Below are 56,156 nucleotides of genomic sequence, written 5' to 3'. Positions count from 1 at the left end.
GACGGTTTTATTGCTTGAAGACGATTCCGCTTTGCAGTTCGTGATGCGCGAGGCGCTGAGTGGCGAGGGTCACACTGTGCATGTGGCATCAGACAACGAGTCGGCAATGAAGGTGCTGCGGCGGCGCACGCCGGATGTGCTGTTGCTGGATCTGATGATCGGCGGCGGCCTGTCGACCGATGTGGCCAACTACGCCGTGTACTCTGCCCCGCATTCTGCTGTGATCTTCATGACCGGCAGCGGACTGTTTCCCAACGGTGAGCTGTTCGGCATGTCCCGAAACGCCCGCTGGGTGTTGCGCAAGCCGGTCGACATCGACGAGTTGATCACGATGATCTCGCATGTGACCAGCGAAGAGGTCGTTGCCACACTGACCAGCTAGGGCCGGACGGGCGCTGCCCGCCTACACGCCCATCATCTTGCGCAGACCTGCGCGATCAGACGTGCCTCCGGCAAAATCATCGAATGTCTTGTCCGTGCGCTGGATCAGATGGCGCGCGATGAACGGCGCGCCCTCGGCAGCGCCCTGTTCGGGATGTTTGAGGCAGCATTCCCATTCCAGCACGGCCCAGCCATCAAATCCGTATTGTGTGAGGCGCGAAAAGATGCCGCAGAAATCGACCTGTCCGTCGCCAAGCGAGCGGAACCGGCCCGCCCGCTCCGTCCAGTCGGCATAACCCGAATAAACGCCCTGCCGCGCGGTGGGATTGAACTCGGCATCCTTGACGTGAAAGGCGCTGATGCGGTCGTGATAGACGTCAATGAACCCCAGATAATCCATCTGCTGCAGCAGAAAATGCGAGGGATCATAGGTGATCTTGCAGCGTGGATGGCCATCAAGTGCAGTCAGGAATCGATCAAAGGTGGCGCCGTCAAACACGTCTTCGCCCGGGTGGATTTCGAATCCCAAATCGACCCCCTCGCCGTCAAAGACATCCAACAGCGGTTTCCAGCGCGCGGCCAGTTCGCCAAAGGCCTCTTCGATCAGCCCATCGGGGCGCTGCGGCCAGGGGTAGAGATAGGGAAAGGCGAGTGAGCCGGTAAAACCCACGGCCCCTGTCAGCCCGAGGTTGCGCGACGCCTTGGCGACCTTGGTCACCTGATCAACCGCCCAGGCCTGCCGCGCGGCTGGATTGCCGTGCACCTCTGCGGGCGCAAAGGCGTCAAAGGCCGTGTCATAGGCCGGGTGCACCGCCACAAGTTGGCTTTGCAGATGGCAGGACAGTTCGGTGATGGCGATCCCGTGCTGCGCACAAATGCCTGCAATTTCATCGCAGTAGGTTTGGCTCGACGCGGCCTTGTCCAGATCAAAGACCCGCGCATCCCATGTCGGAATCTGCACGCCCTTGTACCCAAGCCCCGCCGCCCATTCGACGATCGCAGGCAGCGAATTGAACGGCGCATCATCGCCCAGATACTGGGCCAGAAACAGCGCCGGGCCCTTGATGGAATCACTCATGTCACTCTCCAAATATCGGCGCTCAGGCCAGTAAGGCGCGAGCCTGTTCAGGGTCCAGAACGTCGGGGCGCGCACATGTGGTGCTCAGCGTGATGACTTTGCCCTGCTCGCCTGCGTCCAGAATCGCGGTCATGACCTCGACCACGTGGGTGGCAAAATCCGCGTTGCAGCGATGTGTCGTCCCGGCGGCGATGGACAGCGCCATGTCGGCAAGCCCCGCGCCGCGATAATTGGCGTGCACCTCTTCGAAATTGGGCACAGAGAACGGGTGATCCCAGGAATGATCCACGGGTGCGCCGCCCCGCTCGGTCACCGTCAGCGTGCCCCCGAACCAGTTCGGGTCGGGCACGTTCATCGTGGCCTTGGTGCCGTACAGTTCCATGCTCGGGTGGTTGCTGGCGCAGACATCCCAACTGGCCAGCAGCGTGATGATGGCCCCACTTTCAAAGGACAGGACCGAATGGATCGTTGTCGGTGTCTCGACGGGAATGACCTCTCCGTTGCGGGGGCCATTGCCGATGGTGCGGGTCGGGTGGGCGGCACCAGTAAAGCTGGTGACCTGTTTCACAGGCCCAAGCATCTGCACCAGATTGCACACGTAATAGGGCCCGATGTCGAGGATGGGCCCTGCCCCTTTCTTGAAGAAGAAATCCGGGTTCGGGTGCCAGTCTTCCATGCCCGAGGACATCACGACCGCCACGCCCGAGGTCACCGTGCCGATGGCACCGCTGTCCACGATGTTGCGCGCCAGCTGATGGCTGCCGCCCATGAAGGTGTCGGGGGCCGAGCCGATGCGCAGCCCGTTCGCCTCGGCGATCTGGCCCAGTTCCTGCGCCTCGGCAGGGCTGAGCACAAAGGGCTTTTCGGAATAGACGTGCTTGCCCGCCTGCAGGATCGCGCGCGACACGTCCACATGGGCGGCAGGGATTGTGAGGTTGATCACCAGATCAATGTCATCTGCGGCAAGCAACCCCTCGACGCTGTCTGCCCGAACGCCGAATTCGGCCGCCCGGGCGGTGGCGCTGTCCATGTTGATGTCGGCCACGGCGCGGATATCATAGCCGTTGAAGGTCGGCGCGAGCTTGAGGTAAGCCGATGAGATGTTGCCGCATCCAATGATGCCGACGCCCAGATCCTTAGTCATGCGTGTTCTCCCATAACGTGTTGAAAGCGCTGGCCGAGCGGCGGGCATAGCCCATCGGATCGCTGGGTTTGTCATGTTCCAGCGCATAGATCAGATTGTCGGACTGGCCACGGCACGCCTGCAACAGGGCCGCCCAGTCCATCGTTCCCGCGCTGAGGTCGCACCAGCCATCTTCGTCCATGTTGGTGCCTTCGGCGGCGATATCCTTGACGTGAACGGCGGCCATCCGGTTGCCATAGCGCTGCACATAGTCCATCGGGTCACGCCCGCCGCGCACGATCCATGCCAGATCCGCCTCCCACGTGATGTCGGGCGCGTTGTCCAGCAACGTCTCCATCGGGACACTGCCATCTGCGAGGGCAACAAATTCAAAGTCGTGGTTGTGCCAGCCAAAGTCGATGCCGTGATCCGCGTAACGCTTTGAGGCGGCGTTCAGACGCTGCGCCAGATCGATATAGCCTGCCGCCGTATCCGGGCGCTCGCTGGCATCAAGATATGGCGCAAACAGCCGGGTCATCCCCAGCGTCTTGGCGAGTTTGACGGTGCCGTCGAAATCCGCCTCGACGTCTGCCAGACCCATATGGCCCGACCCCATGGTAACGCCGTTGGCGTCCATGGCCGCGCGGTAGCCTTCCGGGTCGCCGTAAACGCCGCCATATCCTTCGACTTTGGTGATCCCCATCGCGGGCAGTTCGCCAAGCAGGGCAATTTGATCTGCGCAATCGCGCATGGAGTAGAGTTGCAGTGCTACGTTCATCTTGTTTTCCCGAACTAGAGACGAATTTCAGTCGCCACATCAAACAGATGCAGCCGCGCGGCATCAAAGCCGATGGTCAGCGTGTCGCCCGATTTCAGACCCGATTGCCCTTCGGTACGTACCCGTACGGATTGGCCCGCAAAGTTGATCCAGACCAACGTGTCCGAGCCCATGGGCTCGACGATGTCGATTTCAGCGGTGCCCGAATACGAGGCCCCGGTCGCTGCTTCACCGGTCAGGATATGTTCGGGGCGAATGCCCAGCCATGCGCTACCGTCCGGGCGTGTCGGTTGGGCAAACTCATAGCCCGTCACATCGACCTCGAACCCCTCATGGGTAAAGCGACTACCCGTCAACTGTCCCGAAAACAGGTTCATCGCGGGAGAACCGATAAAGTCGGCCACGTATTTGTTGCACGGCTTGGCGTAGATCACCTCGGGCGAATCCAGTTGCTGGATCATCCCGTCTTTCATGATCGAAATGCGGTCGGCCAGCGTCATCGCCTCGACCTGATCGTGGGTCACGTAGATCATTGTGTTCTTGAGTTGCTTGTGCAGACGTTTGAGTTCGACCCGCAGGTCGGTGCGCAGTTTGGCATCCAGATTGGACAGGGGTTCATCGAACAGGAACACGTCCACATCCCGCACCAATGCGCGCCCGATGGCCACCCGCTGACGTTGCCCGCCTGACAGCGCTCCGGGCTTGCGATCCAGCAAGGGTTCGATCTGCAAAATCTCTGCCGCGCGTGCCACACGTTCGGCGATTTCGGCCTTGGGCACCCGCGCGTTCTTGAGACCAAAGGACAGGTTCCCGCGCACGCTCATCTGCGGGTATAGCGCGTAGGACTGGAACACCATGCCGATGCCACGATCCGAAGGTTCAGCCCATGTGACGTTCTCGCCCTTGATGAAAATCTGGCCGTCCGAGACGTCAAGCAGCCCGGCGATGCAGTTCAGAAGGGTCGACTTCCCGCATCCCGAAGAGCCAAGAAGCACCAGGAATTCGCCCTCGAAAATGTCGAGGTTGAGTTGTTTGAGAACCTTGACCGCTCCGAAATTCAGATCGAGGTCCTTGATTTCAACTGAGTGTGCCATGAGAAAGATCAGCCCTTGACTGCGCCGGCGGCGATGCCGCGGACAAAGAGTTTGCCTGAGGCAAAGTAGATGACGAGTGGCACCATCCCTGTAAGCAGGGTGGCCGCCATGTTGACGTTGTATTCCTTGATCCCCTGCACCGAGTTGACGATGTTGTTGAGCTGCACGGTCATCGGGTAGGTTGCCGGTTTGGTGTAGATCACGCCGAACAGGAAATCGTTCCAGATTCCAGTGACTTGCAGGATGATCGCGACCACGAAGATGGGCAGCGCCATGGGCAGCATGATCTGAAAATAGATCTGCCAGAACCCGGCGCCATCGACCCGCGCGGCCTTGAACAGTTCCTCGGGGATCGAGGCGAAATAGTTGCGGAACAGCAGGGTCAGGATCGGCATGCCAAAGATGGTATGCACCAGAACCAGCCCGCCGATGGACCCCATCAGGCCGACCTCGCGCAGCAGGATCACGATGGGATAGAGCATGGTTTGGTAAGGAATGAAGGCGCCGATGATGAGGATTGTAAAGAACACCTCTGAGCCTTTGAACTTCCAGTTCGACAGCGCGTATCCATTGATCGAGGCAATCCCGATGGACAGCAGGATCGACGGGATCAGGATGCGCACCGAATTGCCAAACCCGCGCGACAGGCCATCACAGTTGATGCCGGTGCAAGCCTCGGCCCAGGCCTTGATCCAGGGCTCAAACGTGATCTCCATCGGGGGGCCAAACACGTTGCCCATGCGGATTTCTGGCATGCCCTTGAGCGAGGTCACAACCATCACGTAAAGCGGCAGCAGGTAGTAGACCGACACCATGATCAGCGTGCCGTAAAGAATGATATTGCCCCGCGAAAAGCTCTTTTTCGGCTTTGGTCCGCGTGGACCGGATGCGGGGTTTATTGCTGTATCAACCACGTTTGCGCCCTCCGAATTCGAGATAGGCCCACGGGATCAGGATGATCACAACCGAGCACAGCATCATGGTCGAGGCCGCGAACCCCTGCCCGAGGTTCTGGGCGCGGAACATGAATTCAATCACGTATTTTGCGGGCACTTCCGAGGCGAGCCCGGGCCCACCCCCGGTTTGAGCAACCACCAGATCGTAGAGCTTGATGATGCCCGAGGCGATCAGCACCAGCGACGTGATAAAGACCGGACGCATCATCGGGATGATGACCACGACATAGGTTTTGACAGTGCCGATTCCGTCCACGCGCGCGGCTTTCCAGATGTCTTCGTCGATGCCGCGCAGGCCGGCCAGCATGATGCACATGATCAGCCCCGTGCCTTGCCACAGCCCCGCGATCAGCAGGCCGAACATCACCGTGTCGGGGTCGTTGATGGGGTTGAAGGAAAACGTCTCCCAACCCCAGCCACGCACGACACTTTGCAGACCGAAATCGGGGTTGAGGATCCACTGCCACGCAAGCCCTGTAACCACAAAGGACAGCGCGAAGGGGTATAGGAAAATGGTGCGGAACGCGGCCTCGAACCGGATTTTGCGATCAAGACAGGCTGCAAGTGTAAAGCCGATCACCAGTGTCAGGATCATCGAACAGATCCCGTAAATGCCAAGGTTCTTGATCGAAATGATCCAACGATCCGACTCCCAAAGCCGTTCGTATTGATCAAATCCGACCCACTTCGTCTTGGGCAGCATGCGCGAACCCGTGAAGGAATATGTCACGGTCCAGGCTGTGCCGCCTACAAAAACCACAAGTGCTGTCAGGATCATCGGGATCGAGGCCAGCTTGGCCATGAGGTTCTTGAACAGGCGGTGCGGGCGCTTGGCCGGCTGTGTCTGGGGGTCCGAGGCCACGGTCATCGTGTCGGCTCCAAATGGGGGTGTGAGTGGTGGAAGTAGTGTGCGGCCCGGCAGCGTACCGCCGGGCCAGCGGTGGGAGAACCGCTTAGTCTGCGTCTTCGATCAGCTGAGCATAGCGTTCCTGTGCATCAGCCGCAGACATGTCACCCGACCAGAACTGTGCCATCAAGTCCTCGATCTGGGTCTGTGTATCCGCTGACAGGGACTGGTCGCCCGAGGGCAGCACGCCGCCTTCGGCCAGGATCGACAGACCCTTTTGCATGCAACCATTTGCCGTGGACATATCGATATCGCCGCGCACCGGCAGCGACCCTTTGGCGAGGTTAAAGGACACCTGCACGTCAGGAGAGATCAGCAGCGCCGCCAGTTCTTTCTGTGCGGCCGTGATTGTGGGATCGTCATTGACGGGGAAGTAGAAGGCGTCCCCGCCTGTATCCAGAACCTGGTTCAGCCCCAGACCCGGCAGGCAGGAATAATCCTGGCCCTCGACCTGTTTGGCCACGGCGAATTCGCCTTGCGCCCAGTCACCCATCAGCTGGCCACCGGCCTCGCCCGTGATGACCATGTTGGTCGCCTGGTTCCAATCCTGCACGTTCGAACCACGTGCGAGTTCGCGCGCATCTGCGACCGCTTGAAATACGGCGGTATATTCCGGACCGCGCGCCACATCGGCGTTCTTGTTCACGGTGACCTCGCGCCAGGCATCGGTGCCTGCAACCGCGATGGTGATCGCCCCGAAGGCGAGGTTTTGCTGCCAGCCCTGCTGACCCATGGCCAGTGGCAGAATACCCGCCTCTTCCAGTTTGGGCGCGGTGGCAACAAATTCGTTCCAGTCGGACGGCACGTCGATACCGGCCTTTTGATAGGCGTCATGGGACAGCCAGATCCACTGGCCAGAGTGAATGTTCACCGGCACGCAATAGACCCGGCCATCAAGCGTGCAGGACTCGAGCAATGCGGGCGGGTTCACGATATCGGCCCAGCCCCCGGCTTCGGCGACATCCGTCAGGTCCAGCATGAGGCCAGCCTCGATCAGTTCTTCGGCCTGACGTCCGTGGTTCAGCTGTGTCGCCGCCATCGGGTCTCCGCCCAGAATGCGGGAAATGATGATCGGGCGCGCTGTCCCTCCCGAGCCTGCAATGGCCCCATCAACCCAGACGTTGCCGGTTGCGTTCCACGCATCAGCGAATTTGGACACCGCAACGGCTTCTCCGCCGGACGTCCACCAATGGGTGACTTCCAGCTCGACCCCGTCAGCAACGGCCGTCGTGACGGACGTCGCGGCGAACGCGGTGCCAAGCAAAACAGACTTCAGGACATTAGACATTTTTTCCTCCCAGAAAATGCGGATTTCCGCCTTTGATTTTCGTGATCGCGCAACCCTGCAATCGATTACAAAAGACTTTATCGTTGACGAGCATGTCAAGAATTAATGTAATCGATTGCAGAAGCTCAGTTCAGAAACGAGGCGAAATGGCACCGAAAAGTTCGACACTTCAAGATGTTGCCCGTGTAGCGGGAGTATCGACCGCGACGGTGTCACGAACGCTGTCCAACCCCAATGTGGTGTCCGAATCGACTCGCACCCGGGTGTCCGAGGCTGTCAAAACCACCGGATACCGGATCAATCGGGCGGCCCGAAATCTGCGCACGCAGCGTGCGCATTCGGTACTCGTTTTGCTGCCCGATCTGGCCAATCCGTTCTTTTCCGAAATCCTCGAAGGCATCTCCCGAGAGTTGTCCCATCGCGGATATTCGATGCTGATTGCGAGCACCAAACAGGTGCATGACAGCGGCGAGCGGCTGCTCGATTACCTTGATGATGCGCGCGCGGACGGCATGATCATCCTTGATGGCGGGCTTGATCCCGACGTGGTTTCGATGCTCGAAAACGCCCGCCAGACCAAGCGCATCCTGTTTGCCTGCGAATGGGTCGAGGGCGCTGATTTTCCGACGGTACGCTGCGAAAACCGCCAAGGGGCACGCGAGGCGGTGAACCATTTGTACAGCCTTGGCCATCGCAAGATTGCCCATGTGACCGGCCCTGAGGGCAATGTGTTGATGCACACCCGCAAGGATGCGTTTGTGGCGCAGATTTCCGAGCTTGGTCTGGAACTGAAACCCGAATGGATCATCGCGGGCGACTTTTCGATTTCCGCAGGCTGTGCCGCAGCGCAGGCGTGGATCGCGATGGAAGATCGCTCAACAGCGGTGTTTTGCGCGTCGGATCAACTGGCCATGGCCTTCATCGCCGAATTGTCCCGCCATGGGTTTCGGGTGCCAGAGGACGTTTCTGTCATGGGATTTGACGACATCGACTTTGCCGAACAGTTCATCCCTGCCCTCACCTCGATCCGGCAAGACCGCCTGCTGATCGGTGAAACGGCGGCGAATATGCTGATGGGGCGGATCGAATCCCCCAACACCGGCGGAGACGAGCCCATCGCCATCATTCCAGTGTCACTGGTCGTCCGCGAAAGCACGGCAGCACCGGGCTGACCGCGCGCGCATCCCGTGCAGTGCCAGCGCGTGGCGTGCTTTGCCTCGATGCGCAGAATGTTCTACCCGTCGGAAATCTCCTTGACCAACCGGAGCCTTCAGATGCGCGACCCAGATCATCACATGCAAGACGTCCTCGACTTCTGGTTTCCGGACAATGGCCATCAGGACAGTCCAGAGACACATCGCGCTTTCTGGAACGAGCGCATGCAGGGTGGCATGGACACTGCCATCATCGAACACTTTGCCGACCTGACCCTTGCAGGCGCCACAGGACAGCTCGACCATTGGTCCGAAACTGCGCGTGGGCGTTTGGCTCTGCTAATCGTGTTGGACCAGTTTCCCCGGTCACTCTGGCGCGACACGCCCGCGGCCTACGCGCAGGACATCAAGGCCACGCACCTCGCGCTCGAAGGGATCCGCAACGGGCATTTCGATTCCCTGACCCCTTGGGAACAAACCTTTTTCGTCATCGCCATCGGCCACTGCGAAGGTCCCGATCACCTTGACCGGATGAACATGCTGGACAATGTCGTTGAGAAAATAATCGCCGGTATGCCCGCCCATCTGGCCCCCCTCGGCGACGGCCTGCGGGTGCAACATGGCAGGGTGAAGGACGTCGTGGCAAGGTTCGCACGTCACCCGCATCGCAACGACATCCTTGGACGGCCCTCAACCCCGGATGAGGCTCTTTACGTGAGAAAGGGCGAATTCCCGCACAACACGCCTGCGACGCCAGACGCGACCCAATAGGGATCATGTAAATGACCAGTCCAGCAGGACTGGCCGGACAAACTGAGAGTTTCGGGAAATGGTGCCCCCACACGGCATGGCATTCTGATCTCAGATGATCCCATATAGTACCTTAGAAGATTGAAATTAATGTATTTTCTTGGCATAGCGCTCTCAGGAGTTCTTGCGCCATCCCAGCAAATCCCGTAACCTATGGGGGATAATTTGGGGGATATATTCTTGGGGAACCTAACAGCCTTCTTCATCAAATCTGCGCCGCCAGGTAAGCACGAGGATGGCCACGGCCTCCGATTGATCAAGCGCGAGGATGGCGGCGGCCAATGGGTCTTTCGCTACACGCTTTACGGGCGGCGTCGGGAAATGGGTCTCGGTGGACTGAAGGCACTCCCCCTGAAGGACGCCCGGGAACTCGCCTCGGACTATCGAATTTTGGTCGCCAAAGGCAAAGACCCCATCGAACATCGGCGCAGACAACGCCAGGACGCAATGCGCAATCGGCATCTCCTCAAGGATGTCGCATTGGACGCCTTCGAGAGCCGCAAGGCCGATCTCAAGGGCGACGGGACTGCCGGACGTTGGTACAGCCCGTTGGAGCATCATGTGCTGCCCAAACTCGGACGCATGCCTGTCACCGAGATCACCCAAAGCGATGTCCGAGACGCCTTGACCCCGATCTGGCATTCCAAGGCTGCGACCGCCACGAAGGCCGCCAATCGCCTCAAGATCGTGTTGGACCATGCAGTCGCCTTGGGTCTCGATGTCGACCTGCAGGCGGTTGCCAAGGCGAAGCAACTCCTCGGTCGGCAGCGGCACGAGGTCACGTCGATCCCGAGTATGCCGTGGGAGGATGTCCCGGCGTTCTACGCCTCCATTGATGAGCCAACGATCACGCATCTCGCGCTGCGACTGCTCATCCTTACAGGGCTTCGCTCACGGCCCGTGCGGTTTGCGCGGCTGGAAGAAATCGACGGCGATATATGGATCGTACCCGCCGAGAACATGAAGGCGCGCCTCGGCGCTGCCGAGGACTTCCGCGTCCCCCTCAGCGATGAGGCACAGCGTGTTATCGAGCTTGCCCGTCCCTTCGAGCGCGATGGCAATCTTTTTCCTTCTGTACGCAAAGGGGTCATCAGTGACGCAACGATGGCGCGGCTGATGGAGCGCAGAGGGCTGGAAGCACGTCCACACGGCTTCCGGTCCAGCCTGCGGACTTGGCTTGCCGAAGAGACGGACGCCCCGCATGAGGTGGCCGAGATGGTCTTGGCGCACGTCTCCGACAGCAAGGTGGTCCGGACCTATCGCAAGACCGACTTTCTGGATCAGCGGCGGCCGCTGATGCAGAGGTGGGCTCAGCTGTGCATAGGGTAACGTTATGGGGACGGCGCAGGCAGCCGACATCTTGAACGTCACCTAGCTGAGGGCAATTCCTCTTCCTGATCCGCATCGAACGCGCTCTTCCCCTTCTCGGCCCAAACTTCTCGCGCATGCGCGCCTTGTTCGCTCTCAAGCTTTTCGGCCATCCAGAGCAGCGCACCGTAGATAAGCGCGCGGTCATCGCCGGTGATCTCCACGATCCCGGCCTTGACGACGAGGCCTCCAAGTTCGATCAGATGCCGTGTGCGTTTGCGGCGTGCGACTTGCCACTTGCGCATGTCACGCCGCGCCTTTGTCGCCTGATCCCGGTTGCCCGCCGCCAGATTGCGCCGGAGCGTTTTTCGCGTTGCGGTTAGTCGCTTTTGCAGGTCTCCGCGACCGGCGCTGAAAGAACGCTGCCCCGCGTTTTGACCAGGCCTCCTTCTTGCCGGTATCCGTGGTCTCGGCCAGCACGATCAGCGCACCGGCGAGTTCTTCGGCGCTGAACCCGTCTGCTCCGGTGGCAATAACGAGTTCGCCAAGCTGCTGCACCTTGCGGGTCTTCAGCTCTTTTGCTTTCTGCTCCAGTCCTTTCAACTCCGCGTCGTAATCCCGTGGTTTGCGCATTCCTGCCTCCATAACGTGTTGATGCAGAGAGAATAACGGGCCAGCTTGCAGAAGGCAGCAGAGTCGCCGGGACGGCTGGGGACGCACCGGTCCATCCCGAGATTTTATTGAGGGAGGGCGCGCTTATACGTCGTTCCGACGTGGGCGTTCCCGTGTAGATGATCGGGTCGTTATGGCGATCTATCATCTCCACGTGAAGGTCATCGGGCGCGCGACTGGCTCCAGCGCGGTGGCCTCTGCTGCCTACCGCGCGGCGTCGCGGTTGCGCGACGACCGGATCGACCGGAGCCATGACTTCACGGCCAAGCGCGGTGTCGTGCACTCCGAGGTGCCGCTGCCGGAGAATGCGCCGGAGGCATGGTCGGACCGCGAACAACTCTGGAACGCCGTCGAGATGGTCGAGGTCAGGAAGGATGCGCAGCTGGCCCGGGAGGTGGAGTTCGCCATTCCGCGCGAGATGAGTGAGGCGGAGGGCATCGCGCTCGCCCGCGACTTCGTGCGCTCGGAGTTCGTGGATCAGGGTATGGTTGCCGATCTCAACGTGCATTGGGACAGGGCCAAGGATGGCACGCCCAAACCCCATGCCCATGTCATGCTGACGATGCGGTCTGTGGACGAGACCGGCTTCGGCGCGAAGATGCGGGACTGGAACCACACGGGGATGCTGGAACGTTGGCGGGAACGCTGGGCGACGCTTGCCAACGAGCGCCTGGCCGAACTCGACATCGACGCACGCATCGATCACAGGAGTCTGGAAGACCAAGGCATCGCGCTGGAGCCGCAAAGCCAGATCGGCGCGCCCGCGCAGCGTATCGCGGGCGAAGGGAGCCCTGCCGACCGGGCCGAACTGCATCGTGAGATCGCACGCGACAACGGAGCGAGGATCATCGCGGAACCTTCGCTTGCACTGGACGCGATTACCCATCAGCAATCGACCTTCACGCAGCGCGACATGGCACGCTTCGCACATCGGCACAGCGATGGGATCGATCAGTTCAACGCGGTGAACAACGCAATCCGAAGCGCGCCCGATCAGGTTGGGCTTGGCCAAGATGGGTGCGGCGAGGACCGTTTCACCACCCGCGCGATGATCGAGGCCGAACAGCGTCTGCACCGTTCGGCAGAACTTATGGCGGACAGGGAGCGTCACGATGTGCGGGATGCGGATCGCAAAGCAGCCTTGGCCCGTGCCGAGCAGCGCGGCCTGATCCTCTCGGGGGAGCAAGCCGACGCGTTGAAGCAGATTACCCATGGGCGTGATCTCGGTATCGTCGTCGGCCATGCCGGGACGGGAAAGAGTGCGATGCTCGGCGTGGCGCGTGAGGCCTGGGAGAAGGCGGGGTATCGGGTGCGCGGCGCGGCGCTCTCCGGCATCGCGGCGGACGGTCTCGAAAGCGGATCGGGCATCGCGTCGCGGACCATCGCCAGCCTGGAACACGGTTGGGCGCAGAACCGCGACCGGCTCACCTCGAGCGATGTCCTTGTCATCGACGAGGCGGGCATAGTCGGCACGCGGCAACTCGATCGGGTCCTGTCCCATGCCGCCGGTGCTGGAGCCAAAGTTGTCCTAGTCGGCGATCCGCAGCAGCTGCAATCCATAGAGGCCGGGGCGGCCTTCCGGGCGCTCCACGAGCGGCACGGTGGCGCGGAAATCGGCGAGGTGCGTCGCCAGCGCGAAGATTGGCAGCGTGACGCGACCCGCGATCTGGCGACCGGTCGGACCGGGGCGGCAATCGACGCCTATGAGGCGCAAGGCATGGTGCATGCCGCCGAGACACGTGAGCAGGCGCGCGCCGACCTGATCGACCGCTGGGACCGCGACCGTCAGGCGGAGCCCGGCCGGAGCCGGATCATCCTCACCCACACCAACGTCGAGGTGTACGCCTTGAATGATTTGGCGCGGGAGCGGAAACGCGCGGCGGGCGATCTGGGCGAGGACGTCTCCTTGACGGTCGAGCGCGGTGACCGTTGCTTTGCCAGCGGCGATCGGGTGATGTTCCTACAGAACGACCGCGGCCTTGGCGTAAAGAACGGCACGCTCGGGACCATCCATGAGGCCAGCACACAGTCCCTGTCCGTTCATACCGATGATGGGCGCTCCATCGCCTTCGACCTCAAGGACTACGACCGCCTCGACCACGGCTATGCCGCGACCATCCACAAGGCCCAGGGCATGACGGTGGACCGAACCCATGTTCTCGCGACGCCGGGCCTCGACGCCCATGGCAGCTATGTCGCCCTGTCCCGCCACCGGGACGGACTGAACCTGCATTACAGTCGCGACGACTTCGTCTCGCAGGATCGGTTGATCCGCACCCTGTCCCGCGACCGGTCCAAGGACATGGCGCTCGACTACGCCGAGACCGATCCGGCGCAGGACTTTGCCGAGCGGCGCGGAATTGCATTCCGGGAGCGTGTCATCGAGGTCCTGCGCAAGATCGTGCCGGAGAGACTCCGCGATAGGATTGATGGGTCGCGCTCTGCCAGAGACGGCGCGCTTGGCTCGGATGTCGCGCAGAGGCCGGGAAGGGAAGAGGCAAGGAAGGATATCCGTCCCAGCGCGGATGCGCTGCAAAAGGCCCTGGCGTATGACCCGGAAGCGGCAATGCGAAAAGCCCGCACCGAAGCCCTCAAACGCCATGCCCGCGCGGTGGATGCGATCTTCACGGCTCAGGAGAGGGGGAACTCGGGCACGCCTGACCAGTTGCGCGACCTCGCCGAGTCTCGCGCGTCCTTCGAAGAGGTCCGGCCTGACGGCTGGCGCGATGCCGAAGCAGCCTATGCCAAGGACCCGTCCCTTGCCCGCGAGGCCGGATCGGGCCAAGCCAACCGCGCTATCCGGGCGCTTCAACTTGAGACGCAGTTGCGCACCTCTCCAGAGCGCCGGGCTGTGCAATTCGTGGATCGCTGGCAGCACCTTGATCGGACCAGCCTGTCGCACTACCGGTCGGGCACGATGTCCGACTACCGCGCGACACGAGCGGAGATGGGCGAGATGGCCAAGAGCCTGCAGCGCGATCCGCAGCTGGAATCCGTCCTTGCCAACCGCAAGGCCGAACTGGGTATTCGGATGGACTCGGGCCGCCGACTCGGTGCGGAGTTGGCTTATTGTCACGGCATCGACATCACCCGGGGGCGCGGACTCGGGCTCTGACACCCGTCCGATCTGCCGCCCATTCCACGCCCTGCTGCGACGATGGGCTGGACGGTCTTGCGCCAACAGTTCGTGGCGTTCTGTCTGGATCAAGAACATCCAGCAGGAGGCAATAAACCCATGTCCGACCCAGATCGTATCATCCGCCTGAACACCGTCCTCGACCGAACCGGCCTGTCCCGGTCCACCATCTATCGCAAGATCGCAGAAGGCACGTTCCCGGCCCAACTCAGGATCTGCATCCACGGTGCAGGATGGCGGGAATCCGACATCAACCGGTGGGTTGAAAACCCAGTAGGCTGGCAATTGGAGCGAGAGGAACGCTGACAGCCGCGAGGGCTTTACAGTGTTGCTGGGTCGCCTCGCGCATCTGCCAGCGATGTCTGGCGAAGGACAGGCTGCAAGACGAAGCGGTTGCTCTTCCTGGTGCCAGCAACTGGCTTGAACGGGCAAATGCCGACATTGCCGTCGACATCCGACGCTACGGTGCGGCCCGTATTTGCTGACTTCCGCTGCAATCGCAAATCCAGTTGGTTGCTGGACTCACACAATGCGGACAAAGCCGCCCTAAGTCCCACACTTGAAAACGGCTGCTTTCATGAGCTCAGTGGTTTTTTGCTACAATCTCTCCTTTCCGATTGATGTAGCAATACCGTTGGTAGCGGTAGTCGTCATGGCTGCCCGAGACGCTCGCGAGTCCGCCCGAGAAATCAGACGCGCCATAGAATTCACGCGGTATGACAACTGCCCCTGTTTTGTCGATAAATCCGGTTTTGTCGTGTTGTCGTATTGAAGCGAGTCCTTCGTAGAAAAAACCCATACGGATGTCAGGTGCAAATACCATCGGCTTCCCATTCTCGCCTAGCATGTATTTTCCGTAAGCATCGACATAGACAGCATCGCCATCGTGGCGTTCCCAACGCAACAGCGCTAGCCCATCCGAGATAGTTGGACATGTCGGACCCTTCATCCAATGATTTGGGGGCAGTTGTCCGACAATCTCTCCAGCAATGGTTTGGCTTGGACACATCTGAGTGACACGGTCGAAATATTGCACAAGGCCATTCTCCACGCGGGAAAAATCCGACCAATCTTTGACAGACTTATTGATTGGTACGACTTCATTTCCTTGGAAGTCGATAACGCCAAAGCGTCCATCCCGCATGACAGACAAATATGGTTCGCTTTTCGAGGTGCTCGTCCAGTTTAGTACAGCAGGAACAACAACATCCCCGTCACGGTTCATAATTCCTTTGGGTGCATTGAGCCCGGGTGCATCCTGAAAAATATAGTGACCATGCAGCGCGTTAATGATGTACCCTTCGAACCGGATATCGCCATTTAGGTCCATCGCGTAGTACTTGCTTCTGCCTCGGTAAATACGGTCACGCCCGTCTTGGACATAGGCCCAGGGCGATTTGTGATCGAGACGATGCTCTACCGGAAAGATACCGGCATCATCGGGCGGTACATACCATAAATTAAAAATGTCAGATGCCATCTCGAAAACTATCTGTCCGGTCTTATCAATTACAAAATGCTGATTGGCTTGCTTGACCCACGCGTATCCACTGGAGCTGAATTTCGACTGATGAGAAAAATCAAAATCCTGAGGTATGACCACGTTACCGGCATTGTCGATGAAGCCCATTTTCTGCGGCCATTCGCGCCCATATGGTGCCGGAAAAGGTTGTGGCAGGTGAGACATGATCAAAAAGATTCATAGTTTGAGCTCGAAGCGATTGAGCGATATCAAGCGACCTTGTTACAGTCGAAAAATACAGGTCTTCTAGCGTGCAACTTGCCTTCCATGTTCGAACACTTCAAAAGCCGACATTGGCTGCAACGCAGAAGAACTGCAAGATGGGCTCCAAACGGACTTTCGCCGCAGTTTGAGCCAACAGCCGGTAGGCGGGACAAATCGACAGATCGCCCATATCGTTCAATGGCTGACTTCGAAGTATCTTGTATGCATCGAACGACATCAAAAATGGGCAGAATCCCGTCGCTAACTCATCTAAGGGCGCTGACGGAAACCGCACCAAAGTGAGGATAAGCGATGGATCGGATGCCCCTTTTCCGGTTCAGGATTGCGCTGCAGATTTATGCGAAACTCCAACACTGGGGACGCGAAACAGAAGCAGCAGGTCACGTGGCCCGGCTCTGCATGCGAAACAAGTGAAGAGGCGCAAAAAGACGCCGTGGCCAGGAGACGTCCGTACATGAGTCTGACCAGGTTAATCGAAGAGAAGACCAGGCCCAGACATAAATATTCCGAGGCCGTGATGTCTTTTTGCGTCGCGGTAGATATCTGGCCAATGCCATCGGTGGGTATCTAATAAAATAATCTAAAACTGCAGACTGCGGGCTTGGATTGGCGGATCATTGAAATTTTGCCGATCACCATCCCATCGGCATCAAGGTGCCAATCTTTGCCATTTCAAAGTGATGCACAATGTTCTGTCGATAATACATATCAAAATTGCCCGTCTGCATAAGGGCCTGATATGTGTCGGCTGAAACGCCATCGACACGGTAAAGGCATCCGTTTCTAAATTCCACCTGAAGCGCGCACTGCTGTGGGTCGTATCCAATAGATGAAACCATGGACGAGCGGACAAGCGCGCGCTCGATTTCTGGCTCAGTCGATGGTTCGTGCCATAGTTCAGAATAAACCTTAACGGATCGCTTCAGAGCCTGAATAAGAAATGATTGCGGCATCGGCTGTACCTCTTGGACACGGTTCAAGTCTAAATTCAAACCATGCAAATCCGTCTGCAAATTTGCCGGATATGCGCTTTGCCGTCACCGGTATGCTTAATAAATGACGTAGAACCTGTCTGGTGCCGAGAATTCCGGCATTCATCAAAATGGAAAACGCCACCTTTAGATGTCTAAGGGCGACGTGCTTCGAATCCGCTAAACTGTAAACGTGAGGTTTGGGACCGGTCTTGGCTGACATGTCTTGGAAAAAGGTGGATTGATGCAAATAAAACCTAGGGGCATAGCTAAAGCTTTGCGCAGTGACCTACGCCAGAGTTTGATCGCGGTTTCAGCAAGTGTTTTGATGCTTTCATCACAATCCGCCACGGCTGATATGACGGATCAAGAATTTGAAGAACGGGTGCGAACCTATCTTCTTGCGCATCCCGAGATCATTCTCGAAGCGATGGAAACGCTGACAGAGCGCCAGAGGCGCACGGCACAAACAGCGCAAATCGCAGAATATGCAGAAATGTTTGAAGAAACCCCGGTTCTGGGTATCGGACCCGAACAAGCCAAGCACACCGTCATTGAATTTTTCGATTATCGATGCGCACCGTGCAAAGCACTGCATCCCAAATTAAAGGCCGCGTTGCAAGATCATCCAAACATCCGCGTGGAAATGCGGCATTTGCCCATCCTGTCACCCGGATCAGAACGCGGGGCACGGTTTGCGCTGGCCGTCAAGAACATTGGCACCCCCGAGCAATATAACGCGGTGCATGAAGCCTTGTGGGCACTCAAAGGCCCCCTGCAAGCGCCCGCGTTTGAAAAGATCGCGCGCGCGCAGGGGTTGGATTGGGCCATGGTGCAGGCTGAAATGAAGGGCAACGCTGTATCTGACCGGATCACCACCAACCGGGACATTGCGATTGATTTGCAGATCCTAGGCACACCAGCATTTGTGACACCCACATCCGTCAGCTTTGGGTCAACGGATGCGGTGGGACTGGTGGCCGATTGGCTCAGTCAATGAATGCCTTCTCGACCACAAAATGTTTGGGGTCCGAATTGGCCCCTTCGATCAATCCGTGGTCTTGGCAGATCGACATGATGTCCTTGTTCAGGGCCAGATTGCCGCACACCATGACGCGGTCGGCGTCGTTCTTCCATGCAGGCAAACCAAGGGCCGAGAAAATGCACCCGTCGCGCAAGTGATCGCTGATCCGGCCTTCGATATCTGATGGCTCTCGGGTGGTTGTGGGATAGTATTTCAGCTTGTCCGCCACCAGTTCGCCAATCAACGGATCATCCGGCAAGGCCTCAACCAGCTTGCGCCCATAAGACAGCTCAGCATTTGTGCGACAAGTGTGCGCCAGGATCACTTCCTCGTATTGCTCATACGTTTCAGGATCGCGCAGAAGTGAGGCAAAGGGGGCGACACCGGTGCCGGTGCACACCATCCACAGCCGTTTTCCCGGCAAAAGCGCGTCCAGCACCAATGTGCCAACGGGCTTGGGGCGCAGGATAATCTCATCCCCCGGCTCAATCTTTTGCAGGCGCGAAGTCAGAGGGCCGTCGGGCACCTTGATCGAGTAGAATTCCAGCTCTTCATCCCAACTTGGCGATGCGATGGAATAGGCGCGCAGCAGCGGCTTTCCGTCATCTTTGAGCAAGCCGATCATCACAAATTCGCCGGAACGAAAGCGCAGCGACTGGGGGCGTGTTACCCTAAAAGAAAATAGCGTGTCAGTCCAATGATGCACAGAAGTGACGGTCTGTGCATCTGGCATGATCTTGGCAGGTGTCGCGGTTTGAACATTCATGTCAGTGTCCTTTAAGCCGCCTCAGCGGCGGGTTTCTCGGAAAAATGGCTTTCAAGCTTGCCCGTCTGCCCGTCGAGTTCTTCGGCGGTAGGCAGCGGGTCTTTGGCTTCGGTGATTACGGGCCAGATTTTTGCGTATTTTTCGTTGAAGGTGACCCATTCTTCCATGCCGTCTTCGGTGTCGGCACGAATCGCATCTGCCGGGCATTCGGGCTCACAGACGCCGCAGTCGATACATTCGACTGGATCAATGACGAGCATGTTCTCCCCTTCATAGAAGCAGTCTACGGGGCAAACGGACACGCAATCGGTGTATTTGCAGGCGATACAATTGTCAGTGACTACGAATGTCATGGCGCGCTCTCTTTGATGATTTTGCCCAGCTTGCCGCGGCGCAGAAATCCCGTCCGTAAACAAATTGCTATTGAGCGATTCTGCGATGCGGCAATCTGGGATCAACAAAAGGGGAAGAAGATGATTGACCGCTTGGACGCCACGCCAGACTGCAGCCACTTGATCGTTGAATGGAAAGGTGGTGCGACAACAAAACTGCCCGCCGCCATCCTGCGTCGTGAGGCGCGGGATGCCTATTCTACAAGGGCAAGAATCGACAATGGCGAGATTGCAGTGGCTGATGGGCTGACCATTACCAACCTCGTGCAGGTGGGTGCCGCAGGCGTAAACGTCCATTTTTCAGACGGTCATGACCGCGCCGTCTACCCTTTTGTCTATCTTCGCGAGCTTTCTGACCAATACGGAAACTAATTGACATATGCCGCGCTGCAGCAGCGCACAGGCTGAGAACAACCTTAAAGGACTGGAGCTTTTCATGGATGAAATACTGGATGGAACGACGCAGATTGATTGCGACATCCTGATCATTGGCGGCGGCACCGCTGGCCCGATGGCCGCGATCAAAGCTAAGCGCAAAAACCCAAACGCAAATGTCGTATTGCTCGACAAAGCCAATGTGAAACGCTCCGGAGCTATTTCCATGGGCATGGACGGGCTGAACAACTCGGTCATTCCCGGATATGCCACGCCAGAGCAATACACCAAAGAGATCACCATCGCGAACGACGGCATCGTCGATCAAAAGGCGGTCTATCGCTATGCTGAGGAATGCTACAGCATCATCGAAGAGCTGGACCAGTTTGGCATCCGGTTCCAAAAGGACCAGAACGGCGAGTATGACGTCAAGAAGGTGCACCATATCGGCACCTACGTTCTGCCTATGCCCAATGGCGATACCGTCAAAAAGGCGCTCTATCGTCAACTGCGCAAAGCGCGGATCAACATTGTAAACCGTTACATGGCGACGCGCTTGCTCACGGGCAACGGCCGCATTGCGGGTGCTGTGTGTGTAAACACCCGCACGGCAGAGTTTTTGGTAGTGCGTGCCAAGGCTGTGATCATGTCGTTGGGTGCTGCAGGGCGTTTGGGGCTTCCGTCCTCTGGCTATCTTTATGGCACCTACGAGAATGCGTCGAATTCAGGCGAAGGCTATTCCATGGCCTATCACGCAGGCGCGGGCCTTGCGAACCTTGAGTGCTTTCAAATCAACCCATTGATCAAGGATTATAACGGTCCGGCTTGCGCTTATGTCGCGGGTCCGATGGGGGGCTATACGTCGAACGCGCAGGGTGAGCGGTTTATTGAATGCGACTATTGGTCCGGCCAGATGATGCAGGAATTCTACGATGAATTGCAGGGTGGGAAGGGGCCGGTTTATCTGAAACTGAACCACCTGGCCGAAGAAACTGTGGCCGAGATCGAGCGTGTTCTGCACATCGTGGAGCGCCCCACGCGGGGGCATTTTCACAAAGGGCGCGGGACGGATTACCGCACAGATATGATTGAGATGCACATCTCCGAGATCGGGTTCTGTTCCGGTCACTCCGCCAGCGGTGTGTTTGTGGATGAGCGCGCGCGCACCACCATTGATGGCCTTTATGCTGCCGGTGATATGGCGAATGTGCCGCACAACTATATGCTGGGTGCGTTTACAAACGGGGCCTTTGCGGGGCTGGATGCGGTGGATTTTGTCAAAGACGTCGACTTCGCCGACTTCGACATGGGCGAAGTTGATGCCGAGCGCACGCGCGTTCTGGCACCGACCAAACGTGACGATGGCGTTCCACCAAATCAGATCGAATACAAGACCCGCCGCTTGGTGAACGATTATCTTCAGCCGCCAAAGGTCACGGCCAAAATGGAGCTGGCGCAGCGTCGTTTTGAAGAGGTGCGTCACGACATGGAAAATGAAATGTATGTGCGTGACAGCCACGAATTGATGCGTTCGCTTGAGGCCTCCGCGATCATGGATTGCGCTGATATGGCGGCGGCGGCGTCGCTTTACCGCACGGAAAGCCGCTGGGGTCTTTATCACAACCGTGTCGAATACGAGCGGGATGATGAGAAATGGTTCTGCCACACGATCCTGACCAAAGGCGACGATGGCAAGCCAGCGCACAGCAAGAAAGCGGTCGATGAGTATATCGTCGAAATCGATGATGAAGAAAAAGATGCCTACAACAATCAACGTGTGACCAAAACGGTTGCGGCGGAATAAGGAACAAGATCATGCCCCTCGCTCAAACCTCTACCATTGTCCCTGTTGTTGTCGATGATGCGCTTTGCATCGCGGACAAAGGTTGCACCGTTTGTGTTGATGTCTGCCCTTTGGATGTCTTGCGCATTGTCGAAGGCCCGGATGGCAGCCCCGTTACGGCGCACATGAAGTATGATGAATGCTGGTACTGCATGCCCTGTGAAGCGGATTGCCCAACAGGTGCCGTTACCGTGAATCTACCCTTTTTGTTGAAGTGAGACGGATATGAACGCGCTCTTTGAAGACTTCGATGAAATTGGTGAACTGGCCGAAGCGCTGGATGATCCGTCTCCGGGCGCGCGCATCATGGCCGTGATCGAACTAGCCGACAGCGCCGATCCTGCCGCGATCCCGCATCTGGCACGCGCCATCGCGGATGAAGCGCCGGGAGTTCGGAAGCAAGCGGCACTGGCACTGACGGATTTTGACGGGCCAGAAACGGCGGCGGCATTGGTATCCGCGCTGACGGACAGCGATCCTTCGGTTGTCGAAGCGGCGGCGATCAGCCTGACAGAGCTTAAGGACCCCGCGTCTGGGGATGCGATCCTGCCTCATCTTGGGGATAACGACACGGTCAAGTTACGGGCCTGCCTTGCCGGGATCAAAGAACTGCGGCGGCCTGAGGCCATGGGCCCTGCGATCACAGCTTTGCAGCACGCCGATGCGGGGGTCCGTATTGAAGCCGTTGGCGTGATTGGTTGGCTTCAGGATGAGGGATCACTGCCCGCTTTGCGAGATGCCGCAAAGGACAGTGACACGCAGGTACGCCGCACCGCGCTTGCCGCACTGGGTTTTTCCAATTCAGAACACGCCGAGGCGACGTTGATCAAAGGTCTGGAAGACCCTGAATGGATCGTCCGTGAATCCGCCGCTGAAACGCTGGCCAAGACGGGGCATGAAACCTGTGTTTCGATGCTGCGTGCTGCACTTGATGATGAATACTGGCAGGTGCGTGTCAAGGCCGTGCGCTCCCTTGGGAAGTTGAAGGCAACGCAGGCTGCGATAGAAATTGCGCCTATGATGGATGTTCCTGTGCCGAATTTGCGCAAGGAATGTGCCGCGGTTTTGGGCGAAATGGCCGTGCCAGAGACACTGCCGTTTCTCGAAAAATACAAAGACGATCCCGACCCGGATGTCCGCAAGAACGTGCGATGGGCATTGGGAAAAATGGGCGTGAAATAGCCCTTTTTCGGTCGATAAAATTGGACCCTTTTTTGCACCCTTTGGCAATCGCCATGGGGTGTTATTTGCGCTCAGAAAAACACTTTAAGTTATTGAATTTAAATTAAAAATTTTCCGACTGATTCTTAATCAACTACTAATTTTTTGATTTTTTCACGTCTAATTTTCACCCGAAAAGCCGGGTTTTTCGCTTATCTTTTGTGCTTTGTGAATATTAGGCAAATTCACCTTCGAAAATGCTGCGCGTTTCAACTGATGGCCTCGATACTGAAGGAGACAAAACAAAAAATACCTAACAATGGAGAACAAGATGGAACTGAGAACAAGTTTGAAATCTGCACTGCTGGCCGCAACCCTGATGCCACTTGGATACGCAGCACAAGCCGAGGAGATTTCGATCGCAGTCGGTCACCAGTCGATGTGCACTGATACCTATACAGCTGGGATCGTGATCAAGGAGCTAGGCCTTTTGGAAAAGCACCTGCCGACAGATGGCAAATATGCAGACGCGGAATATGACATCACCTGGGCTGACTACAGCTCAGGTGGTCCGATCACAAACCAGATGCTCGCGAACAAGCTGAACTTTGGCGTGATGGGAGATTACCCGCTGATCGTGAATGGGGCAAAATTCCAAGAGACCGACAGCCTGCGCACCGTCTATGTCGCGGGCACGGGCTATAACCTTAAAGGATCGGGCAACGCGATTGTCGTTCCAGTTGAAAGCGATATCTATTCAATCGATCAGCTGAAAGGCAAAGAAGTCTCAACCCCCGTTGGTTCTGCCGCATGGGGTATGTTGCTTAAGGCGATGCAGGACAATGGCATTCCGACATCCGAGTACGTTTTGAAAAATCAGAGTCCAGCGGTTGGCGCTGCTAACATTGCGGCGGGTAAGATCGACGCGCATTCCGATTTCTGCCCCTGGTCTGAAATAATGGAATATCGCGGCACAGGTCGCAAAATCTTTGACGGCTCGGAAACGGGAGTTCCTTATCTGCACGGCGTTGTTGTACGTCAGGACTTTGCGGAAGAATACCCGGAGGTTGTTCAAGCCTTCATCAAGGCAGTCTACGAGGCTGGCGAGTGGATCCGCGAAGATCCAATGCGCGCCGTGACTGAAATGGAAAGCTGGACAGGTGTGGAGAAAGAGGTTCTGTATCTCTACTTCTCTGAAGGGGGGCACCTCACGCTGGAACCTTCCATCAAAACAGAATGGGTCGATGCACTGAAGTTCAATCATAGTGTTCTGGTAAAGGAAAAGGCGATCCCACCACTCGATTTCGATGCTTGGATTACCGAAGACTATCTCAAGGCAGCATATGCCGACATGGGCGTCGACTATGAGGCGGACAAAGCCACGATGGTTGACCCTGAGGTCGCGAACAAAGGGCTGCCCATGGAAATCTGGCACTCTCGTGATGGCGTCAGCACCTATGCATCTGCGGCCGAATTCCTAAAGGGCATGGCGGATATCCGCGCCACCGCGGCATTGGTGAACGCCACTTATGTTTATGACGCTGAAACAGGTCTGAAGCTCTTTGGTAAGACCGCGTTCTGGGTCAAAGCGGGCAACAACTATGCGACGTTCCTGCGCAAGGGCGAGGCAGAGGCCTATGCCAGCGCAAATTCAGGCGCGGTCATAACCTTCGACGAAGCGATCGCGGAATTCGCATCCGAAACCTGAACCACCACCGGCATAGATCTCGGGCGGGAAACCGTCCGAGATCCTATTAGGCCTGCAGGCACCAACCTAGATGGAAGGCAATTTCATGCAGCCACTTGCGAAAACCGAGGAGGCAGTGACGAAAGCCGCAGAGGAAATCGCGGTCAAAGCGGTCCCTGCTGCGGCAACGTCTAAACTCTCCCGCATCCCTCCAGACCTTTTGCAGAACGCCGGGATCGCTCTGGTCTCGCTCAGCATTGGTGTCGTTTTGTGGCACATCGCCACGGCAATAAACCTGGATTTCTATATCAACTTCTCGAATGTGCCGGCACCGCTCAAGGTGTTCACAGCCTTTATTGCCCATATTCAGACCGAGATTTTCTGGACACATATCGGCGTGTCCATGCGCCGTATCCTGATCAGCTATTCCTTCGCGGTCGTGCTTGGTATCGGGATCGGCCTGATCATGGGGCGCTCACGCATCGCGCGCGCATTTGTGATGCCCTATATCGAAGTCATCCGACCCATTCCTGCGGTTGCTTGGATCCCGCTGGCCATTCTGATGTGGCCGACCGAAGAAAGCTCGATCATATATATCACCTTTCTTGGGGCGCTGTTCCCGATTGTTCTGAACACCTTGCACGGTGTCGAACAAACACCCGAAGTTCTGGTGCGTGCGGTGCAATCGCTCGGGGCGTCGCGGTTGGATGTGTTCCGCCATGTTGTGATCCCTGCCGCCCTGCCGTCCATTGCCGCTGGATTGGCGATTGGCATGGGCGTCAGCTGGTTTTCTCTGCTCGCTGGAGAGATCATCTCGGGTCAGTATGGGATCGGGTATTTCACTTGGAATGCTTACAGCCTGATCAACTACCAGGACATCGTGGTGGGAATGTTGGTGATCGGTGGCCTCGGCACAGCCTCAACCGCGGCGGTGAAATACGCCACATCGCCAATGCTCAAATGGCAAAAGAGGGCGCGCTGATGGATATTCTGACAACAATTGGTCACCCCATGCGGCAGGACTGGCGGCGCATGGTGGTCATGGGGCTGATGTTTGCTCTTTTGATGCAGGTCTTGATGATGATTGCCCTGATGGTGCGATTTCAAGCCTTGCCAAACTACGTGGTTGGATATGACTGGATTGGCAACGTCATCCACATCATCAAGTCAACCCCGTCTTGGTCCGACATCTTGCCCATCGTCAATCAGGAATGGCTGATTGAGATTGGCAAGATGAACTATGACTACGGCACCGGCATTTCGGAATGGAGCCTGAACGTGGTGCCCATCCGTATGATGGTCTTGTTTTTGCTGGGGGCTCTCGTTGCACTCTGTCTCAGCTTGCTGCGCCGTCACCAATGCGACGTCACAACCGGAACAACGCTGCGTGCGACGACCGGGATCGGCACGATCCTGATCGCCATGACCAACGCAACAATGAGCTGGGTGGTCTGTTGCGCGGCTCCGTCCTGGGTCGTGGGACTGGCGATGCTGGGCTTAGGGGTGTCGACCTCACTGGCTCTTGAATCCATGGGGCCGGCGCTCAATCTCGCGGGCTTTGGATTGCTGCTTTGCACCATCGTCTATCTGGCGTGGCGCAAAACGCGCCTGCCTCAGCTTATCAACAGGGGCCTGAAAAATGCTTGATGTTCTGAAGTTCAAGAAGCCAGAGGGCGCTCCAGTGGCCCACGCCGACAAGGGTGAGATCAAGATCAACGAGGTCTCGATCACTTTCGGGCGCGGTGCCACGACGCACAGGGCGGTCGAGACGACATCGATTGACATCGCTGCCGGAGAGTTCGTCTGTATCCTCGGGCCGTCTGGCTGTGGTAAATCCACGCTGCTCAACGCGGTTGCGGGATATGTTGAACCAACCACCGGCACTGTCACCGTGGACGATGTTGAAGTGAAAGGCCCCGGACCTGATCGCGGAATGGTGTTTCAGCAATACTCGTTGCTACCGTGGAAAACGGTCTACGAAAACGTGGCCTTTGGCCCCAAAATGGCCGGTGCCTCTCGGACTGAGGCAGGCTCGGTTGCGAATACCTTCCTAGGCCTTGTCGGCCTGAAGAAATTTGGTGATCGCTATCCTTCGGAGCTGTCTGGCGGCATGCAGCAACGTGTTGGGATTGCCCGCGCGCTGGCCAATTATCCCAGTGTGCTGTTGATGGACGAACCCTTTGGCGCGCTGGACGCGCAGACCCGTTTGATGATGCAGGAAAGCCTGCTGGATATCTGGCGGAAATTTGGCACCACGGTTGTCTTTGTGACCCATGATGTGGATGAGGCGGTATTCCTTGCTGACCGCGTTCTTATCATGAGCGCGGCCCCCGGCCGGATCATCGAAGACGTCCGGATCACGCTGGACCGACCCCGTTCGACCGATATGGCCACGACGCCCGAATACATGGAAGCGCGGCAGTTCTGTCTGGACACGATCAAATCCGAGAGCCGCAAAGCCTTTGCGGAGCAAAACCAATGATTCAATTTGGCCCGCTGATGTTTGCCTTGGCCCTTGCGACCAGCGCACAGGCGCAGGTGCAGGGTGTCATGCTGGACGATCCCGTTCCCCTGCCCACATTCACATTCCACGATGAAAACGGACAAACCTACGCGAGTAGTGACCTAACGGATCAATGGACGCTGGTGATGATCGGTTTTCTTACCTGTCCGGATGTCTGCCCTTTTACGTTGGGCAACCTGGAAGCCGCCGTGGCTGAGACCGGCATGCGTGTGCGGCCGGACAACGTGCCCAAGGTGTGGTTCCTGTCCGTCGATCCTGATCGCGATGCGGAATACATCAGCGAATACGGACCATTCTTTCATCCCGACTTTCGCAGTATGACCGGCACACGCGAGAATATTGATGCCTTTGTTGAGATTTCTGATGGCTACTACCGGTTGATGCCGCCGGATGCGGACGGCGCTTATGACGTGCAGCATACATCGGCTGTGTCTGTCATCGCGCCGGATGGCACGCTCAGGGCCAAATTGCAGCCGCCGTTTGACCCCGGCCTTACGGCAGAATTTCTGGCACGTCTGCAAATCACCTACCGCAAGGGGCTGTTCCAGTGATCCGATTCTGTGCAACTGCGGCCCTATTGATGACTGCGACCACCGCTGTGGCGGAAGGCGTCAAAGCCATTGATGCTTATGTGCCCCAATCGCCGCCCGGTGCTATGGCGCACGCGGCCTACATGAGGTTAGAGAACACCACAAACAGACTGCGCAGTGTGATCGGGGTGGAGGCCTCAGGCTACGGGATGGCCCATCTGCACAGCAGTGAGACAAAAAACGGGGTCGCCATGATGAGCATGGTGCATCAATTGGACATCGCGCCCGGGCAAAGCGTGTCGCTTGAACCCGGCGGTCTCCACATCATGTTGATGGGGCCCGCGGTGCCGGCAAAGGTCGGCGACACCGTCGATCTGCAATTTCTGTTCGCTGATGGTGAAACACTGACTGTCGCTACCCAAGTCAAAACCCGGCAAAGCGGATCGTGAAGTCCTTGGTCGTACCCTGTGCGCTGCTCTGGGCCTTGCCCGCTGCTGCCGATTTCGATGCTGCCAGCTATCCCCCTTATGAGACTTGCGCGCTTTGTCACGGATTGTTTGGGCAGTCCCGGACGGATAAATTTCCACATCTGGCCGGACAAAAGCCTGCGTATATTCGCGCGCAATTGGACGCGTTTTTGTCAGGTGAACGCACAAACGACGGCGGCCAGATGAGCAGCATCGTGACAGAGCTTAAACCTGAGGATTTCGCCGTTGTGGTTGACTGGTTCTCGGAACAGGACCCGCCAAGTCCTTCAACGCAACCTACAGATGATGCGGGAATGTCGTTGGCGCAAGAAGCAGGGTGTCTTGAATGTCACGCGAGTGCAGAGAACGCCCCATATGTGACAGCGCAGCATGCGGGCTACCTCGCAAAGCAAATGCGCGACTTCCGCGATGGTGTGAGGACAAACAGCGCGGCGGCTGAGATGCACCGGGAATTCTTTCAATCGATGGAGGATGGTATTGATCAAATTGCCGCGTATTTGGCGTCGCTGGAAAGAACTCCATGACAGCAATGAAACCAATTCCAGACACCGATCCAAGTGCGATTTTTCTGTCCGAGTACCTGCTTGAGATTAACAAGGGTGCTGGTTTTTTGTCCTCACTCTCATCTGATGACCAGAAACAGGTGCGCAGAAACGGGACAAGATGCAAAGTGGCCAAAGGCGAAGGGGTGTTTTTTCAGGGCGATCCGCATACAGGTGTGTGGGTTGTCGAAAAAGGGCGCATCAGGACATATTATGCCGGGCCATCAGGGCGTGAGATCACGCTGGCCTATTGGAGTGTGGGACACTTTATCGGCGGGCCCGAGGTGTTCGGGATGGGACGTCACGTCTGGTCCGCTGACGCGCTTGAGGATTGTGAATTGCTGTTTGTGTCTGGTGCAAGTCTCCTTCGACTGGTGCGCGAAATCCCTGATGTTGCGGTCGCTGTGATCAATGGCTTGGTCAACAAAGGCAAGTGTTACTCTGCGCTGATCCAGATGTTGGGCACACGCACGGTTTCGGAACGGCTCCAGCAATTGCTGGTGATTTTGGCTGAAACATTTGGCCGTCATGAGGAAGGCCAAATCGTCGTCGACCGCGACATCACATATGATCAGATCGCGACTATTGTAGGGGCCACCCGCCAATGGGTGACGCAATCGCTGGACCGGCTTCAAAATGAAGGTGTCCTAAGGGTGAGCAGGAAAGAAATCACCATACTGAGGTTGGAAGAACTCTATTCTTGATTGAATGCGAATGCGCAATTTAGTCCAAATGACAGGTTGATGACAACCTATGGCCGACTCTGCGATACACGGGAATGTCAAAATCAGTACAAGGGCATTTTTATGATCATTCCAATGTTGAAGTCCCGCGACTATGTCGAAATTGATGATTGCAATAACTGCATAGTACGCAGTCAGCTCCCTGGCGCATTGTGCAGAATTGAGCAATATGGGCTCACACCCGACCTCGGAGGCAGCGCAGCAATCATGTGATATGGTACCTCGTCAACGTCGGGTTGTCGTTGTGGAGGGCATGGCGGATCGGAGGATCAGTCATGGAAACACCAAACCTACCGGCCATTCGCGCACTTCGCCCAGCGTGGAACAAGGGCCGCATCGTTGGCCAGAAACGCCCGTTGAAGCCTAAACACGTTTGGGCGATCCGAGTTCGACTGGAACTGGCCGAGAACCATCGCGACCTCGCGTTGTTTAACATGGCAATCGACAGCAAGCTGCGCGGCTGTGACCTAGTGAAGATGAAAGTCGTCGACGTCATTGCGTCTGGCCAGATCAAGGAACGGGCATCGGTGCTACAAAGCAAGACACAGAAACCTGTGCGGTTCGAGATATCCGAAGGCACACGTGCCTCGGTCGAAAAGTGGATGGAAGATGAGCTCATGGTCGGCTCAGAATACCTTTGGCCAGGCCGATTTCACGAGCGCCTGCACATCTCGACACGCCGGTATGCACGGATCGTCAGAGATTGGGTCACGTCGATCGGTCTTGAAGCGAGCGCATATGGCACGCATTCGATGCGGCGGACAAAGGTGACCCTGATCTACAAGAAGACAGGCAACTTGCGTGCTGTTCAGCTTCTCCTCGGACACACGAAGATGGACAGCACGGTGCGATACCTTGGCGTTGAACTTGAAGATGCACTGGCGATCGCTGAGGCCATCGAAATCTGACGCAATCGGGCCGTCTTCACGGGCGGCCCATTCCCGCCGTTCACCAACCGATCCAGATGCTGCGGATGCATTCGCAAAGCCGACATTGGTCTTCCTGGAGGCGAGTTTAACTGAATTGCGGTCGGCATGCCGCTTCTGCCAGCTCGATCGGGGGCAGATATTAGATAGCGGGCTGACAGTTTGAAGCCCTGACCGCTCTTCAAAATTTGGGAATTCGGAAGATACTTCGAAAATGGTACCTAGAGTCAGGACTTCGGTAACGGGGTCATCTGAGTCAAGCGATTTTGCGCAATCAAATTGATCCGCCAAGGCGGTTCGTTCGGATCGGTTATGCCTGTACCTACTTTCTGGCTGTCTTCAGCTGAGGTTCTTCGGGTACATGCTTCGGTTCGTGGTCAGCGCGGCGGCTGCCAACATGATGCTGGTTCGATGTAATTCCGATGTGCCCATCTCATAGGCGTGCTTGGCTTTCATCAGCGACAATCCTGACCACGGCATCATCGGAACCACGTCCCTGCGGGACCTCGACAGCCTGCGATCAGGCAGGCAACGGGCAGTGGGTCATGCGGTCAGGCAAAGTTCGGCGCGGCATCCGGTTGGAAGGTTGTGCCATCGACCCAAATCCGATGGAGGATGACGGCGATGCGGCGTGCGAGGGCGACCATGGCGATTTTGCGCCCACGCCGCTGCGCGAGCAGGGCTCCCCATGTTCTCAGCCATGTCGATCGGCCACGATTCATCATGACGGTAGCTGCCTGGCACAATGCTCGCCTCAGATTGACGTCACCAGCTTTGGTGATGCCGCCTGATACGTCCCGTTCACCGGATTGGTTACGTGATGGTGTCAAACCAACCCAAGGGCCAATCCTCTTTGAAGACCGAAAGCGGACCGGATCATCGACTGCAGAACGGAAGGTTAGCGCCACGACGGCACCGATCCCTGGCATCGTCATTAGGCGGCGGCATACGGGGTCGTCCGCAGCCAACTGGCGTACTTGCTTTTCGAGACCGGCCAGCTCCTGTCGCAGAGATGCTCTGGCCCGCAACATAGGTGCTGTCGCGGTTTCCAACATTGAATTGCCATCCGCCAATTCCCGAATACGCGCCTCAAATCTACCGCGAGAGATCGCACCGACCTTCAGACCAAAGTTCCGGAGCAATCCTCTCAGCGACATTTCCAAGGCGATCATGTTCTGCTGAATGGCCTTTCGGGCGCCGAGAACAGATCGGACTTCCTGAGCAGATACAGACTTACAGTGAACTGGACGGAACCAGCCGAGGTGAAGAAGGCGCGCAATCCCTTCGGCGTCGCGGCGGTCCGTCTTGATCGGCATCGCTTTTAGAGCACCTTTCACCTGACGCGTTTCCATGAGCACCGCAGCAAGGCCCGCTTCGGTCAGTCCGGGGTGCAGCCATTGCGACAATGGCCCAGCCTCCAGGCCAATAGCCGCGATGCTGCCGTCCAGATCGTCCAGCCAGCGCGCCAGAACCTCGGGTTCGCTCTCAGTCTCTGCCTCGGTGATGATCTTGCCGTGCTCGCTGATCACGCAGACCGAGGTCTTCGAAAGCGATACATCCAATCCAACAAAAAACTTCATCCCGTCATCCTCCATGTGGGTTCAATACGGGAATGGCGACAACGCGGTGCTGATCTGACAAGTGGCAACGGCGGCGCGTGACGCAGGCCCCGTTACGGCATCTCATAGCCAATAGATGACGATCGCTGCCAGCGCGCAGGCCGAGAGGAATAGGATCAGGCATCGGTCGTATCGGGTCGCGATCCTGCGCCAGTCTTTGAGCCGGGCGAACATGTTCTCGATCCTGTGGCGCTGGCGGTAGAGGTCAGCGTCGTGCGGGATCAGGACCTTCCGACTGATGCGGGATGGAATGCAGGGCGAAATACCCATCTCGATCAGCGCGTTGCGGAAACAATCGGCATCGTAGCCCCGGTCTGCCAGCAGCGATCCGGCCCGAGGAATGGAAGACAAGAGCGCCCGTGCGCCAATGTAATCCGAGGTCTGGCCCGCCGACAGGAACATCCGGATCGGGCGGCCCTTCGCATCGGCCAGGACGTGCAGCTTCGAGTTCAGCCCGCCCTTCGTCCGGCCGATCAGCCGTCCGCGCCCCCCTTTTGAACCGCAAGGCTCGACGCGGTCCGGTGGGCCTTCGTATGGGTCGCGTCGATCATCACGATCTCGGTCTCCTGCGCCTGCGCGGCCAGCTCGGTCGTGATGGTGGCGAACACGCCCATCCGACTCCACCGCTTCCAGCGGTTGTAAAGCGTCTTCGGCGGCCCATAGGCTGCGGGCGCGTGCTTCCACATCAACCCATTGCGTTGAATGAAGATTATTCCGCTCAACACCCGCCGGTCATCGACCCGAGGCTTGCCGCGAGACTTCGGAAAGAACGGCCGCAGCCGCTCCATCTGCCCATCGGTCAGCCAGTAAAGCTCGCTCATGATCCCTCCCAATGATGGGAGTTTGAATCATGCCGAGGGCCCTCGCTCAAGCAAATTTATAGGTCCTGACTCTAACCCATCCCACCGCCCACAGGCTGCCCATATTCGGCAATAAACTCGTTCATCACCTCTTCAAAGGCATCCTGATCAACCACCCTGTCGAAGTTCTCCAGCAGGATCGTCAGCAGGTAGTTGTTCCCAAAATGCCAATCCTCGTTGAGCGCCCGGAGACCGGCGTAAGCTTCTTCGGTCATTGCCGCATTGAACCGCTTGGGCAGCGGCAGTCGATTAGCTTTCGTCATCGTCTTCTCCACATCCTGAATCCGGCTCTGTGGAACCGGCGCCCGTTTCCTCGGCCTCTTTCGTCCCGCGCCAGAACACAGTGTGAAGCCCGGCCATGCTCCCCGGTTCCGCATTGCGGACCACGGCCATCCTGTCGGCCATGTCCGCTACATCCGGGAAGGGACCGCCCCGTTTTTCGGGAGGTGCCAACATTTTCAGACCGGCGCATTGGTGACAAATTCCCCGCTTGCTGACCAAGGCACAAAGCCCGTCAAACTTGTCCTGCATCGCCGTTCTGGCGGCGGCCAGCCGGTGCCGCAGAACACTGTCGGAGATGCCAAGCACCGTAGATGCCTCGCGCGCAGAGAGGTCCATCACGTCGCGCATGACCAAAGCGGCTTGCTCATCAACCGGCAAGGATCGCCCGACACAGGCAAAGCAATAAGCGATATGCTCGCGCACCTCATAGGCATACTCGGGTGAAGATGCCGCCGCCACAACCTCGCCCGACAATTCTTCCGAGCCAGCACAGAGATTGGCATAGGCCACCTGCGCCTCGGTTCGCCAGCGTTTCTGCGTCCGCAGATGATCCGTCGCAGCATTGGCAACGATTGAAGCCACCCACGTCGAAAAAGCGGCGCGGCCACCAAATCCACCGATCCCATTCCAGGCCTTGAGCAGGGCGTCTTGCAGAACGTCCTCGGCATCCTCGGGATGTCCGATCATGCGCGTCGCGATCCGGCGCAGTTTTGGCAAGTCCGCCCCAACAAGTCGATCAAACGCCGACTTGTCTCCGTTTTGCGCTTGCTGAACGAGTGTGTCAGGCATTTTCGGGGTCCTTTCTGCACGCCATACCCCCAGCAATAACGCCGATGGCAAAGAACACGAAGCCTGGCAGGGCCTGCATGAACGGCAGGTGGCCGGGGATCAGCAGGAACAGGATCAACCCAATCTCAATAACAAGGACAATGCCGGTATTGATGGCCAGCCCGGCCTCGGAGTTGTTCCAGTTCATGCGCGCCGCAATGCCCCCGACCACGAGCGCGATGGCCAACAACAGAAACGCAAAATAGCCCAGTATGGCGCCCGTGGCGGCGGGCAAGGCGCCCTCGCCGACGCCATAAATAACATATCCCGCCTCAGGCCCGCCCGACATCACCGCCGCAAGGATCGCGCCTGCGCCGACGATGTGCAAAAGTGCCCAAAGCCCAAAACCCACGGCGCCGATTTTTGCTGTAACAGTCATGACAATCTCCCTTTGGTTGGTCATGACTGTTAGACGGAATGGCGCGATGTTTCCGCCAAAGTATTGATATTTCAGGCTTTTAAGTCAGCCATTCTCATAAGAAAATCTAAGAAGCTGCGCCAGTTCATCATCAATGTCCGCCTCTGACAGAACATCAATCCGATGGCTGCACATGCCTTTCATAGGAACCGCGCGTTCGGATTTTGTCTGGCCGGGCAGGTTCAGCCCGATTTGCAGACGCTTTGCAGACGGCGCCTGCACAAGGGCAAACATCTTGTTGCGACGGTAAGCCACGCCGGTTTTCTGTACGACTTCTGTGACGTCGCCCCAAAGCGCCTGACACATCGCCGCAACTTCGGAAAAGAGCGGGCGTAGCGCTGCCTTGGCCCCTGCATACTGCGCCTCCAGCATTGCGTCGTCGCTTTGCGGCCCTCCATCTAGTTGGGTGCGAACCGCATGCGCCAAAAGGTTCGCATTGCCATGCCCCAAGCCGTAGGTGTCTTTGAACAGTTTCAACATCTGGCCGTGTTTCTGGACTGCGCTCGCCCTGACCTCGGCTACATGCTGATCCAACGATTTGCCGGTTGCCCGGAGCACATTTTCCAGTTGTTTCTCAGCGGCAGTCTTTTGATCAGTCATGGGGCAAGCCCCCGCGATGCGCCTCGGCGTAGGCCTTCAATGCTTCCATTTCCTTTGCAGTCGTGCGCCGGAACATCCCCGGCATCAGTATTGTCATGATCCGCAAGACCCCGGTGCAGCGAAATTCGCTTTCCAGCCGCCACTCTGTTCCGCCAGAGCGATCGCGTGAAAATTCATATCGGACACGGTTCCAGGCCGAAGGCGCTTCATAGACGGCTGTCAGACCATTCGGAAGATCAGAAACTTCCACAGTCTCCGTCATATTGATAACCCGCTTGCCGTACCGATGCGTCATGGCGGATCGGGCCCCTTGCTGGGGTACTTCACCGCCTACTACCTCATGGCTGATCAGCGATTTTTGCCATTTGAGCATGTGTTGCGGATCAAACATGAACCGCAAAAAGTCTTCTGGTGGGCAATTACAGTGGCCCGACAAAACGTACTTCATGAATCGTCCTCCTGTTCACCCGCCACCATTGGCAGAGATCAGGCGCGCTCGTATTGTAAGAATTCCGCAATCAAAGCTCTGGAACAAACCCGGCTGCATTTTCGAGGGTTTGGTCATCGAAATGCCTGCGCTGCGCCAAGACATAGCCCGTTGGCGTGTGCCCGGTGTGATGGCGAAAGGCCTTCACAAAATGCGATTGATCGTACCAGCCATATTCCGCAGCCAGCCCCGCCCAATCGATAACCGCACGAACATCCAGTTCGGCGAGTAACCGGCGCATTTTCAACAGGTTGGCCAAGGATCGCGGTGTAATGCCAACGACTCTGGCAAACGTCCGATCCAGGTTCGAAACACTCATGGCAACCCGATCTGCGACGCCCGCAATTTGTAGCTTTGGGTCGGCTTCCAACAGGTCGATAGCCGCGGCGCAAGCCATCTCCGAGCGCGTTTCAGGCTTCAGCGCGCCCGCAAGGTGTTGCTCAAGCCATAGCAACATGTCCTTTCCGGGTTTGAGCCGCGAAAGCTCTTGGCGAATATCAATCGACTTGCTCCAAGAATGTGCAAGATCGGCCACTCTTCCACGAAATTTCGCCGGCGAAATGCCAAACAGCCTATTTGCGCTGGTGGGCTTGGCGACAATGCCGACGGCAAACGTCTCGCCATGAGGACGATTGATCAACGGTCCGTCATGCGGGCCAATCAAAAGCCCAAACTTAGAGATTGTCTTGGCCCTCGCATCCGCGATTGAGGCCTGTTCAATCGCATCGCCAAGCACAAAGATCGCAACAACCGATCCGGTTGGCGCGATGTGTTCCTGCTCATACGGAACAGTGCCTCGCGCAAACCACAACGATGCGACCGCGCTGCCAAGCGCACCCGTAGGTTCGAGGACTTCAAATTCAAACGGAAAACCGGAATTCATGCGGTTCAGTTTACGGGACACGGCGATCAATGGCGAGATACCCGGCATCCTAACCCGCGAGCCAACGACCGGAGCGGCGAAAAAAATATTTACCCCCCGAACCCTTTGCCTGTCCTGCGGTGTCTTACCTTTGACACCAGATGGAGAGGAAGTTCATGACGACGAAATTTGAAACCGCATTAATCATCGGCGCAGGCCGAGGCACCGGGCGCGCTTTGGCGCCAAAACTGGCCGAGGCTGGCACAAAGGTGACGGCGGTTGCCAGAACCGCCAGCGATTTGGAAACGCTGGCATCCGAACACGAAAACATCATTACCCAAGTCGGCGATGGCGCTGCCGGGATTGCCACAGGATTGCTCGAGGAAATAAAGCCTGACCTCCTCGTCCTCGCGGGCGGCATTTCACCCAAGATGAGCAGCTTTCAGGATCAAAGCTGGGAAGAGTTTAGCGCGACGTGGAATGCGGATACCAAAACCACTTTCGACTTCTTGAAGTTTGCTGTTACACTCCCGATGAGCAAGGGCGGCACCATCGTAACTTTGTCGAGCGGCGCGGCCATAAGCGGGTCGCGGCTCTCGGGCGGTTATGCCGGGGCAAAGCGGATGCAGCATTACCTGACCAACTATGCGGCGGGTGAATCCGACAAGCGCGAATTGGGCCTCAGATGCTATACGATCTACACAAACCAGTTCATCGCGGGGACCAAGACCGCAGATATTGCCTCACGCGCCTATGCCGAAGAGGCGGGAATGACGCAAGCGGCCTTCATGGCTCGATGGGCAAAACAGGTCACGCCCGAAAGCTTGGCAGATCGGGTGCTTGAACTGGTCGACCCCGACGCGGCCAATGCCCCCGGCGCTTGGACGGTTACGGGAGAAAAGATGGAGCCATTTGGCTGAATGGGAAATGAAGCTCATGAAGATGGCTACGCCGCATTTGTCGCGGCGTTGCCCGGTCTGCGGGCCGAGATGCACCGGTATCTCGCCCGCATGACCGGTTCCGTCATTGATGGCGAGGATGTGCTTCAGGATGCGTTGCTTTCTGCGGCCGTGGCTTTGCGCGAGGGCGAGCAGGTTCAAAACCTGCGCGCATGGCTCTTTCGCATCGCCCACAACACGGCCTTGAACTCCTTCCGCGCGCGCGGTCGGGAAAGGGCAGCCAAGGCTGAGCTGATCAACCTGCCGCCCAACCCCGCCACAAACGCAGAGGCCATGATGCCCGAAGCCCTAACTCCTTACATGGCGCTGACACCTATCCAGCGCAGCACAATGATCCTGCGCGACGTGATTGGATATTCAGCCAAGGAGGTCGCCGACCTGACCGGAACCAGCGAAAGCGCCGTCAAATCGGCGCTTCACCGAGGCAGGGCAGCGCTGGCCAAGGCCCGCGCAGAACACACCCCTGCCCGGTCGGAACTGGACGCCCAAAACCGGCGCTTGCTGCAAGAATATGTCCGCCTGTTCAACGCCCTCGATTTTGATCGCATCCTCGACATGCTCAGGGAAGAAGTGCGTCTCGAACTGGTCTCGGTCGAAGGGCGCACAGGCAAGCAGGCGGTGTCTGGTTACTTCGGCAACTACGCCAAACGCACGGACTGGCAAATGGCCGCTGGCGCGGTGGAAGGCCAGCCTGCGATCCTGGCCTTTGACCGGAACGCACCTACGGACCGCCCGATCTACTTCGTTCTGCTTGAATTCGCCGATGACCGGATAGCAGGCATTCGGGATTTCCGCTACGCGCGATATGCAGCGATGGACGCTGAATATTCCTTGCCATAAGCAACGGCCCTTAGACGACATTCGGATTGCGCAAAACCGGCATACCTTGTTCCCCAAGACCGGACATTGATGAGGTGAGCGGCATCCTGCGGAATGGATGGGGGAAATCGATTCCTTCAAGGCTTATATTGCTTCACTGCGATGGCGGGGAAATTGCTATTCGAATGTTGAATACGCGGTTGCTCACAGTCATATCGGAATTTCATCACACAAAAAACTGAGTCCTTATCCTCCGCTAACTTCAGTCCGCGAACAACAACTTTATATAGGTTCTTAGCTGCATGATCTGGGCGGCCGGTACGCCAGGTTCGCCAAGCGCGCGTTCGAGGATCAGGCCGCCCTCGACAACGCTGGAAACCATGTCACCGAGCGCGTCGAGATCAACTTTGGTCTTAGGTGGGTACTTTTCTGCAATTTGCTCAAACATGGCACGAAATCGCGCACGCCAACCGAGAATTGCCTGCCGATTGAGATCGCGGATCCCGCGGTCGAACAAACGATCCTGGTAGGCTGCGGATGCGATGATGCAGCCAGGATGACCGTTGGGCATGTCGTCCAGCGTCTCTGCCAGCAGTTTCAGTCCAATCAGCAGGGCGTGCAGCGGATCGTCGTTCAGTTCGCGTGCGCGGGCGAAAAGATCGTCATATAGGCGATCTTCGGTGGCGATGTAGCGTTCGATCAGCGCCCGTGCGAGCGCGTTCTTGTCCTTGAAATGATAAAAGAAGCCGCCCCGCGAGATCTCTGCTGCCGCCGCGATTTCTTCGATCGAGGTGGCCTCGAACCCCTTTTCAAGCACTGCGGCCTCGGTGATATCGAGGATCGTCGTTCTCGTATCGGCCATGCACGGCCTCCAAAATCACTGTACTGCAAGTCAAGTTGACAGGGGCTCGGGCCTCATCGCCTAGAGAGCGCTTTCGTAAGACACTGTAATATATTCATTAAATATTCTCAATGACTGGACCGCGGGATCAGTCAACAGGACGTGGGACCGTGCGTATTCCTTGGATGAAACGAACCAAGGAGACGCGACATGCGCATCGACGAATTGACATCGGCCGACCGGTTTTACCTGAGCGACGGCGGGCTTGAGACTTTCATGATCTTTGACAAGGGGTTTGACCTGCCTTGTTTTTCAGCAGCCGCATTGCTGGACAGTGATGCGGGGCGCGCCGCCCTGACCGAGTATTTCGAACGCTTTGCCGGCTTGGCAAAACGCGCGTGTCGCGGGTTTGTCATGGATGTGCCGACCTGGCGCGCAGGGGCCGCCTGGGCCGGTCCGCTGGGTCTGAGCCTCGCCGACACCATTGCCATCAACGCGCGGGCGGTCGCCTTTATGCAAGGCATTCGCACACGCCTCGAGGATCCGGGAAATCCGATCCTGCTCAACGGGCTGGTCGGCCCATCGGGTGATGCCTATGCGCCCGAGGTCGAGCTTTCGGGACGCGAAGCGCTCTTGATCCATGCGCCGCAGATTCAGGCTTTGGGAAAGGCGGGCGTCGACATGATTTCGGCCATGACGCTGACCCATGCGGGCGAGGCCATCGGCATCGCACAAGCGGCGCGCGAGATTGACATACCTGTGGTCATCTCCTTCACGGTCGAAACCGACGGGCGCTTGCCCAGCGGGCAACCGTTGGACGCGGCCATCGAAGAGGTCGATACCGCCACCCGCGCCACGCCGCTCTATTTCATGGTCAACTGTGCCCATCCCGATCACTTCCGCGATGTTCTGGCGACGGGCGGCGCGTGGATCACCCGCATCGGCGGTCTGCGCACCAATGCCTCGCGGCTCAGCCATGCAGAGCTGGATGCGGCCGAAACCCTCGATGACGGCGATCCGCAGGAGCTTGGACAGTTGCACGCGGACCTGTTCCGACTCCTGCCCAACCTGCGCGTGGTGGGCGGCTGTTGCGGCACCGATCATCGGCACGTCGGGTGTATCGCGGCGCAGCAGGCCGCGCGGGCCCCGGCCTGACCGCCTAGAAACCTCTTTCCGACGCGGCCCCTGGCGGTCCGGCTGCGTCACACGTCCTTTCATCCGGGCCGTCACATCAATGGAGCATGTAATGCAGAAACTTATCACTTCCGCGGCCGTTGCCGCCCTCATGATCGGCCAGAGCGCACTGGCAGAGCCCCTGACATCTTTCGATGTCGCCGAAGATCACACGCGGATCTTCATGGCCGCCCAACCGGTTCACGAAAACGGAATGCCCGCCTATGGCAACGCTTTCATCAGTCAGGGGTATATCTATCCAGCTGGCACGCTCGATGCCGAAACGACCGGTGTTCTCGAAGATGGCAGTCCGGCATTTCCGGACCTCGTGCTGGGGACCTGGACCTGTGATGGCTATTTCGTCGGTGAAGGTGGAAACGCGACAACAGGTGTCTGGGTTATCAGCCGACAGGTGTTTGCTTTCGACGATGGCGAGACCGTCGTGACACAGGGCACCGAAATTGCCGATCTGGGCAAACCGAACCTGCGCCCGATCACCGGCGCCACGGGGGAATACGCGAGTTTCGATCGCGGCCTGATCCAGACCACCCTGGGGTTCAACGCCTACATGGCCATCAACGCGACGTATGCGTTCGCCGATGCCCCGGACGATCAGGCTTCGCACGTCAGTCCTGCCGACACCGCCGCAGTGCAAAAAGCGGAATTTCACTACTTCGGGGCCCCGCCATCCGCAAACGACCGGGGCCGCAAAATGGAGTGGGATTCCGGCGTCCCCGTCGGGCCGATGATCGACGCAAGCGCAGCGCCCAATTCTTGACCGCAAAACAAAGTTCCATCGCCCGCGCAAGGCCGGGCGATGGAACGGATCGCAAGATTTCAACAAAGGAACATCACATGAAAGACGGTTTTCACATGTCGATCCGCTCCGCCACAGCCAGGGATGCGGCCGATCTGGCCATCTTGATCGATATCGCGGGCGAGGGCATACCGTCCTGGCTCTGGACCACAAGCGCGACTGACGGACAGTCGCCGCTGGATATTGGAATGGCCCGCGCGTGCCGGACCGACGGCGGGTTTTCCTATGCCAACGCACTGGTTGCCGAACGCGATGGCGATGTTATCGGCATGGGGCTAAGTTATGCCATTGACGCGCCCCCGACAGTTGATCCGAACGACCTGCCCGCACCTATCACCCCTTTCGTGGCGCTTGAGGCACAGTCCGTCGGAACCTGGTATGTGAACGCCCTCGCTGTGCGCGCCTGCGCACGGGGCGGCGGTATCGGTACAGCGCTTCTGTCCGCGGTCGAGGAAACGGCCCGCGGTGCCGGATATGACCGGCTCAGCATTCAGGTCTATGAGCAAAATACGGGCGCCGTGCGTCTCTACCGCCGTGCAGGGTTTGCGCTGGCAGCCAGGGCACCGGTCCGGCTGCACCCATGCCAACCCTACTACACCGGCGACGTCCTGCTTCTGATCAAGCCCGTGGACCGAAATCGCGCGGTCTGAACGCGCATCATTTCCAAGGAAGGTACCCACCATGTTTACCCACTGGTTTGCACTTGCCACCTGCGGCACCGGCTTCACCGCCGGAAGTGTCCTGTTGAAGCGCTTTGCCGATACCGGGCTGGGGCACTTCCTGATACTCGCCTTTCTCATCTTTGGCCTGAGCAATCTCGCCTATGCGCGGCTGCTGGCGCACGGTCTTGGTCAGGGCGCTGTCCTGTCGAGCATGAGCCAGGTGGTCGTCCTGTCGGTGATCGGGGCCGCGGTCTTTGGCGAGCGCTTCAGCGCATCGCAAGCTGCGGGCCTCGGTCTCGCGATCCTGAGCATTTGGCTCTTTACCCGGGCTGCACCTGTCGGAGCCTGATTCCGCGTCCGGCCAGGATAAAGACGACCTGCACGCAAAATGAAATGGAATTCAACATGGCCTCCCGTCCCGCATGCGTATCTCTTTCCACCGTAATCTCGATCGGCGTCGCGGTGGTTCTGCTCTCACAAGCCATGGCCGAACCCGACCTGCAGATCCCGCTGCCCAGACCGCTGGAGGACAGCGACTATCTCTATGACGGCGCACCGGATGATGCGCTGGTGGAGCTGGGGCGGAATCTCTTCTTCGATCCGATCCTGTCGGGAAACCGGAACATCTCCTGCGGGACATGCCATGATCCCGCCTTCGGGTCCGGCGACGGTCTCGCGCTTGGGATCGGAGAAGGCGGTTTTGGCGCGGGTCCGGATCGTATTACCAAGGACCCGGTCACGGGCCGCGTGCCCCGCAATGCGCAGCCCCTGTGGAACGTCGGCGCACGCGGCTACACCGCGATGTTCCACGATGGGCGCGTGGAGGCCCTAAACACCGCTGGCATCCGCAGCCCGGCAGGCCGCTACTTGCCCGGAGACGTGCCGGGCGTACTGGCTGCCCAGGCATTTTTTCCGGTGACCTCGCCCATCGAAATGGCGGGGCAGTATGGCGAAAATCCGATTGCCAACGCCGCGCATATGGAAAACCGGACCACCGTGTGGTCCATGCTTGCCGCGCGCGTTGCGGCGGTGCCGGGCTATCTGGACGAACTGCGCGCTGCCTTTCCGGAAATCGAAACCGCCAGTGACGTTGAATACATCCATATCGCAGAGGCGCTGGCTGCGTTTCAGACCGTCGCGTTCCGGTCAGACCAAAGCCCGTTCGATCAGGTGCTGCGCACCCGCGACCCGTCGCATCTTGCCCCGGCGGCACAATCGGGACTGGACCTTTTCTATGGAAAGGCGGGATGTGCGCGCTGTCACGGCGGGCCACTTCTGACCGATCACGATTTTCACGCCATTGCCACCCCCCAGATTGGACCCGGCAAGGGGCATAGTTCGGACAGAACCTATTGGCAAAGCAGTGGGTTTCCGGTCAGAACCGAAGACGAAGGTCGCCATCGTGTGACCCTCGACGACACTGACCTCTTTGCCTTTCGTACGCCATCACTGCGTAATGTGACCCTGACAGGGCCGTGGGGACATAGCGGCGCATTCGACCGCCTCGAGGATATGGTTCGGCACCACCTCGATCCTGAAACGAGCCTCTTGGACTTTGCCGAGGAGACCGTGCAATTGCCGCAGCTGGCGCGCATCCAACGGCTCTCGTCCCGGGGTTCGGACATCAGGTTTTCGCCGCTCGAAGATCATCGCCGCGAACCATTTATGGCCCGAGATCGCTGGGTCATGGCTTCCTCGGACCTGACAGCGCGTATTGCCGCAGCGAACGAACTTGAACCCGTTTTGCTGAGCGATCGCGAGATCGCAGACATTTTGGCTTTTCTCGACAGCTTGACGGACGAAAGCGCCAAAGACCGGGCATTTCTTGTGCCCGAAAGCGTGCCATCTGGGCTTCCTCCGCAACCTCGCCAAAACGACCTGATCTCAAACTGACAGGACGGCCCAAAGCGGCCGGCCACCTGGCGGCCCAGATGCTGCAGACGCAGCCCGCATTTCGGACATTCGCTGCGTTTGTTCCACCTGGGTGAAGGAGAATATCTTCACCGCCTTTGATCAGTGCTTCGATTCACCTGTCCCAGCCAAAGCCTTCGTTGCCTTCGTCTCAAAAAAGGAAAATCCCGTATTGCCGGTCGAAAATTGGTCAAAAAATTCTCTTGCATCTAACGTCGCGTGAGGCCGTATGCTCGATCCCATGAGCAACAAACACACACCGAACGAAGATCGGGCGATTGGCGAAATCGCTGCCGCAGCAGGCCTGACAATCCGCACTTTGCACTACTACGAAGAAATTGGCTTGTTGCGTGCCTCAAAGCGAACGGAGGCAGGACACCGCATCTATACAGAGGCCGATGTAACTCGGCTCTATCGCATCAAGATGCTGCGCAGCTTTGGGCTTCCGCTATCCGAGATTGTTCAAGCACTTGACGATCCGGCGTGGGACTTAAAGGGCACGATGACATCGCAACTGGCAGAGCTCGAGCGGCGGATCGTCGTTGAGAGCCGGTTGGGCGCGCGGCTCAAGCGGTTGCTGGCGTCCGAAGACATCACCTTGGCCAACAGCAGCACCGATATGCTTTCGCTCTTGGAGGAAATGGCAATGATTGAACAAACCGTAGAGAACCGGGTTTCGATACTGGTGTATGAGGATCTTGAGCAGGCGTTTCGCTTCCTTCAAGACGCATTCGCACTGGGTCCGGGAGAGCTGAGGCGCGACACAGACGGAACCGTGGCCCATGGCGAGATCGAGGCCGGGAACGGTGTTATCTGGCTCCATCCGGAATCGGACGAATACGGCCTGTCATCGCCAAAAGCGCTTGGCGGCACCAGTTCAACGATCGCGGTCATGGTCGCGGACGTGGATGCTCACTTTCAGCACGCGCGTGAATTTGGGGTATCGATTGTGTATGACCCTGTCGATCAACCATATGGCTATCGCGAATACAGCGCACGCGATCTTGAAGGTCACCTTTGGTCGTTCATGAAGCGCCTCACATGAACAGAATTGTCTGACATCAGCGCCTGTGGTTCTGATGTCTGACAGAGACGCAGATCTACTATAAGACAGGAAACTTGCCGGCGGTTCAGCTTTGGCTTGGACACACCAAGATCGACAGTACAGTGCGGTACTAGAGGTCGATCTTGAGGATGCGCTAGCAATCGCTGAGGCCATTGAAATCTAGCAATTTCTGGATCGCCGTCGCGGGCGGCCCGGAGCTGCCGTTGACCTGACATGCCAAACGCCGCAGCGCGGCCCGTCGGTCCTGACGTTCGCTGCAACTGCGAATTGACCAAATGCATCCCTCCATCCATGATTAGATTAACAAGGAGCCCTTGATCCCATGACCATCCGAAGTATCGTCTTCGTCACTGTTGCTTTCATTGCTTCGGCGAAAACCGGGTGGGCACAAGATCTTCACCTGCCCACGCGCGAGACTCCGATCCCAGAGACAACGAATGGCGTTCCTCATGTTCAACTCGGCATTGAGCCGAACCCGGACCTATCTGAGAAGCTACTTGAACGGGTCGCTGAGTTTCCGGGGGTCAACATCGGGCCGACGCGAGTTTCACTTCCAGGAGCGGTTGGGTTTCAGCTGGACGATGATATGTCTTTGGCACATCCAGAAGTTATTGTTGGTGGTCTCGAGTTTGCGCATCTCCACCCGGACGGAAGTTTGCATGCGTCTCTAGAGCCTGACTTGGCAAGAAAGGCCGTTCAGGCAGGTTGGGCCATTGCGCATCCTTGGGCTAATCAGCGCGAAGGGTGGGACGGATTTGTCATGATTTACACACCAACAAACTTGGAAGAGCTCGACATCGTATTGGAACTGGTTGAGCAATCATATGGTTACGTAACAGGTCGAGCTATCAATCCATAATCCATTTGGTCTCCAAAAACGGCCCATTCCTGCCATTGCCGTTGCAGTCAAGCGCTGCGGCGCAGCTTCACCAGACCGGACTTTCGCCGCACTGCCGAAATGCTGCCCCGCTCGAACTCACAGAGCGCAGGACGAAACAGCCATTGAAGCATCTCTGTTCCAAGTGGGCGCTAAGTCGATAGTCTCAGGGCAATTGATAGAAGAATTGATACTAACAAAGAGATACCAGAAACGAATTTGATGGACTTAAGCAGGTAAATGAACTTCCTCAATCTGTCGTGCGTGATTTCTGAAACCTTATACTTTCTGTTTGGTATTAAATAGAAACCTTCGAATTTCACTCCATTGAAGTGTTGCGCGAAATTGAAGTTTGCAAATTTCTCAATGACTGTGGCGAAGCTCCATATCACGAGCGAAAACATTACAACCTGTTGTAGCATTTTGCCCATTTCCGTTGCCGCGTTTGAGTTCTTACGATGCCAATCGAGGGGATTTCAATGCCCACTTCGGGCTCGTTGCGGACCTCGGATGCGACGCAGCATCCTGTGATATGGTGGCATCGTCAACGTCGGGTTGTCGTTGTGGGAGGGCATGGCGGATCGGAGGATCAGTCATGGAAACACCAAACTTACCAGCCATTCGCGCTCTGCGTCCTGCATGGAACAAGGGCCGCATCGTAGGTCAAAAGCGACCACTGAAACCAAAGCATGTCTGGGCGATACGCGTGCGACTTGAATTGGCAGAAAACCATCGCGATCTCGCCCTGTTCAACATGGCTATCGACAGCAAGCTGCGCGGGTGTGACTTGGTGAGGATGAAAGTCGTCGACGTCATGGCGTCTGGTCAGATCAAAGAGCGGGCTTCCGTGCTACAAAGCAAAACTCAGAAACCTGTGCGATTTGAGATATCCGAAGGCACACGCGCCTCCGTCGAAAAGTGGATGGAAGATGAGATCATGGTCGGCTCGGAGTACCTTTGGCCGGGTCGGTTCCATGAACGCCTGCACATCTCGACACGCCAGTATGCCCGGATCGTCCGGGATTGGGTCACGTCGATCGGTCTGGAGGCCAGCGCATACGGAACGCATTCGATGCGGAGGACAAAAGTCACACAGATATACAAGAAGACCGGCAACCTGAGGGCGGTTCAGCTGCTACTTGGGCACACCAAGATGGACAGCACCGTCAGATATCTGGGTGTTGAACTCGAAGACGCTCTTGCGATTGCAGAGGCCATAGAAATCTAACAACTTGGGCCGTCTTCGCGGGCGGCCCATAGCTGCCTTTCCCCGATCGCAATGGATGCTGCACTTGCACCATCCAAAGCGGCCGTTCACCGCGGGCGCCGAGCGTTAAACTAAGTTAGTTCCAGCGGCATTGGAAAGGCTCGTATCGGTCACCGGTTTTTCGACGAAAACAGCATCCTCGATCTGCAGTCCACGAAGGGAGGATTTTCCGCTGATCAGGATCCGCCCAGCCTCCGGTGCAAGTCCGCGCGCGCGCGCCAGAACATCAAGGCCGCTCAGCGCTCCGCCCAGATCAAAGTCGCTGACAACAAGGTCAAAGTGGTTTGCCTGCAGTGCCTCAATGGCTTCTTCGGCAGCGACGCAGGGATAGGCATCGTATCCAAGAGTTTCCAGAACCCTCGTTGTGACTACGCGATCTGTTTCGCAATCATCCACCAACAGCGCTTTCTTGCGAGCTCCTACGGGCTCAGCGGTTTCCCAATCGATGGCAAGAGGCATCTTAAGGGTGACGTCTGTGCCAGTGCCCACCTGGCTATTGATCTCAAGCTTGCCGCCGCTTTGGTTGATGAACCCATAAACAATCGACAGGCCAAGGCCAGTGCCACCCATACTCGCACGTGTGGTAAAGAACGGCTGAATGGCCTTTCGTTTGATGTCTTCCGTCATGCCAGACCCTGTATCAGAGACGGCGATTTCGGCGTGGCTATCGCCTTGTTCTGCAAGGCGGATACGAATTTCCCCTGTTTCGGCGATCGCGTTATTGGCGTTGAGCACGACATTGAAGACAGCAGATTCAAGCTGCCCGGGGTCAGCCCGCACATGCAACGGCGCCTCAGAGGGGGTGACCTGCAGCCGCACGCCTGGCTTGAGACTGATTTCCACAAGTTCGACCATGCCTTCGACCAACGTATTGAGTTCCACGATCTCTGGGGAAAGAGGTTGCTTGCGGGCGAAGGCCAATAGCCGCTCTGTCAGCGACGCGCCGTATTCCAGTGCATTTTCAATTGCCGAGAGGTTGTCCGGGCTATCAGGAACCTGCTTTTCCAGCAGGTGGGCATGGGTCCTGATCGTCGCCAGAATGTTCGAAAAGTCATGTGCCGTGTCGCCGGCGAGTTTGCCCAAAAGCTCTATCCGGTCGATTTGCTCGACCCGGTCGGCCATCCGACGCTGTTCGGTCACATCCGAAATCAGCCAGACGCGGCCTTCTTCCGGCAGGCGACTGACGCGCACTTCAAGGATTTGCTCATCATGCGACGACAGGAGCACATAGCCACGGTGTCTAACGTTTAGGCGCGCCTCTTTGGCAGAGGCGCCGAAATCGGATTGGTAGATCCAGTCCACCAAGGACCCGGTGATGCGATCAACCGACAAGATGCGCGCGAAGGCCGGGTTGGACGCCGTCAACTTGCCGGTATTATCTGTGATCGCCAGCCCGTCAGTGATGTTTGCAAAGACCTTTTCGAACAGGGCGTTTCGTTGGTCCAAAAGCCGGTTAGACCGATCCAGGCGGAGCGCGTTGGCGCGAAAGCTGCGAAAGGACCGAAAGAGATCGGCAATCTCGTCATCGCCGGCAAGACGCCGCGGCAGCACGCTGCTGCGGTCACCATTGGCCAGCCGCACCATAGCCTCAGAAACGCGCCCGATATTATGAGCCACGTAGCGCGACACATAGAGCGCGGCGATCAGCGCCAAACCTAAGGCCGCAAGGCTTACAATGGCGACAAAGACGCGAGTGAACTGGATTGTGTTCGACGATGAAGACCGCTCTTCGGTCAGTATGCCTTCAGCGCGCTTGGCAAAGTTGAGGGCCAATTCGTTCACACCATTGGCGTCTCGCCTGATCCGGAAGAGAGCGTTTTGCGCATCCAGTCCAAGCCCCAGTTCGACCTTGCGCAATTCGAAAATACCCACATCGCCGTATACCAGCGCGTCGAGGCTAGCGAGGTATTGCAACTGTTCTTCGGTCTTGTCAGCGGAACGCACCAGTTGGCCTTGTCGCTGATAGTGGCGCTGTTCTTCGCCTACGCCGATCAGATTGCCTGCATATGCCGCATTCAGGGCATCTGCGTTCATGCTTTGCAAAGTCCACCATGTGAGGCGCTCATTGGTTGTCGCACTTTGATCTTCAATCCGCAGCGTGACCTCCTCCCTCAAGGTGCTGAGGTCCGCTATGCGCGCGCGCACAAGGGTTTGCACCTGATCGAGCGTCTGTGAGGCGGCTATCAAATCGCGGACGCCGGTTTCCATTGAATGGGTGAAGGCAATCAGCGCCGTTCGGTCCTCGTCTGATGCAGACCTCTCGGGCCATTCGTTTCGCACACTCTCTAACACATCGAGAAGGGCTGCACCTTCTTGTTGGATGAGGAAATTGGACCGCTGATTGAGCAGATATGGTGCCGATGTCGCCAAATCGGAAGAGCGTTTCGACAGATCAATCGCGCGCGCCACCTGGCTGAGCGACTGCTGGTGCAACTCTTGCAAACGGTTATCGACCCGCTGCAAAGCAACCCCTGTAAGCACACTGATGCAGACAATGGCCAAAGACAGCAGTCCCAACGCGGTCCAGAGACGGCCGCGTACACTTCGCGGCAGCATCAAGGGACCTCTGCCACAAAGATGTAACCTTGCCCGCGTCGCGTTTGCAGATGCACCGGCTTGGAAGGGTTCTCTTCGATCTTGCGGCGTAACCTCAGGATAAGGACATCAATGGTCCGGTCGACGTATTTCGTCAGATCATTGCCAAGTTCTGAGAGCAATTCTACGCGCGTGATGACCTGATTGGGACGTTCAAGGAAGTATTCCAAGAGCCTGTATTCCGCGTTGGTCAGTGCGATTTCCGTTTCGGATTCATCAAAAAGAACCCGGCTCTTTTGATCGATGGCAAAACGTCCAAACCCCAATCGGGACGGCTCTGGCCGAGAGGACGAAACAGCCTCGGACTTGCCGTAGCGGCGCAGAACGGCCCGGATGCGGGCCACTAATTCACGTGGATTGAAGGGCTTCAACAGGTAGTCATCCGCGCCCACTTCAAGTCCGACGATTTTGTCGGTTTCGTCCCCGCGCCCTGTCAGCATTACGATAGGCAGATCACTTGATTTGCGAATATCCATGGCAAGCGAGAGGCCACTTTCATCCCGAAGCTGCAGGTCGATCAAGACGAGATCAAGGGAAACCTCACGCTCAGCCGCACGGTACTCCGAAATGTTCGCCATCGGCACCGGATCGAATTGGTTTTCAGCCAGCAATGCCATGAGCGCGTCGCGCATTGACGCCTCGTCATCCACAATTCCGATCTTTAGTCGCGACAAGTTCGGTCTCCTTCCCTTTGGCCCTTCTAGCACCAATGTTTGTCCGACGTCGCAAGCTTATTTGTTTCGATTATTACAGTTTGGGACCCGCGCCGTAACACTGTTAACGCGAAGCAACCCTGTCTGTAGCTTTGTTCATGGAGCCTTCGTATCAAAGAGAGAAGTAACCCCATACGACTTGTCAGCAGCCAAGCGCGGAGGAGCGCGCGGCGTGCAAAACTCTTCGGGAGGACAAGATGAAGAAAATAGGAATGATCTCGGCCGCAACTCTCATGGCGTCTGGTGTCGCAGCGTGGGCGGATGAACTGAGCGTTGTGTGCAGCGCGGAACAGGATTGGTGTGACCTGATGGTTGGCGCCTTTGAGGCGGAGAACCCCGACACCGATGTACTTATGGTACGCAAATCCACTGGCGAAACGCTTGCACAGATTCGCGCTGAGGCCGGCAACCCCAAGATTGACGTCTGGTGGGGCGGAACCGGCGACCCACACCTGATCGCAGCCGAAGAAGGCCTGACGCAGCCTTCCGGTGTGGACACAAGTAAGTTGCTGGGCTGGGCTCAGAACATGGCCGAGATTTCTGAAGGCCGCACTGTCGGCATCTATGCCGGTGCATTGGGTATCGCCTACAACACCGAAATTCTGGCAGACAAAGGCATTGCCCCGCCGGAATGCTGGGCCGATTTGGCGGACCCACGGTTTGAGGGCGAAATTCAGGTCGCAAACCCGAACTCCTCGGGCACAGCCTACACCGAACTCGCTACATTCGTTCAGCTCTTTGGCGAAGACGAAGCAATGGAACGGCTGGCCGCCATCGGGGCCAACGTGAACTCGTACACCAAATCCGGCTCCGCCCCGACAAAGGCTGCGGCTCGCGGCGAAACGGGTGTCTCCATCGGCTTCATGCACGACATGGTGAACCAAGCGGCCATCGGCTTTCCACTGGCGATCGTCGCACCCTGCGAAGGCACCGGATATGAAGTCGGCGCTGTGTCGATCATCGAAGGTGCCCGCAATCTTGAGGGGGCTCAAGCCTGGGTTGAATTCGCCTTGCGGGCTGACATCCAATCCCGAGCGCCCGAGGTCGGATCTTTCCAAGTACCATCTAATTCTAACGCCTCGGTGGCACCACAATCCCCGGACCTCGCCTCGATCAAGCTGATCGACTACGACTTCGCGACCTACGGCTCATCCGAGACCCGTGAACGTTTGCTGGCCCGTTGGGACGTCGAAGTGGGCGACCCGAACCCGCAGCAATAATCCTCCCTGTCGGCCCCGCTCATCGCGGGACGGACGACGGATGCTCCGCCTTAGATGGCGGGGCATCCCCAATCTGCATGGACAAAATAATGAAAAAGACAGTCCTCTTTTGGCTGATCCTTGGGCTATTCGGGTTTGTGTGCCTGCCGTGGCATATGACCGACGGCGGCATTCTTGACGCGAGGTGGGTGACCGATGGCACCGCCTCGACCGGTCTATTTGCGAGCATTGCGGGACAATGGTGGCTGACACCGGTTGGTCTGACGCTCCTTGGCGCATTGATCATTCAGCTTAGCGTAATAGATCCTGTTCGCCGTGCGCGACTGACCCTAGGGACGTCAGTCTTTGGGTTGGTCCTGCTGGCTGTGCAAGGCCTTGTTATCGTCCGCGCGGGCCCGCGCATACTTGAGACGTTGCTCACTTCCGAAACAATTTTGGCCGGGCAGCCTGGAATGGGTGCAGGTGCCGCGGTTTGCGCGTTGGCCTTACTGTTCTCATCCACCATATCCATCTCTCAGTCAGGCAAAGGCCAAGGCGACGCCTTTGTTGTCAATACCATCGGACTGATCGTGGCGCTTGTTGCAATTTTTGTGTTCTTTCCTGTCATTCACATTCTAGTCCGTGCCTTTGAGGTCGACGGTGGCTATGCCTTAACCGAATTCTTCCCCCGCTTTTTTAGCAGCGACATATGGGGTCTTGGATGCCTGATCAGGGACCGATCCTGTGGTGTTGCTATCAATTCGCTGTTCCTTGCGGTGATGACCGGGGCGGGCACAACGCTTCTGGGCCTCTCCTTTGCGCTTATCTTCACGCGTACCGATTTCCGAGCCAAGACAGTCCTGCGCATCTTGACAGTGTTGCCGATCATCACCCCACCCTTTGTGATTGGTCTCGCGCTTATCCTTTTGTTTGGGCGCGCCGGCACCGTGACCGAGTTCTTCGCGGACCTTCTGGGATGGGAAGCGACCCGCTGGCTCTATGGTTTCTGGGGCATCTATTTTGCACAGCTCTTATCGTTCACGCCCATTGCGTTTCTCGTTCTCATCGGAGTCGTCCAAGGCGTCAGCCCTTCAATGGAGGAAGCCAGCCAAACGCTGGACGCCGACCGCTGGCAGACATTCCGCTTTGTTTCACTACCATTGATGCGTCCCGGCCTCGCCAATGCGTTCCTGCTCGGTTTCATTGAAAGTCTTGCAGACTTTGGCAATCCACTCGTGTTGGGCAGCGGATACAACGTACTATCCACAGACATTTACTTTGCAATTGTCGGCGCCGTTGCGGACCCGGCCAAGGCCGCGATCCTTGCGATTGCGCTGCTAACCCTGACGCTCTCGGCGTTCATGGCGCAGCGCATCTGGCTTGGCAAAAAGTCCTATGCGACGATCACGGGCAAAGCCGATAGCGGTCAGAACGCCAGCCTGAACCCGGTTCTGAAATGGGTCTGCTACGGCACCGCGCTGCCCTGGGCCGCGCTGACGGTGGTAGTCTATTCCATGATCATCTTCGGCAGTTTCGTGAAACTCTGGGGCTACAATCACAGCTTCACGTTGGATCACTACATCCGCGCCTTTGGCATCGACTTTACCACTGGCCGTTGGACGGGCGTTGCCTGGGACAGCTACTTCACAACGCTCACGATCTCATCCGTTGCAGCCCCGCTGACGGCCGTGGTGGGTCTGTCGACCGCTTACCTGCTGGTACGCCAAAAATTCGTCGGCAAAGACGCGTTTGAGTTTTCAACCATGCTAAGCTTTGCGATCCCCGGCACAGTGATTGGCGTGAGCTACATCATGGCTTTCAACTTCCCCCCGATTGAGCTGACAGGAACGTCGATCATCCTGATCATCGTTTTTGTGTTCCGCAACATGCCAGTGGGCGTGCGTGGCGGCATCGCGGCAATGAGCCAGCTGGACAAAAGCCTTGATGAGGCGTCGATCACGCTGGGGGCCAACAGTTTCACCACCGTGCGCCGGGTGATCCTGCCTCTGATGGGCCCCGCCATCTTGGCCGCGCTCACCTACAGTTTTGTGCGGGCCATCACTTCGGTCAGCGCAGTGATCTTTCTGGTCAGCGCCAAACACAACATGGCCACGTCCTTCATCGTAGGTCGGGTCGAAAACGGTGAGTTCGGTCTCGCCATCGCATACTCTGCGGTGCTGATCATTACGATGCTAGCCGCCATTCTAATTCTGCAACTTTTGGTTGGAACGCGCCGCCTGCGCCGCTCTGACCGCGTCCAACAGGCGTAAGGAAACTATCATGACACAGACTACAGGCTCCGTCCGCTTTGAAGGCGTGGTGAAAAAATACGGCGCGGTGACAGCACTGAAAAAGCTCGACCTGTCCATCGATCCCGGCAAACTCGTGACCCTCCTTGGCCCCAGTGGCTGCGGGAAAACAACGACCCTGCGCCTGATCGCCGGGCTTGAGATGGCAACCGAAGGCAGCATCCATATCGGTGGCGAGGACGTCACCCACCTGACCGCGACCTACCGCAAAGTCTCGATGGTGTTTCAATCCTACGCCCTCTTCCCGCATATGACCGTGCGCGAGAATGTGGCCTATGGGTTGACTGTCAAATCGATCCCGAAGGCTGAAGCCGCGCAAGAGGCTGACGACGGGCTGGAACTGGTCGGACTCGCTGGCTTTGGCGATCGCCTGCCCAGCGAGCTTTCGGGCGGGCAGCAGCAACGTGTCGCAGTGGCGCGCGCTATTGTCCTCGAACCGGAGGTGCTGTTGCTCGACGAGCCCCTCTCGAACCTTGATGCCAAGCTGCGCCGCCATGTGCGCGAGGAAATCCGCCAGATCCAGCAACGCCTTGGCCTGACGGCCGTTTACGTGACCCATGACCAAGAAGAGGCAATGGCCGTCTCTGACAACATCATCGTCATGAATAACGCAGAAATCGCCCAAATCGGGACACCCGGTGACCTCTACGAAGCGCCCAACTCCGCCTTCATTGCTGACTTTATTGGCGACGCCAACCTCGTACCTTGCGAGGTTGAAGCAACCACCAATAAGGTAGCAACAGCCATGTTGAACGGTCAAAAGCTGAATGTTCCAAGCAATGGCACCCACAAAGGGGCCGCGCAGATGGTTCTCAGGCCTCATGCGCTAAAACTCACCGCTCCCGGCACTTCAGGACTGGTGGGCCAGATCAGCTATGCGGCGTACTTGGGCAAGGAAATGCAATACACGGTCGACACCCCTGTTGGCTCACTCTTCATCATTGCACCCGTTCAAGCAAATCCATTTGCACAGGGAGACAGCGTGTCAGTCGGGATCATTGAGGAACAGGCGCGCCTTGTCTCGGGCTGATCAGATTTTGCAATCGGTGTTCCACCATCAAGGCCGGACATGGTGCTGCCTGTCGGACGAATGGCTAACGCTCTTTGAGGCCGAAGGCTTTACCGTCGCAATTTTTGATTGCGATGGAACGCTGGTTGACAGCATGCAAGCGCATCTTCATGCGATGCAATCCGCTGCTCTGGAGCAAGGGCATGAGATGTCACCGGATTGGTATGCTAGACGGACAGGGTTGGACCGGACCTCCCTCTTTGCAGAATTCCAGCAGACGGTGAAGGGCAGCTTTGATGTTGAACGCGCCATCGTAACAAGCATTGAGTGTTTTTACGAAATTTCGCACCTGATCAGACCTATACCAGCAGTGCTCGCATTCGCGCGCTCTTTGCAACGCAAAGGCATCCCGCTGGCGGTCGCAACAAATGCTGAGCGTGATGTGGCCAATGCTTCATTGTCGGCTGTGAATGCAACAGCCCTATTCGATTGCGTCGTTAGCATTTCGGACGACGTTCGTCCAAAGCCATCGCCCGAGATGTTCGAACTTGCAGCGCATCTGTTGGGGCTACCGCCGAACAAAATACTCGTCATCGAAGACTCGCCGCAGGGCGTTCAGGCGGCAATATCAGGCGGGATGAGTACGATCCAGCTGTTGGAAGAAAACAGGCCTTCATAGCGGTCGGACTCTGCAGTCTCCCTTTGTCCGAACGATGTCCCTGCGGCAATAGTTGACGGTTCGTTGCACCAACGAAAATAGAATTGGTTTCGATGATATGCTAAGCAGGACAACGCTAGGTTGTCGTTGTGGGGGGCAAGGCGGATCGGAGGATACGTCATGGAACAGACCCCAAACCTATCAGCCATTCGGGCGCTTCGCCCCGCTTGGAATAAGGGACGGATCGTCGGTCAGAAGCGACCACTAAAACCAAAGCACGTCTGGGCGATCCGCGTGCGACTTGAACTGGCCGAGAACCATCGCGACCTCGCACTTTTCAACATGGCGATCGACAGCAAACTTCGCGGTTGTGATCTTGTGAAGATGAAAGTGGTCGACGTCATGGCATCTGGCCAAATCAAAGAACGGGCATCGGTGCTGCAAAGCAAAACGCAGAAACCAGTGCGCTTCGAGATATCCGAAGGCACACGCGCCTCAGTTGAAAAGTGGATGGAGGACGAAGTTATGGTCGGTTCAGAGTACCTGTGGCCGGGCCGGTTTCACGAACGCCTCCACATTTCAACACGCCAATATGCAAGGATTGTCCGTGATTGGGTGACATCAATAGGATTAGAAGCCAGTGCTTACGGAACGCATTCAATGAGGCGTACAAAAGTTACACAGATCTATAAGAAGACCGGCAACTTGCGGGCAGTTCAGCTTCTCCTTGGACACACCAAGATGGACAGCACGGTCCGGTACCTGGGCGTCGAACTTGAGGACGCACTAGCAATCGCTGAGGCTATTGAAATCTGACATTTTGGGCCGCCTTCGTTGGCGGCCCATTGCGGATGAGGTGGGTGGCTCCTGCTCCACCGGCATCGAGTGTGCCAAAGTGCAGTTATCAACGACTGCTAGGAA

Annotated in this window: 59 protein-coding genes and 1 pseudogene (1 of these 60 running past the window's edge); 36 read left to right on the top strand and 24 right to left on the bottom strand. The window is 57.5% G+C overall.

The genetic code is table 11. The features are described 5' to 3' along the window. Nucleotides 1–382: the 3' portion of a response regulator gene (locus Q1A89_RS16520; protein WP_299730792.1), read on the top strand. The gene continues 5 nt to the left of window position 1, outside the view; 382 of the gene's 387 nt are visible here — the last part of the coding sequence; its start codon lies beyond the left edge, outside the window; it ends in the stop codon at nucleotides 380–382. 21 nt (nucleotides 383–403) lie between these two features. Here the strand turns inward: Q1A89_RS16520 and Q1A89_RS16515 are convergent, their stop codons facing one another. From Q1A89_RS16515 to Q1A89_RS16485, 7 genes are all read right to left on the bottom strand, one after another. Next, nucleotides 404–1,459 carry a sugar phosphate isomerase/epimerase gene (locus Q1A89_RS16515; protein WP_299730790.1) on the bottom strand — a complete coding sequence of 352 codons (1,056 nt, stop codon included), beginning with the start codon at nucleotides 1,457–1,459 and terminating at the stop codon, nucleotides 404–406. A gap of 22 nt (nucleotides 1,460–1,481) precedes the next feature. After that, nucleotides 1,482–2,603 (bottom strand): Gfo/Idh/MocA family oxidoreductase, encoded by a 1,122-nt coding sequence (locus Q1A89_RS16510; protein WP_299730754.1) that lies wholly within the window; start codon nucleotides 2,601–2,603, stop codon nucleotides 1,482–1,484. Continuing rightward, on the bottom strand, nucleotides 2,596–3,360 hold the full coding sequence (locus Q1A89_RS16505) for a sugar phosphate isomerase/epimerase (RefSeq protein ID WP_299730752.1): 765 nt from the start codon (nucleotides 3,358–3,360) through the stop codon (nucleotides 2,596–2,598). Before Q1A89_RS16505 ends, Q1A89_RS16510 begins: the two co-directional genes overlap by 8 nt. A gap of 14 nt (nucleotides 3,361–3,374) precedes the next feature. Next, nucleotides 3,375–4,454, bottom strand: coding sequence for an ABC transporter ATP-binding protein (locus Q1A89_RS16500; RefSeq protein WP_299730749.1), 1,080 nt, complete (start codon nucleotides 4,452–4,454; stop codon nucleotides 3,375–3,377). A gap of 8 nt (nucleotides 4,455–4,462) precedes the next feature. After that, nucleotides 4,463–5,368, bottom strand: coding sequence for a carbohydrate ABC transporter permease (locus Q1A89_RS16495; protein WP_299730746.1), 906 nt, complete (start codon nucleotides 5,366–5,368; stop codon nucleotides 4,463–4,465). Further along, a complete protein-coding gene (locus Q1A89_RS16490; protein WP_299730743.1) occupies nucleotides 5,361–6,278 on the bottom strand; it encodes a sugar ABC transporter permease in 918 nt (305 codons plus the stop codon). Before Q1A89_RS16490 ends, Q1A89_RS16495 begins: the two co-directional genes overlap by 8 nt. An 85-nt stretch (nucleotides 6,279–6,363) precedes the next feature. Continuing rightward, complete coding sequence (locus Q1A89_RS16485; protein ID WP_299730740.1) at nucleotides 6,364–7,605, bottom strand: ABC transporter substrate-binding protein; 1,242 nt, start codon at nucleotides 7,603–7,605, stop codon at nucleotides 6,364–6,366. Between the two features lie 92 nt (nucleotides 7,606–7,697). Between Q1A89_RS16485 and Q1A89_RS16480 the strand changes: the two genes are divergently transcribed. The 3 genes from Q1A89_RS16480 (at nucleotide 7,698) to Q1A89_RS16470 (ending at nucleotide 10,898) form a co-directional block, all read left to right on the top strand. Continuing rightward, the gene (locus tag Q1A89_RS16480; protein ID WP_366524504.1) at nucleotides 7,698–8,777 is read left to right on the top strand and encodes a LacI family DNA-binding transcriptional regulator; all 1,080 of its coding nucleotides are present in this window, start codon (nucleotides 7,698–7,700) and stop codon (nucleotides 8,775–8,777) included. Nucleotides 8,778–8,879: 102 nt separating this feature from the next. After that, nucleotides 8,880–9,530, top strand: a complete 651-nt coding sequence (locus tag Q1A89_RS16475) for a DUF924 family protein (RefSeq protein ID WP_299730734.1) — start codon at nucleotides 8,880–8,882, stop codon at nucleotides 9,528–9,530. 192 nt (nucleotides 9,531–9,722) lie between these two features. Then, nucleotides 9,723–10,898, top strand: a complete 1,176-nt coding sequence (locus Q1A89_RS16470) for an integrase arm-type DNA-binding domain-containing protein (RefSeq protein WP_299730731.1) — start codon at nucleotides 9,723–9,725, stop codon at nucleotides 10,896–10,898. Between the two features lie 38 nt (nucleotides 10,899–10,936). Here Q1A89_RS16470 and Q1A89_RS16465 read toward each other — a convergent pair whose 3' ends face one another. Further along, nucleotides 10,937–11,182: a conjugal transfer protein TraD gene (locus Q1A89_RS16465; protein ID WP_299730728.1), complete on the bottom strand. Its 246-nt coding sequence runs from the start codon at nucleotides 11,180–11,182 to the stop codon at nucleotides 10,937–10,939. A gap of 1 nt (nucleotide 11,183) precedes the next feature. Then, complete coding sequence (locus Q1A89_RS16460) at nucleotides 11,184–11,510, bottom strand: conjugal transfer protein TraD (protein WP_299730725.1); 327 nt, start codon at nucleotides 11,508–11,510, stop codon at nucleotides 11,184–11,186. A 172-nt stretch (nucleotides 11,511–11,682) separates the two neighbouring features. Here Q1A89_RS16460 and traA point away from each other — a divergent pair, with 172 nt between their 5' ends. Together traA and Q1A89_RS16450 are read left to right on the top strand one after the other, a co-directional pair. Continuing rightward, on the top strand, nucleotides 11,683–14,664 hold the full coding sequence (traA, locus tag Q1A89_RS16455) for a Ti-type conjugative transfer relaxase TraA (RefSeq protein ID WP_299730722.1): 2,982 nt from the start codon (nucleotides 11,683–11,685) through the stop codon (nucleotides 14,662–14,664). A 120-nt stretch (nucleotides 14,665–14,784) separates the two neighbouring features. Beyond that, nucleotides 14,785–14,991 (top strand): AlpA family phage regulatory protein, encoded by a 207-nt coding sequence (locus tag Q1A89_RS16450; RefSeq protein WP_299730719.1) that lies wholly within the window; start codon nucleotides 14,785–14,787, stop codon nucleotides 14,989–14,991. Nucleotides 14,992–15,268: 277 nt separating this feature from the next. On the opposite strand, the gene Q1A89_RS16445 is transcribed toward Q1A89_RS16450, so the two are convergent. Beyond that, nucleotides 15,269–16,315 (bottom strand): WG repeat-containing protein, encoded by a 1,047-nt coding sequence (locus tag Q1A89_RS16445; RefSeq protein ID WP_299730716.1) that lies wholly within the window; start codon nucleotides 16,313–16,315, stop codon nucleotides 15,269–15,271. A gap of 749 nt (nucleotides 16,316–17,064) precedes the next feature. Next, a complete protein-coding gene (locus tag Q1A89_RS16440) occupies nucleotides 17,065–17,412 on the bottom strand; it encodes a KTSC domain-containing protein (RefSeq protein WP_299730713.1) in 348 nt (115 codons plus the stop codon). Between the two features lie 217 nt (nucleotides 17,413–17,629). On the opposite strand from Q1A89_RS16440, the gene Q1A89_RS16435 reads away from it, so the two are divergent. Then, nucleotides 17,630–18,403 carry a DsbA family protein gene (locus Q1A89_RS16435; RefSeq protein ID WP_299730711.1) on the top strand — a complete coding sequence of 258 codons (774 nt, stop codon included), beginning with the start codon at nucleotides 17,630–17,632 and terminating at the stop codon, nucleotides 18,401–18,403. Here Q1A89_RS16435 and Q1A89_RS16430 read toward each other — a convergent pair. After that, nucleotides 18,393–19,193: a ferredoxin--NADP reductase gene (locus Q1A89_RS16430; RefSeq protein WP_299730708.1), complete on the bottom strand. Its 801-nt coding sequence runs from the start codon at nucleotides 19,191–19,193 to the stop codon at nucleotides 18,393–18,395. The two genes, Q1A89_RS16435 and Q1A89_RS16430, sit on opposite strands and share 11 nt — an antisense overlap. A gap of 11 nt (nucleotides 19,194–19,204) precedes the next feature. Further along, nucleotides 19,205–19,546, bottom strand: coding sequence for a ferredoxin FdxA (fdxA, locus tag Q1A89_RS16425; RefSeq protein ID WP_299730705.1), 342 nt, complete (start codon nucleotides 19,544–19,546; stop codon nucleotides 19,205–19,207). A gap of 15 nt (nucleotides 19,547–19,561) precedes the next feature. Here fdxA and Q1A89_RS16420 point away from each other — a divergent pair, with 15 nt between their 5' ends. From Q1A89_RS16420 to Q1A89_RS16360, 13 genes are all read left to right on the top strand, one after another. After that, a complete protein-coding gene (locus Q1A89_RS16420) occupies nucleotides 19,562–19,957 on the top strand; it encodes a DUF971 domain-containing protein (protein ID WP_366524503.1) in 396 nt (131 codons plus the stop codon). A 64-nt stretch (nucleotides 19,958–20,021) separates the two neighbouring features. After that, nucleotides 20,022–21,764 (top strand): fumarate reductase/succinate dehydrogenase flavoprotein subunit, encoded by a 1,743-nt coding sequence (locus Q1A89_RS16415; protein ID WP_299730703.1) that lies wholly within the window; start codon nucleotides 20,022–20,024, stop codon nucleotides 21,762–21,764. 11 nt (nucleotides 21,765–21,775) lie between these two features. Beyond that, on the top strand, nucleotides 21,776–22,021 hold the full coding sequence (locus Q1A89_RS16410; protein ID WP_299730701.1) for a ferredoxin family protein: 246 nt from the start codon (nucleotides 21,776–21,778) through the stop codon (nucleotides 22,019–22,021). 7 nt (nucleotides 22,022–22,028) lie between these two features. Further along, entirely contained in the window at nucleotides 22,029–22,985 is a 957-nt protein-coding gene (locus Q1A89_RS16405; protein WP_299730698.1) for a HEAT repeat domain-containing protein, read from the top strand. A 310-nt stretch (nucleotides 22,986–23,295) separates the two neighbouring features. Beyond that, nucleotides 23,296–24,672, top strand: coding sequence for an ABC transporter substrate-binding protein (locus Q1A89_RS16400; RefSeq protein ID WP_299730695.1), 1,377 nt, complete (start codon nucleotides 23,296–23,298; stop codon nucleotides 24,670–24,672). Between the two features lie 115 nt (nucleotides 24,673–24,787). Then, entirely contained in the window at nucleotides 24,788–25,633 is an 846-nt protein-coding gene (locus Q1A89_RS16395; protein WP_299730692.1) for an ABC transporter permease, read from the top strand. Continuing rightward, nucleotides 25,633–26,298, top strand: a complete 666-nt coding sequence (locus Q1A89_RS16390; RefSeq protein WP_299730689.1) for a hypothetical protein — start codon at nucleotides 25,633–25,635, stop codon at nucleotides 26,296–26,298. The genes Q1A89_RS16395 and Q1A89_RS16390 overlap by 1 nt, the downstream gene beginning before the upstream one ends. Further along, the gene (locus Q1A89_RS16385) at nucleotides 26,291–27,133 is read left to right on the top strand and encodes an ABC transporter ATP-binding protein (protein ID WP_299730686.1); all 843 of its coding nucleotides are present in this window, start codon (nucleotides 26,291–26,293) and stop codon (nucleotides 27,131–27,133) included. The genes Q1A89_RS16390 and Q1A89_RS16385 overlap by 8 nt, the downstream gene beginning before the upstream one ends. After that, nucleotides 27,130–27,726 (top strand): SCO family protein, encoded by a 597-nt coding sequence (locus tag Q1A89_RS16380; RefSeq protein ID WP_299730683.1) that lies wholly within the window; start codon nucleotides 27,130–27,132, stop codon nucleotides 27,724–27,726. Before Q1A89_RS16385 ends, Q1A89_RS16380 begins: the two co-directional genes overlap by 4 nt. A gap of 29 nt (nucleotides 27,727–27,755) precedes the next feature. Continuing rightward, the gene (locus Q1A89_RS16375) at nucleotides 27,756–28,154 is read left to right on the top strand and encodes a copper chaperone PCu(A)C (RefSeq protein WP_299730680.1); all 399 of its coding nucleotides are present in this window, start codon (nucleotides 27,756–27,758) and stop codon (nucleotides 28,152–28,154) included. Next, on the top strand, nucleotides 28,151–28,717 hold the full coding sequence (locus tag Q1A89_RS16370; RefSeq protein ID WP_299730677.1) for a c-type cytochrome: 567 nt from the start codon (nucleotides 28,151–28,153) through the stop codon (nucleotides 28,715–28,717). The genes Q1A89_RS16375 and Q1A89_RS16370 overlap by 4 nt, the downstream gene beginning before the upstream one ends. Continuing rightward, complete coding sequence (locus Q1A89_RS16365) at nucleotides 28,714–29,439, top strand: Crp/Fnr family transcriptional regulator (protein ID WP_299730674.1); 726 nt, start codon at nucleotides 28,714–28,716, stop codon at nucleotides 29,437–29,439. Before Q1A89_RS16370 ends, Q1A89_RS16365 begins: the two co-directional genes overlap by 4 nt. A gap of 314 nt (nucleotides 29,440–29,753) precedes the next feature. Further along, nucleotides 29,754–30,386, top strand: coding sequence for a tyrosine-type recombinase/integrase (locus Q1A89_RS16360; protein ID WP_299730671.1), 633 nt, complete (start codon nucleotides 29,754–29,756; stop codon nucleotides 30,384–30,386). A 569-nt stretch (nucleotides 30,387–30,955) separates the two neighbouring features. On the opposite strand, the gene Q1A89_RS16355 is transcribed toward Q1A89_RS16360, so the two are convergent. From Q1A89_RS16355 to Q1A89_RS16320, 8 genes are all read right to left on the bottom strand, one after another. Beyond that, complete coding sequence (locus tag Q1A89_RS16355; protein WP_299730668.1) at nucleotides 30,956–31,984, bottom strand: IS110 family transposase; 1,029 nt, start codon at nucleotides 31,982–31,984, stop codon at nucleotides 30,956–30,958. Nucleotides 31,985–32,086: 102 nt separating this feature from the next. Then, a protein-coding gene (locus Q1A89_RS16350) for an IS5 family transposase (RefSeq protein ID WP_299730664.1) occupies nucleotides 32,087–32,844 on the bottom strand; the annotation gives its coding sequence in 2 pieces (ribosomal slippage) (nucleotides 32,087–32,526 and nucleotides 32,526–32,844; 759 coding nt in all). Between the two features lie 71 nt (nucleotides 32,845–32,915). Then, nucleotides 32,916–33,146 (bottom strand): hypothetical protein, encoded by a 231-nt coding sequence (locus Q1A89_RS16345; protein ID WP_299730662.1) that lies wholly within the window; start codon nucleotides 33,144–33,146, stop codon nucleotides 32,916–32,918. Further along, on the bottom strand, nucleotides 33,133–33,954 hold the full coding sequence (locus tag Q1A89_RS16340) for an RNA polymerase sigma factor (RefSeq protein WP_299730659.1): 822 nt from the start codon (nucleotides 33,952–33,954) through the stop codon (nucleotides 33,133–33,135). Before Q1A89_RS16340 ends, Q1A89_RS16345 begins: the two co-directional genes overlap by 14 nt. Continuing rightward, the gene (locus Q1A89_RS16335; RefSeq protein ID WP_299730656.1) at nucleotides 33,947–34,372 is read right to left on the bottom strand and encodes a hypothetical protein; all 426 of its coding nucleotides are present in this window, start codon (nucleotides 34,370–34,372) and stop codon (nucleotides 33,947–33,949) included. The genes Q1A89_RS16340 and Q1A89_RS16335 overlap by 8 nt, the downstream gene beginning before the upstream one ends. Nucleotides 34,373–34,456: 84 nt before the next feature. After that, on the bottom strand, nucleotides 34,457–35,011 hold the full coding sequence (locus Q1A89_RS16330; RefSeq protein ID WP_299730654.1) for a DUF5655 domain-containing protein: 555 nt from the start codon (nucleotides 35,009–35,011) through the stop codon (nucleotides 34,457–34,459). Further along, nucleotides 35,004–35,459 carry an SRPBCC family protein gene (locus Q1A89_RS16325; RefSeq protein WP_299730652.1) on the bottom strand — a complete coding sequence of 152 codons (456 nt, stop codon included), beginning with the start codon at nucleotides 35,457–35,459 and terminating at the stop codon, nucleotides 35,004–35,006. The genes Q1A89_RS16330 and Q1A89_RS16325 overlap by 8 nt, the downstream gene beginning before the upstream one ends. A gap of 70 nt (nucleotides 35,460–35,529) precedes the next feature. Beyond that, entirely contained in the window at nucleotides 35,530–36,429 is a 900-nt protein-coding gene (locus tag Q1A89_RS16320) for a helix-turn-helix domain-containing protein (RefSeq protein WP_299730650.1), read from the bottom strand. A 107-nt stretch (nucleotides 36,430–36,536) separates the two neighbouring features. Here Q1A89_RS16320 and Q1A89_RS16315 point away from each other — a divergent pair, with 107 nt between their 5' ends. Next, nucleotides 36,537–37,280 (top strand): SDR family oxidoreductase, encoded by a 744-nt coding sequence (locus tag Q1A89_RS16315; RefSeq protein WP_299730648.1) that lies wholly within the window; start codon nucleotides 36,537–36,539, stop codon nucleotides 37,278–37,280. Then, a complete protein-coding gene (locus Q1A89_RS16310; protein ID WP_299730646.1) occupies nucleotides 37,281–38,159 on the top strand; it encodes a sigma-70 family RNA polymerase sigma factor in 879 nt (292 codons plus the stop codon). Between the two features lie 241 nt (nucleotides 38,160–38,400). On the opposite strand, the gene Q1A89_RS16305 is transcribed toward Q1A89_RS16310, so the two are convergent. After that, the gene (locus tag Q1A89_RS16305) at nucleotides 38,401–39,000 is read right to left on the bottom strand and encodes a TetR/AcrR family transcriptional regulator (RefSeq protein WP_299730643.1); all 600 of its coding nucleotides are present in this window, start codon (nucleotides 38,998–39,000) and stop codon (nucleotides 38,401–38,403) included. Between the two features lie 189 nt (nucleotides 39,001–39,189). Between Q1A89_RS16305 and Q1A89_RS16300 the strand changes: the two genes are divergently transcribed. From Q1A89_RS16300 to Q1A89_RS16260, 9 genes and pseudogenes are all read left to right on the top strand, one after another. After that, nucleotides 39,190–40,134 (top strand): homocysteine S-methyltransferase family protein, encoded by a 945-nt coding sequence (locus Q1A89_RS16300; RefSeq protein WP_299730640.1) that lies wholly within the window; start codon nucleotides 39,190–39,192, stop codon nucleotides 40,132–40,134. A 91-nt stretch (nucleotides 40,135–40,225) separates the two neighbouring features. Continuing rightward, on the top strand, nucleotides 40,226–40,930 hold the full coding sequence (locus tag Q1A89_RS16295) for a hypothetical protein (RefSeq protein WP_299730637.1): 705 nt from the start codon (nucleotides 40,226–40,228) through the stop codon (nucleotides 40,928–40,930). Nucleotides 40,931–41,007: 77 nt separating this feature from the next. Then, the gene (locus tag Q1A89_RS16290; protein ID WP_299730634.1) at nucleotides 41,008–41,619 is read left to right on the top strand and encodes a GNAT family N-acetyltransferase; all 612 of its coding nucleotides are present in this window, start codon (nucleotides 41,008–41,010) and stop codon (nucleotides 41,617–41,619) included. 31 nt (nucleotides 41,620–41,650) lie between these two features. Further along, the gene (locus Q1A89_RS16285) at nucleotides 41,651–41,980 is read left to right on the top strand and encodes a hypothetical protein (protein ID WP_299730631.1); all 330 of its coding nucleotides are present in this window, start codon (nucleotides 41,651–41,653) and stop codon (nucleotides 41,978–41,980) included. A 56-nt stretch (nucleotides 41,981–42,036) separates the two neighbouring features. Continuing rightward, a complete protein-coding gene (locus Q1A89_RS16280) occupies nucleotides 42,037–43,524 on the top strand; it encodes a cytochrome c peroxidase (protein WP_299730628.1) in 1,488 nt (495 codons plus the stop codon). 259 nt (nucleotides 43,525–43,783) lie between these two features. Continuing rightward, entirely contained in the window at nucleotides 43,784–44,587 is an 804-nt protein-coding gene (locus tag Q1A89_RS16275) for a MerR family transcriptional regulator (RefSeq protein WP_299730625.1), read from the top strand. 47 nt (nucleotides 44,588–44,634) lie between these two features. Further along, nucleotides 44,635–44,771 (top strand): annotated as a pseudogene (locus Q1A89_RS16270) (integrase); the annotation flags it as partial. Between the two features lie 159 nt (nucleotides 44,772–44,930). Continuing rightward, nucleotides 44,931–45,467: a luciferase family protein gene (locus tag Q1A89_RS16265; RefSeq protein ID WP_299730622.1), complete on the top strand. Its 537-nt coding sequence runs from the start codon at nucleotides 44,931–44,933 to the stop codon at nucleotides 45,465–45,467. Between the two features lie 613 nt (nucleotides 45,468–46,080). Beyond that, nucleotides 46,081–46,713, top strand: coding sequence for a tyrosine-type recombinase/integrase (locus Q1A89_RS16260; RefSeq protein WP_299730619.1), 633 nt, complete (start codon nucleotides 46,081–46,083; stop codon nucleotides 46,711–46,713). 105 nt (nucleotides 46,714–46,818) lie between these two features. On the opposite strand, the gene Q1A89_RS16255 is transcribed toward Q1A89_RS16260, so the two are convergent. Together Q1A89_RS16255 and Q1A89_RS16250 are read right to left on the bottom strand one after the other, a co-directional pair. Then, nucleotides 46,819–49,269 (bottom strand): ATP-binding protein, encoded by a 2,451-nt coding sequence (locus Q1A89_RS16255; RefSeq protein WP_299730616.1) that lies wholly within the window; start codon nucleotides 49,267–49,269, stop codon nucleotides 46,819–46,821. Nucleotides 49,270–49,307: 38 nt separating this feature from the next. Then, nucleotides 49,308–49,997, bottom strand: a complete 690-nt coding sequence (locus Q1A89_RS16250) for a response regulator transcription factor (RefSeq protein WP_299730613.1) — start codon at nucleotides 49,995–49,997, stop codon at nucleotides 49,308–49,310. Between the two features lie 260 nt (nucleotides 49,998–50,257). Between Q1A89_RS16250 and Q1A89_RS16245 the strand changes: the two genes are divergently transcribed. The 5 genes from Q1A89_RS16245 (at nucleotide 50,258) to Q1A89_RS16225 (ending at nucleotide 56,051) form a co-directional block, all read left to right on the top strand. Next, nucleotides 50,258–51,280, top strand: a complete 1,023-nt coding sequence (locus Q1A89_RS16245; protein ID WP_299730610.1) for an ABC transporter substrate-binding protein — start codon at nucleotides 50,258–50,260, stop codon at nucleotides 51,278–51,280. 89 nt (nucleotides 51,281–51,369) lie between these two features. Next, complete coding sequence (locus tag Q1A89_RS16240; protein WP_299730608.1) at nucleotides 51,370–53,529, top strand: iron ABC transporter permease; 2,160 nt, start codon at nucleotides 51,370–51,372, stop codon at nucleotides 53,527–53,529. Nucleotides 53,530–53,539: 10 nt separating this feature from the next. Further along, a complete protein-coding gene (locus tag Q1A89_RS16235; RefSeq protein WP_299730604.1) occupies nucleotides 53,540–54,598 on the top strand; it encodes an ABC transporter ATP-binding protein in 1,059 nt (352 codons plus the stop codon). A 16-nt stretch (nucleotides 54,599–54,614) separates the two neighbouring features. Continuing rightward, nucleotides 54,615–55,256, top strand: coding sequence for an HAD family phosphatase (locus Q1A89_RS16230; RefSeq protein ID WP_299731939.1), 642 nt, complete (start codon nucleotides 54,615–54,617; stop codon nucleotides 55,254–55,256). Nucleotides 55,257–55,415: 159 nt separating this feature from the next. After that, on the top strand, nucleotides 55,416–56,051 hold the full coding sequence (locus Q1A89_RS16225) for a tyrosine-type recombinase/integrase (RefSeq protein WP_299730601.1): 636 nt from the start codon (nucleotides 55,416–55,418) through the stop codon (nucleotides 56,049–56,051). The last annotated feature ends 105 nt before the right edge of the window (nucleotides 56,052–56,156 follow it).

It is taken from the genome of uncultured Tateyamaria sp., assembly GCF_947503045.1.
Classification (GTDB): Bacteria; Pseudomonadota; Alphaproteobacteria; order Rhodobacterales; family Rhodobacteraceae; genus Tateyamaria.
This window is presented reverse-complemented; position numbering and strand designations above follow the sequence as displayed.

Bases quoted from the DNA above. Each gene is read 5' to 3' on its own strand.
- Q1A89_RS16515 (WP_299730790.1), bottom strand. From the start codon at position 1,459: ATGAGTGATTCCATCAAGGGCCCGGCGCTGTTTCTGGCCCAGTATCTG.
- Q1A89_RS16510 (WP_299730754.1), bottom strand. From the start codon at position 2,603: ATGACTAAGGATCTGGGCGTCGGCATCATTGGATGCGGCAACATCTCA.
- Q1A89_RS16505 (WP_299730752.1), bottom strand. From the start codon at position 3,360: ATGAACGTAGCACTGCAACTCTACTCCATGCGCGATTGCGCAGATCAA.
- Q1A89_RS16500 (WP_299730749.1), bottom strand. From the start codon at position 4,454: ATGGCACACTCAGTTGAAATCAAGGACCTCGATCTGAATTTCGGAGCG.
- Q1A89_RS16490 (WP_299730743.1), bottom strand. From the start codon at position 6,278: ATGACCGTGGCCTCGGACCCCCAGACACAGCCGGCCAAGCGCCCGCAC.
- Q1A89_RS16485 (WP_299730740.1), bottom strand. From the start codon at position 7,605: ATGTCTAATGTCCTGAAGTCTGTTTTGCTTGGCACCGCGTTCGCCGCG.
- Q1A89_RS16480 (WP_366524504.1), top strand. From the start codon at position 7,698: ATGTCAAGAATTAATGTAATCGATTGCAGAAGCTCAGTTCAGAAACGA.
- Q1A89_RS16475 (WP_299730734.1), top strand. From the start codon at position 8,880: ATGCGCGACCCAGATCATCACATGCAAGACGTCCTCGACTTCTGGTTT.
- Q1A89_RS16470 (WP_299730731.1), top strand. From the start codon at position 9,723: ATGGGGGATAATTTGGGGGATATATTCTTGGGGAACCTAACAGCCTTC.
- Q1A89_RS16465 (WP_299730728.1), bottom strand. From the start codon at position 11,182: ATGCGCAAGTGGCAAGTCGCACGCCGCAAACGCACACGGCATCTGATC.
- Q1A89_RS16460 (WP_299730725.1), bottom strand. From the start codon at position 11,510: ATGCGCAAACCACGGGATTACGACGCGGAGTTGAAAGGACTGGAGCAG.
- traA (WP_299730722.1), top strand. From the start codon at position 11,683: ATGGCGATCTATCATCTCCACGTGAAGGTCATCGGGCGCGCGACTGGC.
- Q1A89_RS16450 (WP_299730719.1), top strand. From the start codon at position 14,785: ATGTCCGACCCAGATCGTATCATCCGCCTGAACACCGTCCTCGACCGA.
- Q1A89_RS16445 (WP_299730716.1), bottom strand. From the start codon at position 16,315: ATGGGCTTCATCGACAATGCCGGTAACGTGGTCATACCTCAGGATTTT.
- Q1A89_RS16430 (WP_299730708.1), bottom strand. From the start codon at position 19,193: ATGAATGTTCAAACCGCGACACCTGCCAAGATCATGCCAGATGCACAG.
- fdxA (WP_299730705.1), bottom strand. From the start codon at position 19,546: ATGACATTCGTAGTCACTGACAATTGTATCGCCTGCAAATACACCGAT.
- Q1A89_RS16420 (WP_366524503.1), top strand. From the start codon at position 19,562: ATGATTTTGCCCAGCTTGCCGCGGCGCAGAAATCCCGTCCGTAAACAA.
- Q1A89_RS16415 (WP_299730703.1), top strand. From the start codon at position 20,022: ATGGATGAAATACTGGATGGAACGACGCAGATTGATTGCGACATCCTG.
- Q1A89_RS16410 (WP_299730701.1), top strand. From the start codon at position 21,776: ATGCCCCTCGCTCAAACCTCTACCATTGTCCCTGTTGTTGTCGATGAT.
- Q1A89_RS16405 (WP_299730698.1), top strand. From the start codon at position 22,029: ATGAACGCGCTCTTTGAAGACTTCGATGAAATTGGTGAACTGGCCGAA.
- Q1A89_RS16400 (WP_299730695.1), top strand. From the start codon at position 23,296: ATGGAACTGAGAACAAGTTTGAAATCTGCACTGCTGGCCGCAACCCTG.
- Q1A89_RS16390 (WP_299730689.1), top strand. From the start codon at position 25,633: ATGGATATTCTGACAACAATTGGTCACCCCATGCGGCAGGACTGGCGG.
- Q1A89_RS16385 (WP_299730686.1), top strand. From the start codon at position 26,291: ATGCTTGATGTTCTGAAGTTCAAGAAGCCAGAGGGCGCTCCAGTGGCC.
- Q1A89_RS16380 (WP_299730683.1), top strand. From the start codon at position 27,130: ATGATTCAATTTGGCCCGCTGATGTTTGCCTTGGCCCTTGCGACCAGC.
- Q1A89_RS16375 (WP_299730680.1), top strand. From the start codon at position 27,756: ATGACTGCGACCACCGCTGTGGCGGAAGGCGTCAAAGCCATTGATGCT.
- Q1A89_RS16365 (WP_299730674.1), top strand. From the start codon at position 28,714: ATGACAGCAATGAAACCAATTCCAGACACCGATCCAAGTGCGATTTTT.
- Q1A89_RS16360 (WP_299730671.1), top strand. From the start codon at position 29,754: ATGGAAACACCAAACCTACCGGCCATTCGCGCACTTCGCCCAGCGTGG.
- Q1A89_RS16355 (WP_299730668.1), bottom strand. From the start codon at position 31,984: ATGAAGTTTTTTGTTGGATTGGATGTATCGCTTTCGAAGACCTCGGTC.
- Q1A89_RS16345 (WP_299730662.1), bottom strand. From the start codon at position 33,146: ATGACGAAAGCTAATCGACTGCCGCTGCCCAAGCGGTTCAATGCGGCA.
- Q1A89_RS16340 (WP_299730659.1), bottom strand. From the start codon at position 33,954: ATGCCTGACACACTCGTTCAGCAAGCGCAAAACGGAGACAAGTCGGCG.
- Q1A89_RS16335 (WP_299730656.1), bottom strand. From the start codon at position 34,372: ATGACTGTTACAGCAAAAATCGGCGCCGTGGGTTTTGGGCTTTGGGCA.
- Q1A89_RS16330 (WP_299730654.1), bottom strand. From the start codon at position 35,011: ATGACTGATCAAAAGACTGCCGCTGAGAAACAACTGGAAAATGTGCTC.
- Q1A89_RS16325 (WP_299730652.1), bottom strand. From the start codon at position 35,459: ATGAAGTACGTTTTGTCGGGCCACTGTAATTGCCCACCAGAAGACTTT.
- Q1A89_RS16320 (WP_299730650.1), bottom strand. From the start codon at position 36,429: ATGCCGGGTATCTCGCCATTGATCGCCGTGTCCCGTAAACTGAACCGC.
- Q1A89_RS16315 (WP_299730648.1), top strand. From the start codon at position 36,537: ATGACGACGAAATTTGAAACCGCATTAATCATCGGCGCAGGCCGAGGC.
- Q1A89_RS16310 (WP_299730646.1), top strand. From the start codon at position 37,281: ATGGGAAATGAAGCTCATGAAGATGGCTACGCCGCATTTGTCGCGGCG.
- Q1A89_RS16305 (WP_299730643.1), bottom strand. From the start codon at position 39,000: ATGGCCGATACGAGAACGACGATCCTCGATATCACCGAGGCCGCAGTG.
- Q1A89_RS16300 (WP_299730640.1), top strand. From the start codon at position 39,190: ATGCGCATCGACGAATTGACATCGGCCGACCGGTTTTACCTGAGCGAC.
- Q1A89_RS16295 (WP_299730637.1), top strand. From the start codon at position 40,226: ATGCAGAAACTTATCACTTCCGCGGCCGTTGCCGCCCTCATGATCGGC.
- Q1A89_RS16290 (WP_299730634.1), top strand. From the start codon at position 41,008: ATGAAAGACGGTTTTCACATGTCGATCCGCTCCGCCACAGCCAGGGAT.
- Q1A89_RS16285 (WP_299730631.1), top strand. From the start codon at position 41,651: ATGTTTACCCACTGGTTTGCACTTGCCACCTGCGGCACCGGCTTCACC.
- Q1A89_RS16280 (WP_299730628.1), top strand. From the start codon at position 42,037: ATGGCCTCCCGTCCCGCATGCGTATCTCTTTCCACCGTAATCTCGATC.
- Q1A89_RS16275 (WP_299730625.1), top strand. From the start codon at position 43,784: ATGAGCAACAAACACACACCGAACGAAGATCGGGCGATTGGCGAAATC.
- Q1A89_RS16265 (WP_299730622.1), top strand. From the start codon at position 44,931: ATGACCATCCGAAGTATCGTCTTCGTCACTGTTGCTTTCATTGCTTCG.
- Q1A89_RS16260 (WP_299730619.1), top strand. From the start codon at position 46,081: ATGGAAACACCAAACTTACCAGCCATTCGCGCTCTGCGTCCTGCATGG.
- Q1A89_RS16245 (WP_299730610.1), top strand. From the start codon at position 50,258: ATGAAGAAAATAGGAATGATCTCGGCCGCAACTCTCATGGCGTCTGGT.
- Q1A89_RS16240 (WP_299730608.1), top strand. From the start codon at position 51,370: ATGAAAAAGACAGTCCTCTTTTGGCTGATCCTTGGGCTATTCGGGTTT.
- Q1A89_RS16235 (WP_299730604.1), top strand. From the start codon at position 53,540: ATGACACAGACTACAGGCTCCGTCCGCTTTGAAGGCGTGGTGAAAAAA.
- Q1A89_RS16225 (WP_299730601.1), top strand. From the start codon at position 55,416: ATGGAACAGACCCCAAACCTATCAGCCATTCGGGCGCTTCGCCCCGCT.